Below are 42,967 nucleotides of genomic sequence, written 5' to 3'. Positions count from 1 at the left end.
CCGCGCAGAACGCCTTTCTATGCCGAGAAGCGGACGTTGCCGAGAGCACCAACGGATCTGCCAGGGCCGGCCGAACTAGTGGCTTTGCGCTGCTCGCGCAGGCACGGCCTGGCTCGGCGGCCCTAGATGCCGGGAGGCCTCGTCGCTCCCGCTGCGCCTCACCGGAAGTCCTTTGGATCCCGGTGGCACAGCAGCCCAATCCCAGCGGGGCGTGAACCCCGGAATGGGACGCGGATCGGGAACCCCGTCGGGCGCACGTCGACCAGCGCATCAAAGACCGCGCACGCCGCCCGCGTGTCGTAGTCCTCGGCGCGCTCGGTGGCCTGCAGCCTCAGAGCACCATCCGACAGGGTCCGGACCGAGTGAAGCTGCTGTGCTGCCTGCTGCAACCTTGCCGGCTTCACGGCCGCGGCCAGGTCAGCGCGGACGTAGGTCACCCAGTCGTAACCGATCTGCACGTCACGCTGCCATGCCTGCACCCGACCAAGCGCCGCAGGCAGCCGTCGCAGCAGCGCCGGTTCGTGCCCCGGACGAGGCGCCGACCTGACCAAAGACGAAGCGCCGCTCGGCGACGAACGCGTCAGCCGCGTCGAGGACCTGTGTGCGGGTACCGGCATCGAACGCCCAGAACGGTGAGGTCAGTGCCACATAGAGGCGCCCGTCCTCCTCACCTGGATCCGACGGCTCGGGCCCGATGAAGAAGTCCGTAACGGTGTCCGCCACGGCCCCCGTGCGCGCCAGCCGGCACACGCCGCCGGCGACCTCCGACAGGTTGACGGACGCCTCGGCAAATCCACGCCGGGATCCCAGCTGACGGGTGCGCACGTCGAAGGCACCGGGACGCACCGGGACGCACCGGGACCAGCAGGGAGCGGATGACCTTGTAAGCGCCGTTTGGGTTCACCACCGCCGCGACCTGCTCAGACCAGGCATCAGCCACACCCGCCGCCTCGTGGGGCGAGTCGACCCGGTACACCAGCAGCAGCTCAAAGTCGCGCAGCCACCGCTGTCGGGCCAGCTCGAGCTCGGCATCTGTCGGCGTCACGGGGCCAGTATCGCCGCAATTAACTCGCACCGATGGAACGCACGCCTATGCCGCGAAGCGCAGAGAATGTGTCAGGCTGCCCGCTGTGCCAGCCGATTCTGTGGTCCTCCGCCACGATGACCAGCGATACCCGTCACTGATCGAGGAAGGCTGGACGGTCATAGCGCGGTCCTGGGCGGCCCGCGTGGAGGTGACATCGCAGCAGCTGGCGCGGTGGACCGAGATCCTCGCCTCCCTGCCACCGCAGACCACCTGCCGCGAACTTGAGGCGGCCGATGTGCCCGCGGCGTTGAGTTTGGACGCTGACACGGTCAGCGACTATCCCGGCGGCGTCGCGACTGCTCACTCGCCGATGACCGTAGCTTCGGCCGCCCCGTCGGCGAGTCGCCGCGGCTTCGGCGTCTTCGACAGCGACGCGAACCTGGTAGCAATGACCTTCGTCGACGTCGATGGCAATCGCGCCGAGGTGGACTTCACCGTCGTCGCGCAGCACCGACGCTGCAGCGGGTTGGCGACGGCGGTCAAGGCGGCCTCGCTGCTGGCGTTGAGCTGCGACGGCGTGACGGTGGTTCGCACCGGCGGTTCAGACGAGAACCGCGGCATCCTCGCGGCGAACGCCGCCTTGGGCTTCGAAGTGGACGAGCACTGGCTCACCCTCAGCGCCCCGCAGGCCTAGGCCAACCGCGCCCCGAGCGACGTCCGGAGATGCCGCCGAGCGGTCGTGCCGATGAGCGCTCGTTGGTAGAGCCTCGGTCTGCTGAGGCAACATCGAGCCCGCTCGGTCGCGTGTTGGGAGTGACCGAAGTAGTTGGGCTCGTAGCATGTGGCGTGGCTTCACGCACACCGCGGGTCCCGCCCCGCCCCATCGCTCCCGGTGACGTTGTGGCGACGTTCTGCCCGGAGCTCGGCGAATGGTCCGCGGCCCAGATCATCTCGGTGAACGACCGGTCCCAGGAGGCCGACGTGCTGGATCTGGGCTGGTCCGGGCCGGAGCCTGAGAACGTCGCGGACGTGGGACACCTTTCCGCGTTACGCCTGAATCACCACGGGTACCGCAACGCATTGGAGCAGTCGCACCGCGAGTGGGTGCTGCCTCGCAGCTACAAGAACCTCGGCCCTGCACCGCTGGTGAGGACAGAGGAGTCGGCCACGTGGTCGATGGGTTGGGACGTTGGTACTCAGTTGCACTGGCAGCGACGCTGGGATGCGGGCGAGCGAGAGGACCTTGAGGACGAGCCAGGCTTCCGGCAGTACGAGGACGGGCAAGAGCTCCCACCGGTGACGACCGCCCCTGAGATCCGCGCTTTGGCGATCTACGCCATCCAGTCGGTCGACTGCGCTCTCATCGCCTCGTCCTTCCCGAACTTGACGCGGCTCACCATCTGGGGCGAGATGGGAAGCCTGCTCAACGCCTCGGAGCTGAACCAGCTGCAGCGGATGCGACGCATCGACGTCCACGAGATGTTCGGCATGACCGGCCACGACGTGCTCGACCCTGCCCGGCTGAACGAGATGGAGTACATCTCCCTGGACTGCGTCCCCGTCGACTACGCCGGTGCCGTGCGACGCGCGTGGACCCCGGAGGCAGGCAAGGGCGTCTATCTGTCGATCAGCAAGGCGCGGACCCCGGAGTGGGTGCGGGAGAACGTCGACAACCCCCTGCGTGCCTGGGACGGTCGAGAAGGCATCTCGAGCCGCACTTACAAGAGGGCCCTGAGCGCTTGGAAAGGCAGCACGCGCCCCATTCGAGAGGCCCTTCAGGCCGACATCGGTGAAGCCGAGCGCCGCGAACAGCTGACCGCCCTCGGCGCGCAGTTCGCCGAGGCGTTCAATGAGGTGGCCGGGCCCGCGCATCTGCTCATGACCGAGGAACGCGACGAGCTCCTCGAGGCGCTGCACCGCCTCGTCACCGACGCCGCGGCCGACACCGCCGTCGACGCCGAGGAGGCCGCGCTAGTCGTCCTGCACGCCGTGAACACGCACCGCGACTGGTAGCACCGCAGTAGGCCCACGCCCCGCACTGCTGAGCCACCCGGCCCCGTCCTGAAGCGGCGCACGCTCATGCCGCGCAGAGTGAAGTCGCCACATGCCGATGCTCGGTGATCATCCTGAATGGGATGACAGGATCGAGCCGTGCCAGATGCCCCTCTGAGATACCCGGATCCCCCGCTGAGTGATGGGCGCATCTGCCTCAGGAGGTGGCGTGAAGGAGATGTGGAGTGCATCCGGCTCGCTGGTACCGATCCCCGCATCCCGCGAGGCACGACCGTTCCCGCCACATTCACCACCACTGAGGGGCTTGCATTCATCCATCGGCAATGGAGTCGCGCGGAGAACGGCGAGGGGGTGTCTCAAGCGGTTGTCGAGGTCGGTAGCGGCCGTGCCGTCGGCCTTATGTGGGTGGCCCTCCGGCCGCAGCCGCACGTCGGCGGGTTGGGGTACTGGATCATCCCGCCTGCACGTGGCTTGGGCCTGGCGACGGCCGCCGTCCGCCTCGTCCTCCCCTGGGCGCTGAACGCGTTGAACCTGCGGCGCCTGGAGGCATGGGTGGAGCCGGACAACGTGGGCTCACAGCGCGTGCTCCGCGGCGCGGGGTTCCAGCAGGAGGGGCGCCTCCGGAACTTCATCACGGTTGAGGACCGGTCCTCAGATGCACTGGTCTTCTCGGTCATTCCGCCGAAGCTGTGACCCCGGAACGCATGCACTCACATGCCGCTGACAAGAGACTCGGTGCCGTTAGCCAACAGAGCAACGCGCATCGTGCCACCGCATGGCGTTAGGCCGCCCCGTCGCGACCCCGCACCGATGGGCGGCGCCTGACGGATCTGCCGGGAGGGGGCTGCGCGCGGACCGGTGGAGGCGGGCATACGCCAAACGGTGGATCCGCTGGCGCGGTGACGAGATGACGCTGGGAGGCGGCCTCGGGTTGGCCGCGGCCGTCTTCGTCATTAGGGGGAAATCGTGAGACGACTCGTTTCAACTCTCGCCGCGCTCACCTTGGCCGCTGCCGTCCCGGTCGCCGCTGCCGGTAGCGCCTCTGCCCACGACAGCGGCCACGACCGTGACCACGGGCATGTCACCAGCGTCTGGGTCACCGGAGACGGTTCCCATGTGAAGCTGAGCCGTTGGCGCGTTGAGGAAGGTCCCGTGCTCTTCCACGAGTCCACCACGAACGCCAGCCCCGGCGGGAGCCAGATCAGCCTGTTCCGCCTCCTCGGGAAGGCCACCGTCAACACGTTCAAGGCGGACCTCGCGGACGAGTTCTCGCCGAACCCGAAGACCGCGGCGAAGGGGACCAGGGAGCTCAACCGCGACGTCCGAGCAACCGGACTGGCTGATGTCCAGAAGGGCTACCCGGCATCGGTGCGGGTGAACCTGCATCCCGGCACGTACTACCTGATGGACCTCGGTAGCTTCTTCGGGCCCATGGGGCCCTCCGGAGCGCCCAACCCGGCCCTGACGAAGCTCGTCGTCCGCGACAGCGACGACGACGGCTGGTCGTGGTCGGATAGTTCAGCCCGGGAGGACGGATCGGGTTGGCACCCGACAATCTGGCTCACCGCCGCGGACCGGTTCGTCGGCCCGGGCCGCCTGCCCGCCGAGGGCAGCGTGACGTTCCGTAACGTCGGTGACTCGATCCACGTGGCGCAGTTCTCGCCGGTGAAGAAGGGGACGACCGACAAGCAGATCCAGGCGTACTACGACTCCGGGGTGATGGCCCCGCCGCCGTTCGCGCTCAACGGTCCGACCTTCGGTCTGGACGTCCTGTCGGCGGGTTCCAGCGCGACGCTGAGCTACGACATGCCGCCGGGCACCTACGTGCTGCAGTGCTTCGTGGCCGACTCCGTGACCGGGATGCCGCACGCGATCATGGGGATGCACAAGGTCGTCGTCCTGAAGTGACGTCGGCAGCATGATTGGTTTGCCGCCGGGCACCCGGGTGCGACGCACCCGGGTGGCTGGGAGCGCCGGTGGAACATCCTCTCCTACCGGGCCGGCCGGACCCGCCGGATCTTGAGCCCTACCGACCGCGACCGGGCATCAAGGGCGTCGGCCCCTCGGCCCACGAGCCGTCGTAGACGCGGACGTGCTCGCGACCGTGCAAATGCGTCAGCACGAGCCATGCCGGCGCGGCCCGCCCGCTGTGCCGTAGACGATCAGCTCGGCGCTATGCGGGGAAGGCCTGTGTCCGGCGAAGGCACGACGGCTGTACGACGGCGAGGCCTTTGGGCAGAGGATTCGGCCGCTGCCATCGTTGAGGTCACTCCGCGACGGCAGCGACCTCGTAAGGTTGCGCACAAACCGAAAGTGGGGGGACTTGGCGGGCTGATGCTGAAGCAGAATCGGTCACTCGCCCTACAGCTCGCGCATGCCTGAGTCGCGTGCTGACGCGCTGACGCTGGCCCGTCTGAGCTGGTGGGCGGCGAGAACTGCAGCCCCCTCGGCCCCCAGCCGTGCCGGGTTGACGCTGTTGTCCCGCTCCCGCTCGCGCATCTCCGTTGAGCTGAGATCTGCACTCGAACGGGTCAGCACCTGCTCTAGGACGAGGGTCGGGTCTATGGCGGTGGGTGGCTCGTGCGCCGTGGGCGCGTCGGGGTCGTACATCGTGTCGACGTACAGGACGTTGCTTTCGCGGCCGCGGGTGGCCATGACGTAGAGCGGTTCGCGCATCGTCGTCGTGGTGACGAAAGCGTGCGTCGTGTCCACGGTCCTGCCTTGAGCGCGATGGGCCGTGGTGGCGTATCCGAGCTCGACGTGGTCGCGGACGTACGCCTCAGGCAGGCGGGTCGTTCCCCCACCGGACTCGCGCCGGACCGTGACACCCCCGTGGCTGTCGACGGTAACGACGATCCACTGGTCACCGTTCTTGACCCACCCCGTAGAACCTAGGTCGCGTTGGTTCTGACGGGTCACGATGAGGTCCCCCACGCCGATCACCGACCCGTCAGCCGCTGTGATGCCGCGCTCCGCGACCTTCCCTGCGGCGACTCGCTGGGCCCGGGCGCGCTGGTTCAGGTCGGCCACGGTGGCGGTGTCGGCGGCCACCATCAGCGACCGCCGGCCGGCCGCGACGTCGTCGCTCCAGTTGGCGAAAAGCTCGTCGAGCACCGCTTCGCGATCACCGCCGCGCACCCGGCCGTGACGCGCGTACTCCGCGGCGACGCCCGTCGCTCCGGTCCGTAGCTTGAGCGAGGCGTCGCGTTCCCATTCGTGCCGGAACCGGCGCACATCCAGCAGTGATGGCGCGTCCTGGCGGTCGGTCGCGAGGAGCTTGAACGCCCCGCCGGCGGCGACGGGCGATAGTTGGGCCCAGTCCCCGACGAGGAGCACTTTCGCGCCGGCAGCGCGGGCGTATGCCGTCAGCGAGTCGAGCTCGAAGGTGCCGGCCATGGACGCCTCGTCGACGATCACGAGCTGCCCTCGCCGCAGGCCCCACCGGTCGATCTCGGTAGAGAGCTCACGGGCGCGGCGCATCAAGGCGCGCGTCCGCAGGGACGGGCTGGCACGGTCGAGCGCAGCCTTCAACCCTTCCAGCTCGGCCACTCGGGCTGGTTGCCGTGCCGCCTCGGTGAGCCACTTGGCCGTGTTCTCGGTCGACACGCCGACCGCGTCCGACAGCACCTCCGCAGCCGCCGCGGACGGGGCCAGACCCACCACCGAGCCTGACCCGAAGCGTGACTCCCAGACGGCGCGGACGCCGGCCATGGCGGTGGACTTGCCGGCACCGGCCGGGCCGACGAGCACATCGAGCGCACGACCGGACGTCGCGATTCGGCGAACGGCAGCGGCCTGCTCAGCCGACAAGGGATGGTCACGACCTGGCAGGTTCGCAGCACAGACGGCGGCAGCCTTCGCCTCCTCGACCGTTGGAGCGTCGACTGCGCGGCCGGCCGCCAGCAGCCGTTCCTCGGCATCGAGCAGCGCCTGGGTCGTGTAGACCTCGGAGTCGCGGGGGCGGAAGCGGGAGGTGCCATCCGGGCGCCGCAGCTCGGCCGGAACGTAACCCACCTCGGGCGGCGTAAGCATGACCGCACGCTGGAGCCCGAGCGCAGTGACGCGCTCCGTGACCGCGACCCGGTCGTCCGGTGAGGCGAACCGGACGCCGTGGATCTGGCGCAGCACCTCGGCGAAGATGTTCGCCCGCGTGAACGTGGCCCGCTTCCCGGAGACGACATCGAGGGCGGCCCGGGCCGCGTCCTCGAGCATCGCCTCGGCGAAGTCGCCGGCATGGAGCAGCGGCAGGTCGTTGCGCCCGGCGAGGCCGGCGACCCACGCCTGCGGCTCGTCTCCCACGAAGGTCGCGGCCCGCGACCGCCACCCCGTGACGAGGTCGCCGAGTGAGTGCAGCTCTTTGGCCGGGCGCGTCTCCAGCGTCGCCCGCTGCCGCAGCTGCAGCACCTCCCGCGGTGTCGGCTGCCGCCCGTGCCCAGCCACGAACTCCTGGACCATGACGTCCTTGGCGGCGTCAATCTCCGTGCTGCGCTGCGAGAACTCCGCCCGCAGCGCCTCCCCCACCCCGGCGACCTCCCACTTCTCCACCGGGGAGTGACGGCGCTGTTCCGGTGTCCAGCCGTAGCCGAGATCGGCGGTCACGAGGTCGGCGAGGACGCCGTTGTACAGCTCCGACATCCCCACCGCCGCGCGGAAGAGGGCCTTGCTGTCGAGCGTGCGCCAGCGCCCGTCCGAAACGGCCTGCACCCGGTTAAGCACAACGACGTGGGTGTGCAGCTGAGGGTCCCCGGAGCGGGAATCCCAGTGATCGAACGCGGCCCCGACCACGCCGCGCACGTCCTCCGAGACGACTCCCCCACGGCCGGTGCGCGTCGCGAACACCGTCCGTTCGGCGTACTCGAGAACGAACCCCAGCGCCGCCACATGGGCCGCGTGGATGCGCCGCCGGGTCGGCTCGTCCGCGAGACCCCACGCCACCGACACCGACTTCGGAGCACTGAACGTCAGGTCGAACCCGGCGACCGTCTGCGGCGCCTTCCGCAGCCGCTTCAACCCGTCGACGTATGCCGTGCGCTCGGTTCCGGGGGTCCGGCCCAGCGGGTCGCCGGTGACCGGGTCTTGCAGCATGCCGAGCATGCGCCAGAGGTGCTCCTCGCTCACCGTCGAGCCCACCTCGACGCCCCGACCACCGTTCAGGCCCGCCAGGCCGGCACCAAAGAAACGGCCGGGTGGGGTGCCGGGCTCGGTGTAGTACGCCGTGAGCGGCGACGCGGCGGAGGCGCCGGCGTCGCCGCGGGCGACCGACGCCATCAGGTACCGGTAGCCCGAGCCCAGTGTCACCCTTCGGATCGACATCGTCACCCACAACCAACCCGGCGCAGGGGGCACCCGGGGACCCCGCGCCCACCTTGGTGCCAGACGTGTGGAGCGAAGGATGGGCGTCTGAGAGCGGTGTCGGTGGTCGGCCTGCGGACGTGGTCGGCGGAGATCGACGGACAGGTCGAGGGCCCGCACGAGTGAGACCAGTGATGGCAGCTTGGACGGCGCGGAGGGTTGCGCGAACGGGTGCCCAGAGGTGGACGGTTCGGCGTCGTCGTGCGTATATGCTTCCGGGGCCGGCGTCCGCTCCCCCTGTGCGGGCGCCGGCTCTTGTCTGTCTGGTTCCGAATCATTTGCATCGAACACTTGTTCGTACGTTGCGAGACACTAGGCAGATGGCTGGTGGATCGGGACGAGGGCATGAGCACCCCATTCCGGTGCCTCCGCCAGCCCGACAGCACTGCTGGGTGACTGGTCCGGCGTCGTCGCGGGGACCGCACCCGGGACTGGTCCTCGAGTGGTCACGCCGTGATGGCGGGTGGTGGGCCCTGGTCACCTATGTCATCGAAGCCGACGCCGCTGTCGTCCAGCAATGGCTGCCAGCGCACCTGCTCACGCCGACCCGCCCTCCCCGACAGTGACCCCCTCATCGCGTGATGTGAGGACAGGGACCGCGGGAGGAAGGACTACTGATGCGACACCCGGTAGATCAGGGAGCCAGGCAGCGCTTGCTCGAAGCTCAGCGCGCCGAGGCGAACGCGCTGCGAAAGGTCCAGGCTGCAGCAAGAAACTGCGACGCGGTCCGGAGTCGGCTCGCTGCAGCAGACGTCAAGCTGCTCGAGGCCCAGCGGAGCCTGGTGCGCACTTCGGGGGCGGCTCGAGCAGCTCTGCTGCTGGGCGTCGAAGAGGCGACGCTACGCCGGGGGCTGCGTCGCACTGACGACACGACGAGCAGGCACCCCACCTCGCCTTCAAGCAGTGGTCACATCGATGCTGAAGCTGACGACTGACCAAGGTCGTGAGGTGACCCGCGAGGCAGCGCTCCTCTGGAGCCTCCTCGCCGTGGTGGATCGAAGACGTCAGGGGTCGGGCAGGATGGTGGTGATGCAGAGCCACGAAGCAAGCGACCTGGCGGCCCGCCACCTTGCCAACATGGGATCCCGCTGGGCCCACGTGCAGGCGGTGGGACGCCTGGCGGACGCCCTCGCGGCCCAGGGCCGTGTCTCGAACGATGTGGCCGCTGCTGCCTGGCTCCATGACATCGGCTACGCGCCTGAGCTCGCGGACACGAACTTCCATCCGCTCGACGGGGCCGTCTATCTGCAGGGGCTCTCGGTGCAAGCCAACGTCGTCGCGCTGGTTGCGCATCACACCGGTGCGGCATACGAGGCCGCAGAGCGCGGCCTAAGTGGAGCGCTGGCGGCGTTGCCCGTCCCGAATCCGACAGACCTGGAGGAGCTCAACCTTCTCGATCTCGTGATCGGCCCTAGCGGATCGCCGACCTCCCCCTCGGCACGATTATCCGAAGTGCTCGAGCGTTATCCCACCAACGACCCCGTGCACCGGGCTGTTGCTGTGTCGCGCCCCGTCCTGCTGGGCGGGGCGGAGCAAGCTCGCCGCCGACTGCGCCTAACCGATGAATGGCCGCTCTCTGTCACTGAGGGCGTGTTCGAGGCGTAGGCGCATCGAGGGGTGGATCGGAAGCGAGTCGATCTCGGCGCTCGTCAACCACTCGACCTCGCTGCTCTCGCTGCTGGTCCGTCGATCGCCTCCGACAAGCCGGGCCTTGAACGCGATCGAGAACTGCTGCCTGACCTCGCCGTCGTCATATGCCATCACGTGCCGCGGGTTGGTGTAGACGCCGGTTATGGCTTCGACCGTGACGTCGTAGCCGGTCTCTTCCTTGACCTCTCGCTCGACCGTCTCGGAGATGGACTCACCAGGCTCGTGGCCGCCGCCTGGCAACGCCCATTTGTCGTTGTCGGTCTTGTGGATCATGAGGACGCGGCCGTCCTCGCGCTGGACGATCGCCACGACCGAAGGCACGACGCTGTTGATGGCGGGTGCCGCTGGGTCGTCGATGTAGTCAATGCGTCCCATGCTCAACGAGCCTATCTACGGGGGCGGATTCATGACGGTGCTGACGATGCCCACACTCGCTCGAACGAATCGAGGTAGTGCGTGAACAACCGCCCTCCTGGGATGCGACAGAGGTGGAGGACGGGAGACTGCGAGGCGCTGCTTCCGTAAGTATGTCCATTGGCCAGGAGCGTGTCGTCGAACCTGAAGAGTGAGGCATAGAGGGTCGTGTTGTGTCGTCGCGCCTCGATCGGGTGGGCGGCCAGCAGGGGCGTCACGTAGACCCAGGTGAGCTTGCATCGCGCGGCCATGAGCTCACCGATGCCTTCCTCCTGACCTCGCACGTCGACGGCCTGACCGTTGGGGTCGCCGAAGAGGAGCCTCACCTGCACCCCTTGGCGTGACCTCTCGGCCAGCCTGGTCATGAACTCCGGGATGCTGTCGTGCAGGAAGCTGGCAGCGTAGGCGAGGACGTCGATGCGCTCCTTGGCCTGCGCGACCAGCTGGAGCCAGGTCGGGGGCTCGATGGCACTTCGGCTGGGATAGACGTGAACGAGCTCCGCCTGCGTCGAGGAAGTGCTCGCCCGGTCGGAATGGGTTGCGGGCCAGAGGAAGCCATCGCTCTTGCGGAGGATCTCGGAGGCGCGGATCCGGTGGGAGCGGTGTGGCAGGCGGTCTGCCGAGATCCATCGCTCGACCGTCTTGGGGTCGACGGCGACCATCTCGCTGAATGTCTGCGTCGTGAGGCCGGCTCCCGCGATTGCGGCCCGTAGGCGCTCATTGGACATGACTCCTCCTTGGACGATTCGGGACGTCTCCGTCGTGCCGAGGACGTCCGCAGACGTCCCCACCGCATGGTGTTGGCGTCCCTGCGCCGGCTGGTCGAGTGAAGGGCATGAACACGCACCCCAAGCCAGACCGGCAGAGATTCCCCACGACGCCTGAACTCGGCGTCACGGCGACGTCCCGGGCGCAGACATGCGCGGCTGCGGGCGCATCCCCGAATCGTCCGGCCTTTCGGCGCGAGCACAAGACCCGGACCGCGCCCCTGTGGACAACTCCTTCAGGCCCCCCGGTTGTCCACAGCCGAGGCACTTCCAAGCGGCGAGGTCTGCCGCAAAGCGGGACAAATGGTATTGGGCGCGGAGCCGCCATGGCTTCGCCGATCTCACCGAGGAGCAGGCGATGACCGGTCAGGATCTGAAAGCAACAGCACTCGTGGACGCCCTGGTGCGGTGCGAGACCCTCAGCCAACCTTCCCCCGAGCGGGACGAGCTCTGGATCACGGTCAGGGAGACGGTGTGCACCAAGGGGCTGTGCCTGGTCGTGCCGATGGGGTCGAGCGCGCCGGTGCCCGTGACGGCAGACCACGCCACCGACGAGCTGATCGCAGCCATGGACTGGCTGAGGACGCACGAGTCCCAAGCCAGAGCGATGGCGCCGCAGCAGCTCTTCATCATGCTCCGCGGTGTCGCGACCAAGGGCGCCTTTGGCTCGGCGCGAGCTGCGCAGTCCGACGCCCTTCACGGGATGACCCACGTGCGTCCCGGCGAGCCGGTCGTCTTTGCCGACCTCGACCGAAGCGAGGTGGCTTGATCATGCTGCGCTCCACCTTCAGCGACTGGACGGCCGAGCAGCTCCACGTCACGCAGGAAGAGCTCGACGACGTCAAGCTCAGCCCCGTGTTCGATCTCTTCATCTCGCGGATAGAGGAAGCCCGACGGCGAGGCGCCGCAGACCCCCTCACCACGATCACAACGAAGCGGGCAGGCGGAAACTCGCGGGCGTGCACCAAGCGGATGCTCGAGCAGCTCGGCTTCACGGCAGCTCAGCGACGCGCGGTCCACCGGCTCCTGGCTGGCTCCCCCTCGGGGTGGCCGGGTCTCCTTCGGCTGTATGCGGTGTCGGCCGACCTCACCAGCAGGCAGCGCCAGTACGCGCGTCGTCAGCTGCAGACCCTGCGCAGTCATGAGCCGGCTCGCAGCCGCTCCAGGGCCGGGTGTTCTGTCAATCCGGCGACGCCATAGAGCGCCATGACTCCAGCTACCGCCACCACCGGAACCTGTCCCCCTGACAGCAGCCGGGGCACCCCGTCGCCGTAGTCGAAGATGACGTAGCCCCTCGACAGCGCTGGTTCGAAGCGCACCAGGGTCCCCCACCACAGCGAGATGCAGTTCCCGGCTGACGTCCTGAGGAGCACCCGCCTGTCAGTCACAAGACCCGTCGCGGGCATGGCCGCACACCACTCTCCCTCGACACGATGCCGCAACTCGACGCCCACTTCGCGCCAGGCGCGTTCGCCCGTCTCCAGGACGATGCCCCGTCGCATGACGTCGACGACGGGCGACGGAACCAGGCCTGCGGCCTCCAATGCGAGATGTCTCGCGTCCTCGTGGATCTCGCTCACGTCGGGTTCCTGCCGGGGCTTCTTCAAGCGCAGCATGCGGCATACCTCCTCGGCGAGGACAAGCCCGTGCGCAGGGGCACCATCGGGCGACGCGTGCCGAGTAGTGCCCCGAAAGCACGGTTCGCGCACCATGTCGCTCACCCATGTCGTTGCCGGCCTGTCCGTGAGTGGACTGGCGGCGCTCGGCGGACTCGGTCTCGTCACGGTTGCCGCCGGCCAGAGCGGGGCGCTTCCATCGCGGCCCCCAGCGTGCGTCTCCAGCGGGCCGGTCCAGGGGCTGTCCGCGGCTCAGGCGGAGAACGCCCGCATCATCGTGGCCACAGCAGAGCAACGCACCGGCAGGGCCGGCGCCTACATCGCGCTCATGGTGGCGCTGACGGAGTCCGACCTCCGCGTCCTCTCGAACCCGAATGACCCCGTCGGGGCCGCGTTCCCAAGCCAGGGCGTCGGCCACGACCACGACTCGCTGGGCCTGTTCCAACAGCGCCCCGGCTGGGGCAGTGCGTCCAAGCGCATGGACCCGACCGAGTCGACCCAGCTCTTCGTGGATGCCCTCCTTCGAGTGAACGGCTGGCAGTCGATGACACCTTGGTATGCCGCCCAGACCGTCCAAGGGTCAGCCTTCACCGGGTTGCCCAGCGCAGCCAACGGCGGCTCCCGTGCAGTGGGCGAGAACTACCTGCGACAGGCCGGCCGAGCTTCCGCGATCCTCAGCGTCGTCGAAGGTGGCAGCTCCCCTGTGGGCTGTGGCGGCGCTCCCGCAGACACGCTCGCCCCCGCTGCACCAGGTGCCCACGGACTCCCGCCCACCTTCACGCTTCCAACGACCACGAGCCCAGCGGGCCGGGCCGCTGTGGCGTTCGCCCTGGCCCAGCTCGGGAAGCCGTACCTGTGGGGCGGCAACGGACCGGGCTCGTTCGACTGCTCCGGGCTGACCCAGCAGGCGTGGCGCCGTGCCGGCGTCTCGATCGGCCGCGTAGTCACAGAGCAGCTGCTCGACGGCGCACCCACGACGCAGACAGCCCTCGCGCCCGGTGATCTCGTGATGATCCCCGGCTCCGAAGGGACGCTCGCCTCCCCCGGCCACGTCGGCATGTACATCGGCCACGGCTTGGTCGTCAACGCACCTCGGACCGGAGACGTCATACGCGTCGTCTCGTACCAGTCCTTTGTCTCCAAAGGTCTTTCGGGCCTGCGTCACATCTCTTGACGACGCCTTCCTGCCTCCGGTTAGTGGTCTTGGACGCATAGTGCCCCTGCTTGCTCGCTATCGCAGCCATGCGCGGAACCAGTCCTCGCAAGCTGCGAAAGGCACACCGATGAAGACCTGGATGATTCCCTCAGTCGACGTCACGCCGAACCAGAACGGCCTACCGGGCATCGCCGCGATCGAGAAGATCGTCGGCGCCCTCCTGACCTTCGGGCTCATCGCCGCCGTCGCCGGCATCGCCATCTCGGCGATCGCCTGGGCGATCGGCTCCCACTCGTCCAACCCTCACATCGCCGGCCGTGGCAAGACCGGAGTCCTCGTCTCCGCGGGAGCCGCCATGCTCATCGGCGCAGCGAACACCCTCGTCACCTTCTTCAGCGCCGCCGGCTCTGCGGTCCAGTGACATGAGGTGGAGAGCCCTCCGCCCGTTCGTGGTCGTAGCCGTCATCGCGCTGCTGCTCACGGCCAGCGTCGTCGGGGTGGTTCTGTCCCGACGACAGGGACCGGCGTCACAGGCCGCGCGCCGCCCGGCGACAACCGACTCGGCAGGGATGCAACTGAACTCTCCTACGGCACAACCGGGAACCACTGCGCGAGAGGCGGACCCGGTTGCCGCTGACATCGAGCGGCTGCGCGCGGTGAGCTGGGTGTCGCCGCCGACGAGAGAAGCACGGATCGCCGGGGAGGTCACTCAGCAACCGGACCTGTATGCCGCCGAGTTCGTCCGTCGGCTCCTCGTGCAGGACTACCGCCGGCCACGCGCCGAGCACCTCGCGTGGGTGCAGGCCGAGTCCGCCCAGACGTCCGAGCCACTCGTCGTCGGGATGGTCCCCAAGGAGCTCCGCAGCCGCCTGGCGGTCTACTCCGTCACCGAGGCGGCCGGGCAGACACCGGCCGTCCCCGGGGCGAAAGAGTGGGACGCCCTTGCGCTTCAGGACGCCTACACCAGCGTCCACATCGAGCATGTCGAAGAGCCGATGGCCTGGAGCACTGCTGTTTCCAGCGGCCGCATCGGTGACCCCGGCGTCACCGGCAGGGAGGTGTCCGCCACGGTCACCCTCCACTACCTCAAGGCCGGTCGGCCTGCCACCACCACATCGTCCGTCGCTATGGCGCTCAACCTCGAAGGCCCTCCCAGTCGCTCCGCGTGGGGCTTTGTGACAGCCGTGACCTACTCATCCCTGCCGGTGAGTGCATCATGAGCTGCGACGGCATCATGGCTGCCAACCCGATGTGTCTCGTCGCCCAAGCGGCCACAGGCGCCGCCGGTGCCGCCTCCAACGTCGTCGACGGCGCGTTCTCCACCATCGCCGGCTACTTCGGGCTCGCAGCACAGAACGCCACCACATGGCTCTGGCAGCAGATCGGCTCCGCCACCACCCTGGACCTCCGGTCCGCAGCCTTGCTGCGGGAGATGACCATCACCGGCGCCATCGCCGCCACCCTCTGCCTCGGCCTCTTCGTCATCCAGGTCACCGGGGGTGCCCTGCGCGGACATCCGGTCGCTCTGGGGCGAGCGGTCAGCGGCCTCCTCATCAGCTTCGTCGGCTCAGCCCTAGCACTGGCCACGACCCGCGTGCTCCTCGGCGCCGTGGACGCCCTCAGTGACGGGGTCGTCCGGTTCTCCATGGACACCCAGATCGGAGGCCTCGGCAGCAAGCTGTCCTTCGTCGGCCTGGCCCAGATGCAGAACCCGGCGGTCGTCATCTTGCTGGCTGTCGTCATCATCGTCGCCGCCGTCGTGGTGTGGGCAGCCATGATGATCCGCAAGCTCATGCTCATCGTGGCTGCCGTGCTCGCACCACTGGCCTTCGCCGGCGCCACGGCCGACTTCACCCGGGCGTGGGTCCGTCGGTGGATCGAGCTCGTGGCCGCGATGATCGTCTCCAAGCTGCTCCTCGTCATCATGCTGACGATCGGCGTGGCCGTCCTCGACGGCGCTGGGCAGTCCGGTGCGGGCCTCGGACAGACGGTCACCCAGCTCGCGGGCGGTTCACTCATCCTGCTCCTCGGCGGCTTGGCGCCTTGGGTCGCGATTCGCATGTTCCACTTCGCCGGCGACACCCTGCATTCCGCCCATGCGACGGCGCGGCAGGCGTCGGCCGGCGCCCAGACCCTCGTCAGCGCCCCTCAGAAGGTGAGCGCCATCCAGGCCCAAGGTCGGGCGCTGGCGTCCATGGGTTCCTCGGGCGCTGGCAGAGGTGGCCGAAGCAGCGGAGCTATGCCGCCTCCTCCCCCGCGCCCCGCCCCCTCGCTGCCGCCCGGCCCGCCAGCGCCAGGCGCCGGCGCGGGCCTTGGCGGCGGCGCCGCTGGACCGGCTGGAGCAGCCAGCGGAGGCGGCGCCGCAGCCGCCGCCTCGGTGGCTGCTCCAGCTGCCGCCGTCGGCTCGCTCGCCCTTGCCGGCAAGTCGATGGTCATGAAGGCCGGTGATGTGGCGACCAACCCGCCAGGGACGTCGCCGGGCACATCAGTCGGCGCGAGCGCACCAGCGCAGAAGTCCCCGATGAAGCAGCCACCCGCCTACAGCTCGAGGAGCTGACCGATGACCGACACCACCACCAACCCCATGACGGTCCGCTTCGGGCGGCTTCCTCGCCGGGGACTGCTTCTCGGGCTCTCTGCGTCCCGGGTCCTGTGCCTGTGCGTCGCCGTCCTCGTCTTCGTCCCATCAATCTTCCTCGGCAGCTCCACTGGTGCAGGGCTGAGTGCTCCGCTGTGGGGAAGCCTCATCGCGCTCGCCTTCGTGCGCTGGCACGGCCGCCCAGCCGTCGAGGCGATGCCCACGGCCGGGCACTTCGCCGTCCGCAAGATGCTCGGCCAGACGAAGTACCGCGCCCGCCCGTCGGCGCCGCGGCCGGGCGGAACTCTCGCCCTGCCCGGGGACGCAGCCGCCCTGCGCTTCCTCATCGACGAGGACACCGGCACCGCCATGCTGCATGACCCCCACGCCCAGACACTCACGGCGGTCGCGCTCGTGCGCCACCCGGCATACGTCCTGCTCTCGAACGACGAGCAGGCCCGACGCGTCCACGGATGGGGACGTGCCCTGGCCAGCCTCGCCGCGTCCGGGACCGGCTGCCGCCTACAGGTCCTCGAAGTGTCGCTACCCGACGCCGGCCGCGGCATCACCGGCTGGTGGGACCTCAACGGCGTGAAGCAGCCCGGTCAGTGGGCGGTGCAGCAGTACGAGTCACTCATGCGCACTGCGGCGCCGGCCGCCTCCACACACCGGACCCTCATCGCGCTCTCACTGGACCTCCGCGGCGCCCGTGCTCACATCAAGCAGGCAGGCCGCGGCCTCCGAGGCGCAGCCGCGTTCCTGCGCCAGGAGATGACTTCTCTCGAAGCGGGACTCCGCGCTGCCGACCTGTCCCTTGCGACCTGGTTCAACGAACCAGAACTCGCGGCCACGCTGCGCGAGTCGTTCGAGCCTGGCTTCCAAGGACGGGACGACCTCCACCAGTCGCTCGCCGATGCTGGTCCCGTCGCGATGGACGAGGAGTGGGACCACGTCCGCCACGACACCGCATATTCCGCGGTGCTGTGGATCAACGAGTGGCCGCGGGTGGCCGCACCGGCCTACTTCCTGCACTCTCTGGTGTTCCAACCGGGCATCCGCAAGACGATCTCCTTGACGATCCAGCCGATTCCCGCCGACGCCGCCATGCGCGACATCCGCAAGGCCAAGGTCGAGTACGCGACGGAGGCGGCGCAGAAGGCGAAGATCGGTGCCATCGCCGATCTGTCCGACGCCGCAGAACGCGACGACGTCATTGAGCGCGAGCGAGCCCTGATCAGGGGCCACGCGGACGTGAAGTTCACCGGACTGGTCTCGGTCACCGCCCCGTCAGTCGATGAGCTCGAAGCGGCGGTCGCCGAGATCGCCCGAGCGGCGATCCAGTGCGGCTGCGAGACGCGGCGCCTCTACGGGCAGCAAGCCCGAGCGTTCGTGTCGGCGTCCCTACCCTTGGCACGAAAGGTCAGCTGATGGGCGCCACCCAGCAGTCGGCTTCCTTCTACGTGCCGCACGGCACGAAGCGCCGAAATGGCGGTCGGCATGCCAAGCCCGCCCGTGCTGGGTTGCTCGCGACAGCGTCGAGCGCCCAGGACTCCGAGCCGAAGGCCTTCCTGCCGGCCGAGGGGGAGAGCGGGCCCGCGGCCGGCCGCTCCTACCGGCGGTTTCGCCTGCCCGGGCACCGAGCCACGTCTGACATGGTCGCAGGTGCCTATCCGTTCCTGGCCGAGGGCGGCCTGGGCAGCGAGGGCGTCTACGTCGGTCAGGACGCGTGGTCCGGTGGCGGATTCTGCTTCGACCCCTGGGTGCTCTACCGCGACGGGGTTATCACCAACCCCAACTGCCTCCTGGCCGGCGTCGTCGGCAAGGGAAAGTCCTGTCTCGCAAAGTCACTCGCCACGCGGTCGATCGCCTTCGGGCGTCGCGTCTACGTGCCCGGGGACCCCAAAGGCGAATGGTCCGTGGTCGCCGAGGCCGTCGGTGGGGTGGCGATCCAGCTCGGTGGCGGGTCGACGAACCGCCTGAACCCGCTAGATCCCGGACCTCGCGGGGCCGCGTTGTCCGACACCCAGTGGCGTGCCCTGGTCACGAATCGTCGCCGCGCCCTCGTCGGCTCCTTAGCCCAGTCCTCACTCGGGCGTGCACTGCACTCCGTCGAGCACACAGCGCTCGATGTCGCGCTGGCCGACGCTGCGGCTGAGGCAACCGAGCCGACGCTGCCGCTGGTGGTGGATCTGCTGCTCGAGCCTCGCACCTCGCTGCCTGGCGCCTCCGCCACGGACCTGGCACGCGATGGTCGCGACCTCGCGCACGCGCTTCGCCGGCTCGTGGCCGGCGACCTCAGCGGCCTCTTCGACGGGCCGTCGACCATCACCTTCGACCCGTCCCTGCCGATGGTGACGCTGGACCTCTCGAACATCCAGGGCTCGGACCAGCTCATCGCCATGGTGATGACCTGCGCGTCTGCCTGGATGGAAGCGGCCCTCTCGGCACCCGACGGAGGTCAACGCTGGGTGATCTACGACGAGGCGTGGCGCCTCATGCGACAGCCGGCCCTACTCGCGCGCATGCAGTCGCAGTGGAAGCTGTCCCGCGGCCTCGGCATCGCCAACCTCCTCATCGTGCACCGGCTCTCGGACCTGGACGCCGTCGGCGACGCCCGCTCAGAGTCACGGGCGCTGGCCCGAGGACTGCTCGGTGACTGCTCGACGAAGATCGTCTACCAACAGGAGGTCAGCGAGGCGCCCCAGACCGCAGTCGAGCTCGGTCTCTCGAGCGCCGAGCGGGCGCAATTGCCGGACCTGCAGCGAGGCGAGGGACTCTGGCGGGTTGGTCAGCGCGCGTTCGTCGTCAGGCACGTGGCAACGGACGGTGAGCTGTCGCTCTTCGACACCAACACCCGCATGTACCTACCTCGCTGATCGAGGCGCCGCGCCAGCTGCCTACCGATTCGCATCTCGTTTAGGTCGAATCGACTCCCCGATGATGCAGCGTGGGCGGCATGCCTGCGGTGTCGGTACATGTCCCGGTCACATCGGCCCGCGTCGTCGGCTCTGCGCGAGCGCTCGGACGTCCTAAGGGGAGTTGCCATGCGGGCTTATTCGCCCAAACCTCCCGGTAGTAGTCCGCGAGGTCGAGCCGACAGGCAGCAGCCGGGTCGAGAAGCACGGTGACATCTGGGTGATGCTGTAGCGCGGTGGCCGGCCACCTGGCGCTGACCGGCCCCTCGACGGTCTGCCGGATCGCTTCTGCCTTACCGCGTCCTGCAGCGATCAAGATGATCTTGCGGGCTTCGACGATGGTGCCTATCCCTTGCGTCAAGCAGTGGCTTGGAACGGCGTCGAGATCACCGCCGAAGAAGCGAGAGTTGTCGATCCGCGTCTGTTTGGTGAGGGTCTTGATGCGGGTCCGGGAGGCCAGAGAGGAGGTCGGCTCGTTGAAGGCGATGTGCCCGTCGGTTCCGATGCCGAGAATCTGTACGTCGGTGCCTCCGGCGGCGCGAATGGCCTGCTCGTATTCGATGCAGGCTGCCTCGACGTCCTTCGCGGTCCCGTCGGGCCCGTGGACTCGGGCGGGGTCGATGTCGACCTTTCGGGTGAAGATGTCGTCGATTACGGAGCGGTAGGCCTGAGGATGGTCAGGAGACAGGCCGACGTACTCGTCCAGCATGAACGCCGACGCCGCGGCCAGCGAGATCCTGCCATCGTTGACGCGCCGGGCGAGTTCGTCGTAGATGCCGACGGGGCTGGACCCGGTGGCCAGACCCAGCACGAGCTCGGGCTTTGCGCGGACGGCGCGCTGGATCAGGTCGGCTGCGATGGAGGCCGCCTGTGCTGCTGACTCGGCGATGCCGACGTCCACGGGCTTCCTGCCTTTCAGGGGGTATCGCGGTGGGGATAGGGGTCAAACCCGGTCGGCCGTCGTGGCGCGGAGCCGTTCGACGAATGCCTTGGTGATCCGTGTGGGGTGCGTGATGGCAGTTCCCACCACGACGGCATGGGCGCCGGCGGCGAGGCAGGCGGCTGCATCCTCTGGGTTACGCACCCGCCCCTCGGCGATCACCGGGATGTCCACCGAGCTGACGAGCTGCTCGAGGAGCTCGAGGTCCGGTCCGAGGGTCACCGGCCGCTCGCCGGTGTAGCCCGCCAGTGTTGTTCCGACGCAGTCAGCGCCGGCCGCGACGCTGTACTCCGCGTCGCGGAGGCCGCCGCAGTCGGCCATGACGAGCGCCCCCGCCCGGTGGATCGCCTCGATGCTCTCGCGCAGTGGTCGGCCGTCTGGGCGGTCCCGCAATGTGCCGTCGAGGGCGACCATGTCGGCGCCCGCGGCGACACAGTCGACGGCGTCCTGGACGGTCGGGGTGATGAAGACGCCGTCGCTGCCACGCTTGACGAGCCCAATCAGGGGGACGTCGATGAGAGGGCGCATGGCACGCAGGTCCTCGATGCCTTGGGCGCGCACCGCCCGGGCCCCACCTTGGACGACGGCGAGCGCGACCGCGGCCATGATGGCAGGCGCGCGCATCGGCTCTCCGGGGTAGGCCTGGCAGGAGACGACGAGCTGTCCTTCCACTTCCGCGAGCACATCTCGTTGCCTGTGGGCGGTCATGCGTTCATCCTCCTGAGTGCGTAGTGGGCTGCTCCGCGCAGCGCGGTGTCGGGACCGGACGCGGTGATGGCGATCGGGGTCTGGCTCAGAGCCGGCATAAGGGTTGCGGCATAGGTTGCGCGCAGTGCCGCCTCCCAGACGCCGCCCGCCTTGGCGACGCTGCCGCAGACAACCACGAGGCGTGGATCGAGGGCGTTGACCAGGGCTGCGGCGCCGGCGCCGAGGGCGGCGCCCCCGGTCTGCAGGGCCGCACGAGCCAGGTCGTCCCCGGTCCGCGTCGTCAGCTCGAGCGTGCTCGCGACTTCCGGGTCGCCGCCGTTCGCGTGGTACCAGGCGAGGATGCCGTGTCCGGAGGCGACGGCCTCGAGGTGGCCGGTGCTTCCGCACGGGCAGGGCAGTCCGCTGGCCTGCGGGGAGACGATGTGGCCGAAGTGGCCGCCGGCGTGGTGTGCGCCCGTCAGTGGGGCGCCGTCGACAATGAGACTGCCGCCGATGCCGGTGCCGGCGATGAGGGCCACCAGGCTGTTGACGCCGTACTCGGCCGCCAGGCCCAGGCCGAAGGCGTTGCCGTCGCCGAGCACCCAGGTCGGCAGGGTGAGGGTTTCACCTACCAGCGTGGCGAGCGGGGTTCCGCCCCAGCCGGTGATGCTGCTCGTGGCGGTCAGGATGCTGCCGGTCTTGGTGTCGACCACGCCGGCCGTCGCGACTGCGACGGCGGTGTCGTGTCCGGTTCTCAGCCGTTGAAGCAGCTCGATCGTGGTGGCCACGACGGTGGCAGCGCCGGCTTTCGAGGGTGTGGGCGCCTCGAGGATGTTTGAGCAGAGCACGCCGTCGGGGTCGGCGCGGGCGGCGGCGATCTTCGTTCCGCCGATGTCGGCGACGAGGATCATCCGGCGTGCCTACTGATGACCAGGTCGTAGCCGTATCGGTCGCCCCGGTAGATGGTCATGGCGTGCTCGACGGGTTGGCCGGCGTCGTTGAAGCTGACGCGGGTGACGCGTAGCGCGGCTGCGCCGACGGCCTGGTCCAGGGCGCGGGCCTGGGTGTGGTCGAGGTTCACGGCCTCGATGGTCTGCGCGGCGCGTTCCACCGTCCAGCCGCGGGCTTCCATCTGGGCGTAAAGGGAGGTGGCCGGGTCGATGGTGGCGAAGTCGATCCCGAGCGGGGGCAGGTGCACGCGCTCGAGTGCCATCGGGCTACCGTCCGCGAGCCGTAGCCGCTCGAGGCAGAAGACCTCGTCCCCGGGCTGGATCCCGAGCCGTCGGGCGACCTCGGCGGTGGCCTGGGTCGTGGCGGAGCTCAGCACGGTGGTCGTCGGCGTCAGGCCGCGCTGGACCATGTCTTCGGTGAAGCTGGTCAGGTGCAGGGTCTTGGTGACCACGGCGGGGTCCGCGACGAAGGTGCCGGAGCCGTGGACCTGGTAGACGAGCCCTCGGCGCACCAGCTGCTCGATGGCGCGCCGGACGGTCATCCGGCTCACGTTGAGCTGTTGCATCAGCTCGCGTTCGGAGGGCAGGGCGTCGTGCGGGTTGAGCTCGCCGGCGCGCCGGTCGATGGCGTCGGCGACGAGCTCGTACTTCGGGCGCGAGGTGTCTGTGTCCATGGACATGGTCATCCCTTCACCGCCCCAGCGGAGAGGCCGCTGACCAGGAACCGCTGCGCGAAGACGGCGAAGAGGACCGGCGGCAGGGTGGACAGGACCGTGGCGGCCGAGATGTCGCCCCAGCGGATGCCGGTGCTGGTCACGAAGTTCGCGGCCCCAAGCGTGATCGGGGTCGCGTTCGAGGAGGACAGGACGAGGGCGAAGAGGTAGTCGTTCCAGGAGAAGATGAACACCAGGACCGAGACGGCGACCAGTGTCGGCGCGAGGATCGGCAGCAGCACGGAGTACAGGATGCGGTATGTGCTGGCCCCGTCGACCTGAGCGGCTTCCTCCAGCTCGATGGGCACGTCGCGGAACCCGGCTCCCAGCAGGATGATCGCCAGCGGGAGGTTGAGGAACGTGTTGGCCAGGATCAGGCCCGGCACCGTGTCGAGCAGCCCCAGGTTCGACATGAGCAGGAAGTACGGCACCGCGAAGAAGATCGCCGGCAGCAGGCGCAGGGCGCTGGAGGCGTTCATGATGAACCGGCCGCCGAACCCGAGTCGGATGGCCGCGTAGGTGCTCGGGACTGCGATGAGCAGGACGAGCGCGACGGCGCCGAGCGCGATCATGCCGGAGTTGAGGAAGAAGCGCGGGAAGTCGTACCCGGCGGCCCCGAGGGAGTTGGCGTAGTGGTCGGTCGTCGGGTGCCCGAGGGCCAGCGCCCCGCGGGAGATGTCGCCGTCGGACTTGAAGCTCACGATCAGGGCGTTGAACCAGGGGACGTTGACGATGACGGCTACGACGCCGACCGCGAGGGTCGTCCACCAGAGACGGCGGTGCTTCGAGCGGTGGGGGCCGGGTGTCTTTCCGGTGCTGTTGTCGGCGGCCTTGGCGCGCGAGGCTCCCAGTTGGTCTGGCGTGCGGGTGCTGATGTTGGCGGTGCTGCTCATGCGGCGCCCCTCCCCGGGTGGACGATGCGCTTGACGAGCAGCGGGACGAACGGAACCAAGGCGATCATGACGATGGTCGATGCTGCCGCGGCCATGCCGAACTGTCCTGACTCGAAGGCCGTCTTGTAGATGTAGATGCTCATGGTGGTGGTCTTCGTGCCGGGGCCGCCAGCGGTGAGGACGTAGATGACGTCGAAGGTGCGGATCGCGTCGATGAGGCGCAGGAACACGGCGGCGAAGATGATCGGGCGCATGATCGGCAGGACGACCGAGCCGAGGGTGCGCCACCAGCCGGCGCCGTCGATCTGCGCCGCCTCTAGGACGTCGGTCGGGAAGGACTGCAGCCCGGCGTAGATGATCAGGAAGGTGAAGGGCGTCCACTGCAGGACGTCGAGCAGGACCAGCAGCGGGACGACCGTGTCGGGGGCGAAGAGCGAGATGTCGATGCCGACCCCGTGCAGCAGGGCCGGCACGAGGCCGATGTCGCCGTTGAGCAGCAGCCGGAACATGACCCCCATGAGCGCGGGCGCGATCATGATCGGCACCAGCAGCATGGTGAAGAACACCCGCTTGCCGGGGAACTGGCGGTTCATGAGCAGGGCCAGCCCGAAGCCGAGCACAGTCTCCAGCGCGGTCACCGCCAGCGCGAAGAGGATGGTGAACCGTGCCGCCGCGAGGAATCCGGGGTCGGTCAGCACCGTCGTGAAGTTGCTCAGTCCGGTGAAGGGAACCTCCGGGTTCTGCAGCGAGAGGCCGAAGAACCCGGTCTGGATGCCCTGGTACACCGGGTAGGCCACGAAGATCGCGGCGAAGAGGATGAGCGGGGACCCCAGCACCCACTTCGCGGCGGCTCCGCGAGAAGCCGTGGTGGCAGCCATGGACTGTCTCCTTCGGGTTGGTATGTCGTGGGTCAGAGGCCCCGGGGTCGGGGCCGCGGCAGACGCCGCGGACCCGACCCTGGGCCCGGTCGAAATAGGTGACGGTCAGCCGAGCAGCTTCTGCAATTCGTCGTTTGCGTCCTTCAGGGCTGCGGCGCCGTCCTGCTGGCCGACCCATGCCCCGCTGAGCACTTCCGCGAGCTTGCTGTACGCCTGGAAGGTGTTGGGGAACACCGGCTCCGAGTAGCCGTACTTGTCGATCGACTCGGCGATCTTGTCGAAGGCCGGGTTGATCGAGGCGTTGGCCTTCAGGACGCTGGGCATCGCGGGGATGCCTCCGGCCTTCGCGTAGGCGGTCATCGCGTCAGTGGTGGCTAGGTAGTTGAGGAACTTCGTGGCTGCCGCCTTGTTGTCCGAGTACTTGTTCAGCGCCACCGCCAGGGCGTGCACGTGGGTCTTCTGTCCCGGCACGGGGGCGATGGCGATCTTGCCGGCGACCTGCGGCGACTTGGCGGGGTCGTTGAGCTCGGCGAAGCCGGCCGACCACTGCAGGGCGAACGCCGCACTGCCGGCCTTCAGGGCCGCTTGGGTCTCGGGGAACTCGGCCTGCGAGCTGTCCTTGGAGGTCCACCCGTTCTTGTAGATGGTGCTGTAGACGTTGACGGCCTTCAGCGCCTGCGGGGTGTTCAGGTTGGCCTTGCCGTCCGGGGTGGTCCAGCTGCCACCTTCGCCCCAGAGGACGTCGTCCCAGATCATCGTGTTGAAGAGCAGGTTCTTGGCCTGCAGGATCGTGCCGTACTGGGTGGGCGAGGTCGGGTTGGCCGACTTGCTGAACCACGCCGACATCGCGATGTAGTCGTTCCAGTCCCACTGGTCGGCGGGCTTGGGGTCTCGCTTCTCCCCGATCGCCTTGGTGGCGACCGCCTCGTACGCGGGCCACTGGCTCTTCGACGACAGCAGCTTGTCTAGTAGGTCCTTGCGGTAGAGCAGGAAGTGGTTGGATACATCCAGCGGCAGCGCGAACTGCTTGCCCTGGTACTTCAGGCCGTCGACGGCCACCGGGAAGTAGTTGCTCGCATCGACGCTCGTCAGCGGATCGAGCGCGTTGGCGAACTGCCCGACGTTGTAGGTGGCGACGAAGTAGATGTCCTGCTGGCTGGACTTGGCCGCCATCAAGGTCGACTCCTTGGAGAAGGTGTCCTGCCGCGACAGCAGGGCCATGTCTACCTTGACCTTGTCCTTCTGCCCCTGTCCGGCGTTGTACGCCGCGACGACCTTGCTCATCGCGTCGCCTTCAGGTCCGGGCCACAACACCATCTTCACCGTGCCCTGACCGTTGCCCTGATCGCCTGCGGCGGAGCTGTTGCCGCCGGCGCCCGTGCTCGGCGCGCAGCCGGCCAGGGCGATGCCCACAACGGTGAGCGTCACCAACCGAGTGGCCTTCGCCTTCATGTGTGACTCCTTAACTGGTACGGACCAATACAGGGAGGCTAGAACGAGAGGCTGCGACATGTCTACACCTCTCCGCAGATTGGTACGAACCACTTGATGCCCTCTAACTCCGACTGATGCTGGCCAGGGACGGCGAACAAGTTGAGGTCGATACCCGCTGAAGTCAGCTCTGGCCCGAAGACGCCAACACGCTCACGCCTCACGAGAGCCGGTATCTCCTGGCCCACTCACAACCGCCCGCCTGCATTGGCGTGCATGTCAGACCTTGGACAGTTTCGGATGCTCACGCCCCTGTCACCGCTCACGGCCGTGGTTCGTGCCCCGAGGCGGTCGTCCTCGGAGCATGCGGCACGAGAAGCTCCCCCAGTCCCAGAGCGATCGAGCGATGCTGTGTGCTCTCGCCGGTGCCTTCGCCGGATGCCTGCTGCTCTGGCTCGCAGCCCTCGCTGGAGCTTGGCTCAGAGACAGCCCGACCCCGTCGTTCTCGGGAGTGAGGGTGGTACAGCTGCTAGTGCATCCCTCGGAACCGGGTGCGGCTTGGGGTGTCGACGTGGGATCCGCACCCGGGTACTGGGGGCTGCTTCTCGGGCTAGTCGCTACCCTGGCCGGCCCCGCAGAACTCTTCCGACGCAACCGCGCCCACCTCTCTTCAGACAACACCTGGGCCACACGCGCGGGCATCGCGTCACGTTCGGAGGCCAGGGATGCCGCTGGAGCGGCCCGCGTCAAGCACCGTGTCGTCGCGCTGCGCCCGTCCTCCCCCGGCGGCTCTGTCGAGTCGGTGGCGCATACCGTCGGCCACAGCCGCGGCGTCCAGTGCTTCGTGACGGTCGAGGACTCGACCGTCATCCTGGGGCCCCCGCGTTCCGGCAAGGGGCTGCACCTCGTCATCCCGGCCATCCTCGAGGCGCCAGGAGCCGTGGTGACCACCAGCACCCGGCCGGACAACCTCACCGCGACACTCCTGGCTCGGAAGGGCGTCGGCCCGGTAGCCGTCTTCGACCCGCAAGGCCTCGCCCCCGGCATACCGTCCACCGCGCGCTGGTCGCCCATCCGTGGTTGCGAGGACCCGCACGTCGCGATGGTCCGGGCGAAGGCACTCACCAAGGGCGCCGCGTCCGGCACCACCGACGCCAACTTCTGGCAGTCCTCCGCCGAGCAAGCCGTCCGCGCGCTCTTGCACGCCGCCGCCCTCGGCGGCTGCAATGCTGGCGACCTCTACCGGTGGTCCCTCTCCGCGGTCCACGCCCGCGAAGCCGTCATGATCCTCGGCACCCACGCCGCCGCCGCACAGGCCTGGCACCAAGGCCTCGACTCCATCATCAGCGCCGACCCGCGACAGCGAGACTCAGTCTGGGCCATGGTCTCGATCGCCTTCGCCGCCCTCGCCGACCCCCGAGTCCTCGATGCCGTCTCCCCTGCCGAGGGCGAGCAGCTTGACCCTGCAGAGGTCCTCGCTAACAACGGCACCGTCTACCTCCTCGGCACCTCCACCGGAGCGGCCGCCACGGCCGGACTCGTGGGCGCCTTCCTTGAGGACGTTCTCGAGGTCGCGCGCCGCAAGGCCGCGTGCTCCCCGGCGTCCCGGCTTGACCCTCCGCTGTCGATGATCCTCGACGAAGCCGCCAACTACCCGCTGCCCTCGCTTGCCTCGCTCATGTCCGACGGCGGCGGCTCCGGTATCGCCACGACCGTTGTCCTGCAGTCGCTGTCCCAGGCCCGCGCCGTCTGGGGCGAACACGCCGCATCAGCCATCTGGGACGCCGCCATCGTCAAGCTCATCCTCGGCGGCGGCTCCAACGCCCGCGACCTCGAGGACCTGTCCAAGCTCATCGGCACACGCCCCAAGGAGGTCACCAGCCGCAGCACCGGACACGACGGCCGCCACTCGACATCCACCTCGACCAGCGAGGTCCCCATCCTGACGCCGGCCGAGCTGCGCACCCTGCCGTTCGGATCCGCCGTCCTCCTCCTGCGCTCCGCCCCGCCGATCGCGCTCACCATGAGCCCGTGGACCAAGCGCAAGGACGCCAAGGACCTCATGGCCGCCCGCTTCGACCTCGAGCAGAAGATCCGCCATGCCAGCCACACCCACGTCTGAGGGACTGGCCGCGCGCAGCCGTCGGGCCTCCTACGACGCCTACATCAACTCGCGCGCCTGGAGTCACAAACGGAAGCAGTGGTATGCCGCGTGGCTGACTGCCGCCGGCATCGAGCCTTCCTGCCTGGTGTGCGGCCGACGCTGGACCCTCAAGGCCGGCCACCTGCACCACGCGACGTACGACCGGCTCGGCGCCGAGTCTCTCCGCGACCTGCTACCCCTTTGCCGGCGAGACCACAAGGCTTTGCACGCGATCATCGACTCGCACCCGACCTGGCAACGGGCTGACCGCCAGACCGCAACGGCCGCGATCATCGCTGGCCTCCGCCAGGCGCGGGCCAAACGTCCTGAGACGGGTCATCAGCGCACTGTCACGCGGACGCCGTGACCGCTGACGAGCCCCTCGACTTCGGCGAGGACCCATTCGAGCGGACCTTCGGCCAGCTCCGCGGACCCATTCACTGGCCCTCCCTGACCGAGGACGAGACCCGCAACCGGCTGCGCGAGCTCGACGAGTGGGTCAACGACCTCGTCCGCCGCTTCGCCCTCGAGCCCCGCGTCATCCCGTCCTGCTGGGCCCAGCACCCCGCGCTCGTCGAGATCCTCTCCGCGCTCCGGGACCACGAGCGAGCCGACTACGCCGACACCGCCTCCCCCACCGCCGCGATGGACTTCCTCCGCGCGCTGCACGACGCGCAGCTCTTCCTTGCCGACCAGGTCTCCAAGACCCAATGCTCGGTCGCCGGCCACCGCGACGACCTGGTCGCCTCATGGACCACGACGAAACCGATTGGCTAGCAAGCCAACTGACCTGACGGATGGTGTCCCGGACGGAAAGTCCTCCCTTCAGAAGCGCGGGAGGCTCCCGCGAAGGGAAGGGTCGTCATGTCAGCCCACGCGCACCCCACACAGTCTGCGGCGTTCCCAGGTGACCGTGTCGTCGACCAGCTCATGGCCGTGGCCCGCAACGCCAGCCTCAACATCGAAGAGCACGACCCCATCGACTACTGGTACCGCCTCGGCCAGCGCAACGCGTACGCCCACGCCACCGCACAGCTCCTCGCCCCCGAGCTCGGCCACGACCCCTTCACCATCGCCGAGCGCATCACGACCGCGCTCGACGCAGGGACCACCGACCTCCGCGAGCTGCGCGACGCGGCATACGGCGCCCGAGCGGTCACCACTCCCCCGGAGCCCAGCATCGAGTGGGTCGGCCCGAAGGCGTTCGACGCCCAGCACCGCAACATCCGCGGCGTCGACCGCGACTACGGCATGCGCTGGGGACCACGCAGCAACCAGCGGATCTCCCTGCGCCTCGACGGCGACGCGGCCACTAACGGCCTGCTCTACGCCTACGACCCGACGTGGCAGGAGTATGCCGTCCTCTCCACCAGCGCCCCTCGCGCCGCGGTCGACCGTGCTTTCGCACACGCCACCGACACCGACATCCACATGCCGATCGAGACCTTCGTCCAGCTCGTCGGCTCGTACCGCGCCGCGCTCGAGTGCGCCCGCCGCGACCCCGCGTCGGTGGCCGAGGTGCAGCTGTGACCCTCCAACGACCGTCCGTCGACGTCGAGGCGATCCGGGCCCGGCACCCGCTCCCCGAGGTGATGGCGGCCGCCGGCGTCGAGCTGCAGCCCCGCGGCCACGGCTACATTGGGTGCTGCCCCTTCCACGAAGATGCGACACCGTCGCTCTCGGTGGACGGCGTCCCTGATCGCTTCCACTGCTTTGGGTGCGGCGCGAGCGGCGATGTCATCGACTTCGTCCAACGCACCCGCAACCTCGGCTTCCTCGAGGCCGTCGCCGAGCTCGACGGCGGCCAGTACCGCGAGCATGCCCTCACGCTCGTCCGACCCGGGCCGCGGCTTCGCGCGGCCCCGGATCTTGCCGCCGCGGCGATCGCGTCGGAGCGGGCGTTCGAGATCAACCAGCTGGCGTGGGAGCACTTCGCCACCCCCGTCGGGACGAGCTTCGCCGCCCACTACCTGCAGCGCCGCCGCGGCCTGGACCTCGAACCGCTGACGCACGAGTTCACCGGCCAGCGGTTCGTCGGGCACGCCACGCACGGCTGGGCCGCCCTCACCGAGCACCTCAAGTCGAAGGGCCTCAACGACGACGAGCTCATCGGCATGGACCTGGCCATGCGGACCCGCGGCGGCCGGCTCATCGACACCTACCGCAACCGCCTCATCTTCCCGATCACCAATGCCAGCGGTCAGATCCACGGCTTCATCGGCCGCGATATCAGCGGCCACCCGGCCGCACCCAAGTATCGCAACCCCACGCGGACCCCGGTCTTCGACAAGTCACAGGTGCTCTACCGCCCGACCCACCAGCCGCTCGCCGTGGACGCGCAGGTGCTCGTCGTCGAAGGGGCTATCGACGCCCTGGCCGTCGCGGCCGCGACCGCCGCCAGCGGGACAACGCAGCGCGTCGCTGCCTGCTCCACCAACGGGGTATCCGCCTCCCCTGCGCAGGTACAGGCCGTGCTGGCGCTGACGCATCGGCCTCCACGCATCGCCTTCGACGGAGACGACGCGGGACAGCAGGGCACCGTCCGCTGGGTCGCAGAGGCTTGCCTCAAGCAGCGCTCCCCGGTCCTGGCAACCCGTATGCCGCCCGGCACCGACCCGGCGGACTGGCTCGCCACGCATGGGCCCAACGGCCTTCAAGATCTCCTCGCGGCGCCCTCTGGGTCGGCCGCCGACGACGTTCCGACCACGATCGTCCCCGGGCGAGACATCATCCGAGCCCTGCTCTACAAGGCAGACGACCCCATCCGAGACGCCATCGACCTCATCGCCACCCTGGCCTCTCAGCTGCCCAGCACGGAGCGCCGCCAGCTACTGCGCGACTCGGCCGCCGAGATGACCCGGCATGGCTGGAACCCATGCGACACCTACGCCAAGGCGCTCGAGGAAGCGATGTCCGAGCAACCCAACCATCGTCCCGCTGTGTGGCGCCCGGCGGCCAGCCCATCACTCATCTGAACCAGAAAGATCCCCGATTCCTATGTCCTCGAGCAACCTTCTCGATCGCGCCTCGGCCGAACTGCACTGTGCGGCAGACCAAGCCGAGGCGCGAGCCCAAGGCAACCCTCTTGACCCCTGGTCCGCAATGGCGGGCACCGTTCGCCTTTTGGCCGCTGCACTCAACCCGATGCCCGTGATGGCACCCGTGGCGGCGCGCGAGCTCCAAGGACATTTCACCACCGCACTCGGCGCCCTCGACGAGCTGGCGTTGACCGACGCGCCGCGTGACCTGCCGTTCTGGCGCGCCCACATCGTCGACCTAAAAGCCAACGCCCAGATGCTCGAGCTCGGCGCACCGAAGGCCGGCTCCTGATGGGCACGACCGCCATCGACCTGATCGACCGAGCACGAAACGTCCTCACCGAACTCCAGCAGACTGCAGCTCCCATCTCGCAAGAGCAGTGGGAGTCGTTCGACCAGACCGTCTACCGCCTGCTCCACGAGCTCGACGGCGCCGTCACCGGCTGGCTCTCCAGCGAAGAGGCCGCAGCACAGCTCCATCGCGTCATGCGTGACTACCCGCAGCCACTCCAGCCCGTCGACGACCGACCCGACTTCTCCACCAGTGAAGCGGCGCACCTGCTCGGCACCAGCGACAACGCCATCCGGAAGCGGATCCACGCCGGCACGCTGCTGGCAGCCCCCACCGGCATCGGCTACCGCGTCCCTCGGACAGAGGTCATGGCCAGCCGCGACGTCGCGCCAGCCTCTAGCGACGACGCGCACCCCATCGCCCGCCTCTCATGCACTCTCGGCGCGCTGAATGACATCTTGGTCCTCCACCGGCTCGACCCCAGCGCCCCTGCACTAGAAACGACCCCGGCCCTCTCACTCGCCGCACAGACGCTCGCCCTCAGCGAGGCAGCTGCCAAGAGAGCCCTGGCTCTCTGCGACCCGATGGCCGCAGACCGACCCCTGCTGATCGCTCGATACGCAGCCACAGCGGCGGCGATGCTGCCCGCCTCCGCCCCACTCCGTGGGCTCCAGAACCTTTCGATCCCAGCGGCCGCTCACTCGCCGAAGACACCTGGCGCAGAACTCGAGCGCTCCCTGCACGAGTGGACCAACGCGGCGCGCGACGAACTACGTCACGCCGTACCGAGCGTCGCCGTGCTGCAAGACATCAACCGCCAAGGCGTTCACCTCTACGCGGCCCTTGATGCGGTGCTAGGGACCGCCCTCGATGGCACCGACCATGCCGCGGCTCGTGAGCAACTCCGCACGTCTGCCCTGGCGCTCCAGATCGCCGCCGACGCGTGGAAGCAGACGTCCACCGGTATGCCGCCCTCCCGTGCCTACGTCGAGGCGGCCCGTCGCCTCTACACGGCGCTCAACTGCATCACCGGAACCGCCGGCGCCCAGCGCGAAGACTCGGCAGGCGCCTACCAAGCGCTCCTGCGAGGAGCTAACGACGTTGCGTGGCTAACGACCCTGGTCACGCCGTCCGCTTCTCGGCTGCAGAACTCAGGAGTCCTCTTCATCCATGCCCGGCATGCGCAGGGTGACCCGTCGCGCCTCAACGCGCACCTCGGGGGACGGATGGTCGAGGCAACTATCCAAGATCTGCCGAGCCTGCGTGAGCGCCTCTGGGCTGCGCAGAGATCCGCGGATCAAGCAGTCCGAGCGATGCCGGTCCACCTTGCCTCTCCCGAGGTGCTGCAGCACGATTCGTACGCACCCGCCCTCTGACTGCGGCGCGCCAAGCGGGGCTTCGCCGGCGGCGTGCGGCGCCTACGTCGTGGGCCTACGGAGTAGCTACCTACCGCCCACTGTGGGCTACAGCCCGTCGCCTGGAAGGGCCGTTGGGCCGGCCAACCGTCCCGTCGGGCCGAGCAGTCTGTGTGCTTGGCCGATTGCCAACGCTTGCAACGTCTCCCATCCCATTTCCACAGCCAGGGCTCGGCTAGATTCGGCTCATGCCTGACCAGCGCTATGACGCGAATCGCCAGACCATCGGCACGCTGCTGAGCACGACGAGCCCCCGCATCGAGGTTCCTGAGTGGCAGAGGTCCTACGCGTGGGGGGCGGATGAGATCGAGGCATTCTGGCTTGATCTGTTGAGTTTTGACGAGGCATACCCGGGCCGCAACATCGACAACGAGGAGTACTTCCTTGGATCGGCTGTTCTCGTCACGGGCGGAACCACCAACCTGCTACTCGACGGACAGCAGCGGCTAGCAACCGCGACAATCCTGCTGTCGGCACTCCGAGACGCGCGGAGAAAGTTCAAGGCGGACTCCGCCACCCGGCTGCAGAACAAATACATCGCTGACCAAGACGACGCCACAGGGCAGACCACGCCAGTCTTGACCCTGAACGTCTACGACCGCGACTACTTCCGGGCCGAAGTGCAAGATGAGCGTCTGGGCGAGCAGCCGCGACCGACCGCCACGCTGAAGTCACATGGGCTGGTGCGGAAAGCGCGAGACTACTTCGCAGAGAAGGTTGACCAGCAGGAGGATTCTGCCGGAGGCGGCACGGCGGGATTCCAGAGGAACCTGCGGATCTCCGACGTGCTGTGCAACCACATGTCGCTGGTCATTGTCCATTCCAGCGACGAGGACAACGCCGCTGCGGTATTCGAGACGCTGAACGACCGTGGGATCGGGCTCTCCACTCCAGACCTTCTCCGAAACCTTCTCCTTCGTCGAGCCGCTGGAGAGGACGCACGGAGCCGCGTGGTGTCGGCGTGGCAAAGCGTTCTCGGCATCGCAGACGAGGCTTCTGTCGATGAGTTTCTGCGCCACTTCTGGGTCAGCAAGCGAGGCGACGTCAAGGCTCGCAAGCTCTACCGGGAGATCAAGGACGCCATCCTCAGCGAAAGCATCGACTCCGTCGAGCTCTCCCTGGAGCTTGCTGAGGCCGCCCCGGTCTACCGCGACCTAGCGCGAGGCCGTGACACTGATAAGGACCTCCAGCGGCTGCTGGAAGGAATCCGGATGCTCGGCGCGAAAGTATTGCTCCCCGCCCTGCTGTCTGGGATAGCGACTCTGGCCGAGGATGAGCCCAAGGACAGCCTTCGCGTTCTGGCCTCAGCGCTTACGACATTGTTCGTCCGACACACAGTCATTGGCGGACGGGAGTCGACCACCCTTGAGTCGACCATCTACTCGGTGGCTGCCACACTCCGGAAAGATGGGGACTTCGACGCCGCGGTTGCGGCATTGCACGAGTTCGCGCCGGACGCTGACGACTTCGGGGTCCGGTTCGCGCGGGCCAGTGTGAGCCGCATCGCCACCGCCCGCTATTTGCTGCGCGAAATCGAGCATGCCAAGCGTGTCACCGGGGAGGTTTCTGTCGAACTCGGGGACCGCGTCCATGTAGAGCACATCTACCCCCAGACCCCCGAGACAGGCGCAAAGTGGCAGAACCATGCACAGATGATCAACCGACTAGGCAACCTGACGTTGCTCGGCAAGCGACTCAACACCTCGATCAAGAACGCTGACTTCGCGACCAAGAAAGAGAAGGGATACACAGGCTCCGACATCCTGCTTACCAAGGAACTGCTTCAGCGCGACGACTGGTCACCTGGGGCGGTCGAGGCACGCCAGCGGGAGATGTCAGCGTTGGCCTTCGGCATTTGGAGCTTCCCCGGCGAGACGCCCCCCGCGACTGGGACCGGCGCACCGTCGGACCTAGTGGTGCACGACGACGAGGATGACGCGCAGACCCTCGACGAGCTCCCGGAGGTGCCAGAGTGACCGGCCAGGACCTACGGACCGGGCTGGATAGCCACCGCTTGAGACTCCCCACTTGGTCGATGTCGACGAGCCTGTGGCCAAGAGGTCGGTGATGGTTAGGGCCTTGGCGGCGCTCTATGCGATTCAGCCCCCATCTGCCAACACCGGTTGACGAGCAGAGGCCCTTATTGGACTCTCCGACGGACGGACGAGCTAGTCGGTGCCTCTTAACACGCACGCCTCAAGAGGCGGGAATGTTTCGCTGTCGACGCCACAGTAGGCACGGAGGTCCAACTGCTGACCCCGAGTCGGCTCGAGCCCGTAAGCGCACGATGTCTGAGCCAAGAGGTCGACGATGCGGACCGGCTCCCAGCACCAGGCCAACACGGATTCAGGGCTCATGAGGCCTAGCGCGTCGTGGGGTTGCGTCACACCTGCTGCAAGATGCCCGACATGCTGGTTTCGCAGCCGCGTCTTTAACGGGTTGATGGTCTGACGGAACTTCTTCACTCGAGCGTCTATAACTTTAATGTCGGCGTCCCTCAGGCCCGCGGCCCGCGCAGCTTTGGCAGCGTAACGCAGCGACACCTGGTTTGGCCCCTCGTCGTCGAAGCGGCAGATGCGGACAACGATGTCGTTCTCGATCGCGCGCAGTTGGATCATGGCCATATGCAGGTCGAGGCGCGATCCCCGATTGGGATCGAAAGTCTCGCTGAAATGACGGAAGGAGGCGGTCGTCATCAGAAGATGAAGACAGTCGTCTTGGATTGCCTCAAGCGCGGCGGTGTCTGGCATAGCCGTTAAGGCTACTGGTGACCCCCTGCACTGTCTGCCGGTCATGCGTCTTTCCGCCGACGGCGGAGGTGGCCACGAGCGGACTGCAGCCCCTCTCGCCCCGGAGATGCCGGCGTCCCGGAGTGCGGCTGTAAGAGACTTCACCCAGGAATCGATGTCCGGCCACACGCGATCCAGGTGCTCGGCGGGGTGCTCTCGACCGCGGTTGCGCACACGGCCGGTCCGGGGGTGGCTCTCCCAAGAACGCCGCGGGTGTGCCTCATTAGCCCGTTCGGGCGATGGCACGTACGGTAGCCCAATGGCTGGTCCTGGCTCCGACACTCTCGTCATTGGCATCGCCTCAAGCGCACTATTCGACCTCGCGGAGTCGCACGCCGTCTTTGAGGGACAAGGAGAGGACGCTTATCGGGCGTTCCAGGAAGCGAACTACGAGGTCCAACTCCGTCCCGGGATTGCGTTCCACTTCATCAAGCGACTCCTCAGCCTGAACGACCTTCGGCCAGACCACGCCTTGGTTGAAGTCGTGGTGCTGTCACGGAACGATCCCGAGACAGGCGCCCGGGTGATGAGATCCATCGAGACGCACGGGCTACCAATGACCCGCGCTGTGTTCATGCAAGGTCGATCTCCGTTCAAGTTCATGCCCGCGTTTGGAATGAAGCTGTTCCTATCCGCGAGCCCTCAAGACGTCGCGGACGCTACAGCCCAGGGCTACCCAGCGGGCCAAGTCGTAGGGACTCCAGCGGAGCTCGCGGCAGACAATCCGGACGACCAGGACCTGCGCATCGCGTTCGACTTTGATGCGGTGCTTGCGGATGACTCGGCCGAGCAGATCTACGCGACGGCAGGTATTGAGGGGTTCCGCGAGCACGAGGTCGAGAAGGCAGCGATTCCGCTGCCCCCCGGGCCCATGCGGGACCTCCTTGGCGCAATCAACAACATGCAAGACCTAGAGGACGCCAAGTCGGCTGAGGACCGCGACTACAGGCGCCGCTTGTTCGTCTCCATCGTGACCGCTAGGAATGCGCCGGCGCACACGCGCGCCATCCGGAGCCTGAAGGCGTGGGGATTGCGCGTCAACGACGCCTTCTTCTTGGGAGGCTGGGAGAAGGCCGCGGTGCTGCGGATTCTCAAGCCCCACATCTTTTTTGACGACCAGCTAGCTCACCTCACGGGCACTCAATCTCTCGTTCCCAGTGTCCACGTTCCGTTCGGCGTCAAGAACGCACCACCTTCCTCGTGATTCGCTGCGCCAGGGAGTTGAAAGGGTCCGGGCCGACGTTTGAGGCGTAGCTATCGAAGGACCGCCCTCCAGAGCACACGCGCTCGTGGCTGGTGAGGGGCGCGTCTTACCGCCGCTGAGGGGCGACGTCCTGTGCCTCTGGGTTATGCCAGTTGTTCGCGACGACACCATGAGGGCAGCCTGCATGCCAGGCACGTCGGCTTCCCAGGCACGTCGGCTTCTCAAGCCACGTGTTCGGAACCAGCGTCGGCAGGCCAGCGCGTTGTCCCGCCGTTGTCGGCTGAGTTGGATCGGGTCCGCGTGTGACCCGCTATCGGTCTAGCGGCGCCTTCGGGCCCCGGGTCTGGCCGAGTCGGCAACCGAAGGCGCATCAGGTGACGACGCACGGGGCCGTTGGCTTCCATCTCTTGACAGGCCCACGCCGACCCCTCAGGATTCCCAACAAGAAAGTACGTCCCGATAAGCGTCCGGGTCTCGACTGAGGCTCGGGCGCTTTTGCGTCCCCTCCTCGAGACCCTCGCTCGAACGATCAAAAGGATGGACAAGATATGGGGAAGAGACGTAAGCGCAGCCGTGGACTCAGCTCTCGGGTACGCGCCATCGGCAGCAAGAGACGACAGGTCCCGGGACACGTGCGGGACGGAGTGGGCCGACGAGCGCGGCCAGGGCAAAGCGTGGCCGAGCGGATGCCCGAGTTTGCCCTTGACTGGGATCCAGAGTTAAACGGCTCAGCCCTCCCAACTGAGGTCGCCTGGAAATCGGGGCTGCGCGCGGCCTGGCGCTGTCACCGCTGTGGCCTAGGCAGCGAGCGGACTGTCGCGGGAAAGGCAAGGACCTACGAAACAACAGGTCCGGCCGGCGGATGCCGGTCACGCATCTGCGCTCAATTGCCACGCGATCTCGCCCTTCCCAGCGACTCGATCCGGGGTCGCTATGGCGAACACCTTGTTCGTTCCTTTGACTTGGAAGCGAACGCCCCAAGTACGCCCGACACTGTGAGTTACGGGTCGAAGCGCACGTTCGTGTGGCGCTGCCTAAGGGATGAGGGCCACCCGCCATATGCGAGGTCACTCCCCAGTCGTCGACGCCGGGCCTGCCCCTTATGCGAGAGCCTTGCGGGCACCCACCCTGAGATCGCCGCACAGTGGCACCCGGACCGAAACGACGATCTCGAGCCGACCGATGTCACCCGGGGTTCAAGCAAGAAAGTCTGGTGGCGCTGCGCCAGGAGTCATGAATGGCCAACGTCGGTGGCGCTCCGCACCAGCCAAGGCACTGGCTGTCCCCAATGCTGTCTCACCCACCGCTCGGCCACGGAGGTGAAACTCTGGGCCGAACTGGTCGCAGTCCTTACGCCGGTGCTGGGAGCTGGCGCAGTCCGCCGAGACGCCAGCCTCAACGGCGTGGACGGTCGTCGAGGCAGGATTGACATCGCGGTCACCGCGGAAGGATGCACGATCGCTATCGAGTACGACGGTGAGTACTGGCACCGCACCCGCGCGCAGGCCGACGCACGCAAGAGTGAGTCGATTCGGGACGCTGGCTACAACTTGATTCGGGTGCGTGAATCACCGCTTCCATGCGCACACCCCGACGATCTATCAACTGAGGTGCGAGACCCACTCGGACTTGCTTCACTGGTGCTGCAGCGAATGCTCGAGAGAGCATGGTTGACTGGCGCAGCCGCTTCGGCAGCCGCACGGTACCTGGCCGCAGGCCGGCCGCAGGGAGTCGACCTCGCCGCGGAGCTACTTAAAGATGTCGCCTACCGCGACATGGGGGAAGAAAGCCTCCAGGCAACCCACCCAGCCCTCACCAAGGAGTGGGACCACGACGCGAACGGTGAACTCACTGCCCGCCATGTGACGGCCAATCGGCACACGCCCGTCTGGTGGCGGTGCGAACTTGGCGACTCGTACCAAGCGACGCCGAGCGACCGTGCGAGGCGCGGTCGCGGCTGCCCCTACTGCCGCGGGAAGAGGGTCAACCTACGCAACTGCCTGGCGACCACCTTCCCTCACCTGGCCGCCCAACTTGCCGTCACCAATCCGTTCACGGCCTGGGAAATCTATGGCGGCGGGCACACCACGGTCTACTGGCAATGCCCTTTGGAATCGTGCCGACATGTCTGGCCAGCCGAGGTGAAGCAACGAACACAATTGGACACCGGCTGTCCCGCGTGCGCCGGAAAGGTGGCAACGCCCGACCGCAATCTGCGTACGGAACGTTACGACGTGGCCGCGATCTGGCACCCCACGGAGAATCTTCCTCTCACACCTGAGCAGGTTCTTCCCGGCTGCAACTCGTCGGTGACGTGGCTCTGCCCTGACTGTGACAAGCCGTTCCCGGGCGTCGTCCTTGATCGCTGTGCCGCCAAGCATCAGTGTTGCCCGCGCTGCGCCAAGAAGCGGGCTTGGAAGGCGCGGTCACGCTAGCCCCGCTTGGCGGCAGAGGTTGAAGTGTGGAAGAGCACCCACCCACTTATGCCGGATCGGGACCGCGTCTCTCCGCCGCGATTCGGGCCGGACGATCACCCTCCGTGCAGTTCTCCACTTTGATCGAGCCACCACACTTCGATCTTGGTCGCGCTTCGAGATCCAACCGTCTGGGAATGCAGTCACCGTTAGCGCGGGAAATCGGGAAGCGCGATGACGCTGCGCCACGTCGGTTCCTTGCCACGGAGCCACATCGCGGCAAGAACTGCCTGGGTATACCAGTGGCTGGGCTGCCCGCTGCGGCTCGTCCGTTTTCCCTCACCCGCCCGTAACCGCCAGAACTAATCCGAGGCCATCAGAATGGCTAGCCCGGATCATCCGGGGCCAGTGAGTGCTCGCCTGCTGAGCGAGCCGACGCTCGGCGTGTTCACGCCCCTGATCTCCAGCGCCTAACCGCTGCCTGCGACCAGCCAGCAACGTCACGTCTCATCACCTCTGCCGCGGCCGTCAGCCCGGAATCCACCCAACTCGGCTTACGGCTCGTCGTCCACCTTGATCGAGTCGACCCATCTCTTCATGTCTCTTGGAATGTGTCTGCTCCGCTTTAGCAGGGTGAGGTGCATCTTTAAGTCACGGTCAACCGTGACCGAATGACCACCAGTCGCCACGGTGTGTCGAATGCCGAACAGGGCAGCAAGTGCCTGACGTTCAGGGCTAGCACCCTCTAGCTCCCCCCGGATAAGTTTCAAGGCCAGTTCATCGAACCGCCGCGAGTCCGTGTCCCTTGTATGCCCGAATGCAACGTGTGCGGATCTACGGAAGAAGTGACCCGCACTGCGCGACAACCTCTGCCCTCGCCAAGATGGCGCAAAGACCCCGGCCTCCAACATCTCAAGTATCACATTGGGCCCCGCGCTTGCCGACAGTTTCAAAATGCTCCGCTGTGTCACGTCGCGCCAAAAGGGAAGATCAAGGTTACCTGGACCTCCGTCTTCGCCGACGACGGTAAGGAAGCGCGCCAGCGTTTGAAGCCACGCAACGCGCCTTGAGGGGTCCTCGAACGACAGTTCAGCGACCACAGCACGGCTGAGAGGTTCTGCAGTGCGTGGCGTCGACATCCGGTGGATCAATGTCAACGCTTTGTGAGCATCACGCGGCACCGACCAGTTGACGCGACGGACAAGTCCTTGCAGGACGAGCAGGAGGTATTCCTGCAACCCGGTCCGGTTGGCTTGATTGGCCACTCGATCGGCAAAGCGAAGGTGGTCTAGAACCTCTCTTGAGGAAGGTTCCTCACAGAGGCGCAACATTCGCAACGCCCAGAACGGCTCGTCATCGGCGACGTCTGCGACCGCCAAGGCCTCAGAGATAAGTCGTGACTGGACGCCGCTCGGAAGCACAGTCGCGGCCTCCCACAAGACATCGTTGGGCAGGTCGGGGTTCCCAAGCCAGTGGAGATACGGTCTCTGGGACTCTGGCTCCGATCTTTCAAACTCCAGCGCAGAAGCGACGAGCAGGAAACGCAGCACCGTCTTCAGTGACTCAGTCCTTATCCCGTGGTCGCGCCCCGCTATGGCAAGCAGAACCTCCTTGGCGTAAGGCAGCCCTGCTAACCCAAGCTGAGGTGAGCAGCGCTCGACCTCCCTGCTCGTGAGGAAGCCCCACAGCAATTCCACGGACGGCGAAGGAAGCAATCGGTCTCCGGGAGAGGCCACCACCACGATGCTGCGATTTCGAAGGCACACGACCGCGGCCCGCAACGCCGACATCCACTCCTGTTCGAGGTATCCGTCCGGCGCGCGAGACAGCCCAACGTCGCTGAAGGAAGCGCTTCCTCCTGCGAGGCGTGCGAATCCGATCGCCTCGCACACAGCGTCGACGGCGTCAGGGCTGACCCCGTCGGCCCGCGTCAGACTGCTCTTCATCAGGCTCCAATACTCGTTCATCAACGTGACGACGTGGATCTCGTCGAGTGGGAGAGAGGGACTGAGGTTGAGCTTGAGGAGAGCCACGACGGGGGTGGACAGACTCCGTTTGATCATTCTTGCGTTTCGCTCTTCTAGACCGGCTCTCTCCACTTCGAGAGCGCGTCGGCCAGGAAGTGTCCCCGCGATAATTCTGAGTCCGACGGACTCGGACTCGTTCTCGTCATCCAGGAGCAGCCACCCAGAAACGATGCTTCGGTCCGGTTGGAAGACCGGTCCAGTGCATCCGTAGCGTTCCCAGAACTGCATCCCATCATTGGAGAGGACCTTGGGAAGGGCAGACTCGTCTAGAGAGATCGCCCACCTCACGTTGAGGTCGCTTAAGCTTTCGATCAGCTGCCCAAGCTCGCGAAGACGAGATGGTTCTCTTCGAGACAACACGTCCCAGTCGTCCACCACGACGATTGATCCCCGCCGTCCGTCCAGTACGCTTCGCAGCTCCGGCATGGAACCAACCCGCATCCCGAGTGATTCCTCGAAGCAGGAGAACACTTCATCTTTGAGTGGTCGGTTAGTCATGGCTTCAAGGTGGATGGGCAGCCAGCCTTGATTAGAGCCGGTTTCGGCGATGCGGTCGAGCAGGCGAGTTTTCCCGGCCCCCCAGCTACCTGACACCGCGAAGGCCAGCGAGAATTCCGGCCTCTTGACCTGACGTTCAAGCCAACGCAAGGCAAGGTCGTACTGCACAGGTTGGAACAGGTTGCTGTCACGAGCCAAGAAGCTGCGAATGCGGGAGATTGCTTCCCGCGTCTCGGGAGCTTGCAGTTCTCGCCAAACTGAGGGGTACGTGCCATGGAACTGTAACCGCTCCAACGTATTCAGAGCCACTCGCGTTCGCGAATCCGCGGAGCGCATGTCACATAATTCCGTTACGTGAAGCCTTAAGTCATCTCTCCAGTCCCGCGCAAACTGCTTCAACGCAAGTTCTGGGAGACGACCCACATAGAGTTCGAGGTGCAACGGGTCCGACAACCTGTGGCTGTCCACTATGTGCTTCGACCTGATACCGAAAGGTGCGTGGGCTCGCGATTGCTCGTGCAGAGTCCTGACTCCGCGTTCTATGGTTTCGAGCGTTCCTCGGCTTTGACGACTGTAGGCTCGAAGGTCATCATTCGACTTTTTTGCTTCATTGATCGTTGCTTGGAGGGAAAGGCGCACTGCATGCATCGCTACTAGGCGTTCTTGTTCGAGCAGCGAGCTGTCGAGGTGCGGCTCGATGCGCCTAGCAGCGCGGCTTGCATCGAAGTCGTCAGCCGCAAGTTCGTCGAGCGTCAGAGCGGACTTCTCCAGTGCATCAACCGCGTATCGAAGCCCGTTCGCACGCTCCTGTGAGGTGGCTGTCGGAGTGACTTTTCGCAAATTGCGCTCGACCTGAGCTGCGGGCCGATCCCACTTCTTGCTGGCGAAGTCAAAGGCGGCTTCCCCGATGCTGAGTACAGGTGTCGGCAAGACGGAAGATGCTGCGATCACAACAAGCTTGCGGATCAGGTGACTCGCGTCTGACTCCATGCGAACTGAGCCTAGAGGCTCAGTTCCTTGCCTCGAGGGTTCGGAGCCGGGAATCGTTCAACTGTGCAGGCGCGACTCGCGGCGGAGGCGCCCCTAGACTCCCCGGCCTCGCGACGGCCGGACCTTGACGTGTGCCCAATTACGACGTTGATGCCCGCTAGGTGTACCCGGTCATGG

At 67.3% G+C, this 42,967-nt stretch carries 37 protein-coding genes and 1 pseudogene; 23 read left to right on the top strand and 15 right to left on the bottom strand.

Annotated elements, in window-relative coordinates:
- Positions 1 to 158 precede the first annotated feature (158 nt).
- Both TAE01_RS18585 and TAE01_RS18580 read right to left on the bottom strand, forming a co-directional pair.
- Positions 159 to 458: a hypothetical protein gene (locus TAE01_RS18585; protein ID WP_147068306.1), complete on the bottom strand. Its 300-nt coding sequence runs from the start codon at positions 456 to 458 to the stop codon at positions 159 to 161.
- 1 nt (position 459) lies between these two features.
- Positions 460 to 846: a hypothetical protein gene (locus tag TAE01_RS18580; protein ID WP_147068305.1), complete on the bottom strand. Its 387-nt coding sequence runs from the start codon at positions 844 to 846 to the stop codon at positions 460 to 462.
- A 383-nt stretch (positions 847 to 1,229) separates the two neighbouring features.
- Between TAE01_RS18580 and TAE01_RS18575 the strand changes: the two genes are divergently transcribed.
- The 4 genes from TAE01_RS18575 to TAE01_RS18560 all read left to right on the top strand — a co-directional run bounded on the left by TAE01_RS18575 (position 1,230) and on the right by TAE01_RS18560 (position 4,948).
- Positions 1,230 to 1,721: an acetyltransferase gene (locus TAE01_RS18575; RefSeq protein ID WP_246111455.1), complete on the top strand. Its 492-nt coding sequence runs from the start codon at positions 1,230 to 1,232 to the stop codon at positions 1,719 to 1,721.
- Positions 1,722 to 1,873: 152 nt separating this feature from the next.
- Positions 1,874 to 3,040, top strand: a complete 1,167-nt coding sequence (locus tag TAE01_RS18570; RefSeq protein WP_147068303.1) for a hypothetical protein — start codon at positions 1,874 to 1,876, stop codon at positions 3,038 to 3,040.
- A gap of 138 nt (positions 3,041 to 3,178) precedes the next feature.
- Positions 3,179 to 3,733: a GNAT family N-acetyltransferase gene (locus TAE01_RS18565; protein WP_147068302.1), complete on the top strand. Its 555-nt coding sequence runs from the start codon at positions 3,179 to 3,181 to the stop codon at positions 3,731 to 3,733.
- A 459-nt stretch (positions 3,734 to 4,192) separates the two neighbouring features.
- A complete protein-coding gene (locus TAE01_RS18560; protein ID WP_147068301.1) occupies positions 4,193 to 4,948 on the top strand; it encodes a hypothetical protein in 756 nt (251 codons plus the stop codon).
- A 453-nt stretch (positions 4,949 to 5,401) separates the two neighbouring features.
- Here TAE01_RS18560 and mobF read toward each other — a convergent pair whose 3' ends face one another.
- Positions 5,402 to 8,353, bottom strand: a complete 2,952-nt coding sequence (gene mobF, locus TAE01_RS18555; RefSeq protein ID WP_425581113.1) for a MobF family relaxase — start codon at positions 8,351 to 8,353, stop codon at positions 5,402 to 5,404.
- A gap of 954 nt (positions 8,354 to 9,307) precedes the next feature.
- On the opposite strand from mobF, the gene TAE01_RS18550 reads away from it, so the two are divergent.
- The gene (locus TAE01_RS18550; protein WP_186815287.1) at positions 9,308 to 9,997 is read left to right on the top strand and encodes an HD domain-containing protein; all 690 of its coding nucleotides are present in this window, start codon (positions 9,308 to 9,310) and stop codon (positions 9,995 to 9,997) included.
- Here TAE01_RS18550 and TAE01_RS18545 read toward each other — a convergent pair.
- Positions 9,947 to 10,417, bottom strand: a complete 471-nt coding sequence (locus tag TAE01_RS18545) for an NUDIX hydrolase (protein WP_147068299.1) — start codon at positions 10,415 to 10,417, stop codon at positions 9,947 to 9,949. The two genes, TAE01_RS18550 and TAE01_RS18545, sit on opposite strands and share 51 nt — an antisense overlap.
- 29 nt (positions 10,418 to 10,446) lie before the next feature.
- Entirely contained in the window at positions 10,447 to 11,118 is a 672-nt protein-coding gene (locus TAE01_RS18540; protein ID WP_186815286.1) for a phospholipase D-like domain-containing protein, read from the bottom strand.
- Positions 11,119 to 11,581: 463 nt separating this feature from the next.
- Between TAE01_RS18540 and TAE01_RS18535 the strand changes: the two genes are divergently transcribed.
- Entirely contained in the window at positions 11,582 to 11,992 is a 411-nt protein-coding gene (locus TAE01_RS18535; protein WP_186815285.1) for a hypothetical protein, read from the top strand.
- Positions 11,993 to 12,362: 370 nt separating this feature from the next.
- On the opposite strand, the gene TAE01_RS18525 is transcribed toward TAE01_RS18535, so the two are convergent.
- Positions 12,363 to 12,839 (bottom strand): hypothetical protein, encoded by a 477-nt coding sequence (locus TAE01_RS18525; RefSeq protein ID WP_147068295.1) that lies wholly within the window; start codon positions 12,837 to 12,839, stop codon positions 12,363 to 12,365.
- 94 nt (positions 12,840 to 12,933) lie between these two features.
- On the opposite strand from TAE01_RS18525, the gene TAE01_RS18520 reads away from it, so the two are divergent.
- The 6 genes from TAE01_RS18520 (at position 12,934) to TAE01_RS18495 (ending at position 19,449) form a co-directional block, all read left to right on the top strand.
- Complete coding sequence (locus TAE01_RS18520; protein ID WP_147068294.1) at positions 12,934 to 14,013, top strand: C40 family peptidase; 1,080 nt, start codon at positions 12,934 to 12,936, stop codon at positions 14,011 to 14,013.
- Between the two features lie 121 nt (positions 14,014 to 14,134).
- On the top strand, positions 14,135 to 14,416 hold the full coding sequence (locus TAE01_RS18515; protein ID WP_034770756.1) for a DUF6112 family protein: 282 nt from the start codon (positions 14,135 to 14,137) through the stop codon (positions 14,414 to 14,416).
- 1 nt (position 14,417) lies between these two features.
- The gene (locus TAE01_RS18510) at positions 14,418 to 15,215 is read left to right on the top strand and encodes a hypothetical protein (protein ID WP_147068293.1); all 798 of its coding nucleotides are present in this window, start codon (positions 14,418 to 14,420) and stop codon (positions 15,213 to 15,215) included.
- Positions 15,212 to 16,552 carry a type IV secretion system protein gene (locus tag TAE01_RS18505; protein ID WP_147068292.1) on the top strand — a complete coding sequence of 447 codons (1,341 nt, stop codon included), beginning with the start codon at positions 15,212 to 15,214 and terminating at the stop codon, positions 16,550 to 16,552. Before TAE01_RS18510 ends, TAE01_RS18505 begins: the two co-directional genes overlap by 4 nt.
- Positions 16,553 to 16,555: 3 nt before the next feature.
- The gene (locus TAE01_RS18500; RefSeq protein WP_147068291.1) at positions 16,556 to 18,001 is read left to right on the top strand and encodes an SCO6880 family protein; all 1,446 of its coding nucleotides are present in this window, start codon (positions 16,556 to 16,558) and stop codon (positions 17,999 to 18,001) included.
- Complete coding sequence (locus tag TAE01_RS18495; RefSeq protein ID WP_246111453.1) at positions 18,001 to 19,449, top strand: putative type IV secretion/conjugal transfer ATPase; 1,449 nt, start codon at positions 18,001 to 18,003, stop codon at positions 19,447 to 19,449. The genes TAE01_RS18500 and TAE01_RS18495 overlap by 1 nt, the downstream gene beginning before the upstream one ends.
- A 40-nt stretch (positions 19,450 to 19,489) precedes the next feature.
- Here the strand turns inward: TAE01_RS18495 and nagB are convergent, their stop codons facing one another.
- The 7 genes from nagB to TAE01_RS18460 all read right to left on the bottom strand — a co-directional run bounded on the left by nagB (position 19,490) and on the right by TAE01_RS18460 (position 25,977).
- Complete coding sequence (gene nagB / locus TAE01_RS18490) at positions 19,490 to 20,389, bottom strand: glucosamine-6-phosphate deaminase (protein ID WP_147068290.1); 900 nt, start codon at positions 20,387 to 20,389, stop codon at positions 19,490 to 19,492.
- 42 nt (positions 20,390 to 20,431) lie between these two features.
- On the bottom strand, positions 20,432 to 21,136 hold the full coding sequence (locus TAE01_RS18485; RefSeq protein WP_147068289.1) for an N-acetylmannosamine-6-phosphate 2-epimerase: 705 nt from the start codon (positions 21,134 to 21,136) through the stop codon (positions 20,432 to 20,434).
- Complete coding sequence (locus TAE01_RS18480; protein ID WP_147068288.1) at positions 21,133 to 22,026, bottom strand: ROK family protein; 894 nt, start codon at positions 22,024 to 22,026, stop codon at positions 21,133 to 21,135. The genes TAE01_RS18485 and TAE01_RS18480 overlap by 4 nt, the downstream gene beginning before the upstream one ends.
- On the bottom strand, positions 22,023 to 22,739 hold the full coding sequence (locus tag TAE01_RS18475; protein ID WP_186815282.1) for a GntR family transcriptional regulator: 717 nt from the start codon (positions 22,737 to 22,739) through the stop codon (positions 22,023 to 22,025). The genes TAE01_RS18480 and TAE01_RS18475 overlap by 4 nt, the downstream gene beginning before the upstream one ends.
- Before the next feature lie 8 nt (positions 22,740 to 22,747).
- Complete coding sequence (locus TAE01_RS18470) at positions 22,748 to 23,671, bottom strand: carbohydrate ABC transporter permease (RefSeq protein WP_147068286.1); 924 nt, start codon at positions 23,669 to 23,671, stop codon at positions 22,748 to 22,750.
- Complete coding sequence (locus TAE01_RS18465; RefSeq protein ID WP_147068285.1) at positions 23,668 to 24,549, bottom strand: carbohydrate ABC transporter permease; 882 nt, start codon at positions 24,547 to 24,549, stop codon at positions 23,668 to 23,670. The genes TAE01_RS18470 and TAE01_RS18465 overlap by 4 nt, the downstream gene beginning before the upstream one ends.
- Before the next feature lie 105 nt (positions 24,550 to 24,654).
- Positions 24,655 to 25,977: an extracellular solute-binding protein gene (locus TAE01_RS18460; protein ID WP_186815281.1), complete on the bottom strand. Its 1,323-nt coding sequence runs from the start codon at positions 25,975 to 25,977 to the stop codon at positions 24,655 to 24,657.
- Positions 25,978 to 26,824: 847 nt separating this feature from the next.
- On the opposite strand from TAE01_RS18460, the gene TAE01_RS18455 reads away from it, so the two are divergent.
- The 8 genes from TAE01_RS18455 to TAE01_RS18420 all read left to right on the top strand — a co-directional run bounded on the left by TAE01_RS18455 (position 26,825) and on the right by TAE01_RS18420 (position 34,844).
- On the top strand, positions 26,825 to 28,102 hold the full coding sequence (locus tag TAE01_RS18455) for a type IV secretory system conjugative DNA transfer family protein (RefSeq protein ID WP_246111452.1): 1,278 nt from the start codon (positions 26,825 to 26,827) through the stop codon (positions 28,100 to 28,102).
- Positions 28,080 to 28,490, top strand: coding sequence for a hypothetical protein (locus TAE01_RS18450; RefSeq protein WP_147068283.1), 411 nt, complete (start codon positions 28,080 to 28,082; stop codon positions 28,488 to 28,490). Before TAE01_RS18455 ends, TAE01_RS18450 begins: the two co-directional genes overlap by 23 nt.
- Positions 28,487 to 28,900 (top strand): hypothetical protein, encoded by a 414-nt coding sequence (locus tag TAE01_RS18445; protein ID WP_147068282.1) that lies wholly within the window; start codon positions 28,487 to 28,489, stop codon positions 28,898 to 28,900. Before TAE01_RS18450 ends, TAE01_RS18445 begins: the two co-directional genes overlap by 4 nt.
- 87 nt (positions 28,901 to 28,987) lie before the next feature.
- On the top strand, positions 28,988 to 29,653 hold the full coding sequence (locus tag TAE01_RS18440; RefSeq protein ID WP_147068281.1) for a hypothetical protein: 666 nt from the start codon (positions 28,988 to 28,990) through the stop codon (positions 29,651 to 29,653).
- Positions 29,608 to 31,098 (top strand): CHC2 zinc finger domain-containing protein, encoded by a 1,491-nt coding sequence (locus TAE01_RS18435; protein WP_307723855.1) that lies wholly within the window; start codon positions 29,608 to 29,610, stop codon positions 31,096 to 31,098. The genes TAE01_RS18440 and TAE01_RS18435 overlap by 46 nt, the downstream gene beginning before the upstream one ends.
- A 169-nt stretch (positions 31,099 to 31,267) precedes the next feature.
- Positions 31,268 to 31,453, top strand: a complete 186-nt coding sequence (locus TAE01_RS18430) for a hypothetical protein (RefSeq protein WP_147068279.1) — start codon at positions 31,268 to 31,270, stop codon at positions 31,451 to 31,453.
- Positions 31,453 to 32,829, top strand: coding sequence for an excisionase family DNA-binding protein (locus TAE01_RS18425; RefSeq protein ID WP_147068278.1), 1,377 nt, complete (start codon positions 31,453 to 31,455; stop codon positions 32,827 to 32,829). The genes TAE01_RS18430 and TAE01_RS18425 overlap by 1 nt, the downstream gene beginning before the upstream one ends.
- Positions 32,830 to 33,056: 227 nt before the next feature.
- Complete coding sequence (locus tag TAE01_RS18420; RefSeq protein WP_147068277.1) at positions 33,057 to 34,844, top strand: DUF262 domain-containing protein; 1,788 nt, start codon at positions 33,057 to 33,059, stop codon at positions 34,842 to 34,844.
- Positions 34,845 to 35,036: 192 nt separating this feature from the next.
- Here TAE01_RS18420 and TAE01_RS18415 read toward each other — a convergent pair whose 3' ends face one another.
- Complete coding sequence (locus TAE01_RS18415; RefSeq protein WP_147068276.1) at positions 35,037 to 35,618, bottom strand: hypothetical protein; 582 nt, start codon at positions 35,616 to 35,618, stop codon at positions 35,037 to 35,039.
- Positions 35,619 to 35,916: 298 nt separating this feature from the next.
- On the opposite strand from TAE01_RS18415, the gene TAE01_RS18410 reads away from it, so the two are divergent.
- The 3 genes and pseudogenes from TAE01_RS18410 (at position 35,917) to TAE01_RS20975 (ending at position 39,296) form a co-directional block, all read left to right on the top strand.
- Entirely contained in the window at positions 35,917 to 36,861 is a 945-nt protein-coding gene (locus TAE01_RS18410; protein WP_147068275.1) for a 5'-nucleotidase, read from the top strand.
- Between the two features lie 548 nt (positions 36,862 to 37,409).
- Positions 37,410 to 38,144, top strand: a pseudogene (locus tag TAE01_RS21210) (zinc-ribbon domain-containing protein); the annotation flags it as partial.
- 36 nt (positions 38,145 to 38,180) lie between these two features.
- Complete coding sequence (locus TAE01_RS20975; RefSeq protein ID WP_246111451.1) at positions 38,181 to 39,296, top strand: zinc-ribbon domain-containing protein; 1,116 nt, start codon at positions 38,181 to 38,183, stop codon at positions 39,294 to 39,296.
- Between the two features lie 533 nt (positions 39,297 to 39,829).
- Here the strand turns inward: TAE01_RS20975 and TAE01_RS18395 are convergent.
- Entirely contained in the window at positions 39,830 to 42,790 is a 2,961-nt protein-coding gene (locus TAE01_RS18395; protein WP_147068273.1) for a hypothetical protein, read from the bottom strand.
- Positions 42,791 to 42,967 lie beyond the last annotated feature (177 nt).

This window comes from Terrabacter aerolatus (assembly GCF_007991735.1).
Taxonomy (GTDB): Bacteria; Actinomycetota; Actinomycetes; order Actinomycetales; family Dermatophilaceae; genus Terrabacter; species Terrabacter aerolatus.
Note: the sequence above shows the minus strand (reverse complement) of the source record. Positions and strands in the feature narration are given on the sequence as shown.

Excerpts from the sequence above, each read along its gene's own strand:
- mobF (WP_425581113.1), bottom strand. The coding sequence starts at position 8,353 with ATGTCGATCCGAAGGGTGACACTGGGCTCGGGCTACCGGTACCTGATG.
- TAE01_RS18550 (WP_186815287.1), top strand. The coding sequence starts at position 9,308 with ATGCTGAAGCTGACGACTGACCAAGGTCGTGAGGTGACCCGCGAGGCA.
- TAE01_RS18545 (WP_147068299.1), bottom strand. The coding sequence starts at position 10,417 with ATGGGACGCATTGACTACATCGACGACCCAGCGGCACCCGCCATCAAC.
- TAE01_RS18540 (WP_186815286.1), bottom strand. The coding sequence starts at position 11,118 with ATGGTCGCCGTCGACCCCAAGACGGTCGAGCGATGGATCTCGGCAGAC.
- TAE01_RS18535 (WP_186815285.1), top strand. The coding sequence starts at position 11,582 with ATGACCGGTCAGGATCTGAAAGCAACAGCACTCGTGGACGCCCTGGTG.
- TAE01_RS18525 (WP_147068295.1), bottom strand. The coding sequence starts at position 12,839 with ATGCTGCGCTTGAAGAAGCCCCGGCAGGAACCCGACGTGAGCGAGATC.
- TAE01_RS18520 (WP_147068294.1), top strand. The coding sequence starts at position 12,934 with ATGTCGCTCACCCATGTCGTTGCCGGCCTGTCCGTGAGTGGACTGGCG.
- TAE01_RS18515 (WP_034770756.1), top strand. The coding sequence starts at position 14,135 with ATGATTCCCTCAGTCGACGTCACGCCGAACCAGAACGGCCTACCGGGC.
- TAE01_RS18510 (WP_147068293.1), top strand. The coding sequence starts at position 14,418 with ATGAGGTGGAGAGCCCTCCGCCCGTTCGTGGTCGTAGCCGTCATCGCG.
- TAE01_RS18505 (WP_147068292.1), top strand. The coding sequence starts at position 15,212 with ATGAGCTGCGACGGCATCATGGCTGCCAACCCGATGTGTCTCGTCGCC.
- TAE01_RS18500 (WP_147068291.1), top strand. The coding sequence starts at position 16,556 with ATGACCGACACCACCACCAACCCCATGACGGTCCGCTTCGGGCGGCTT.
- TAE01_RS18495 (WP_246111453.1), top strand. The coding sequence starts at position 18,001 with ATGGGCGCCACCCAGCAGTCGGCTTCCTTCTACGTGCCGCACGGCACG.
- TAE01_RS18485 (WP_147068289.1), bottom strand. The coding sequence starts at position 21,136 with ATGACCGCCCACAGGCAACGAGATGTGCTCGCGGAAGTGGAAGGACAG.
- TAE01_RS18480 (WP_147068288.1), bottom strand. The coding sequence starts at position 22,026 with ATGATCCTCGTCGCCGACATCGGCGGAACGAAGATCGCCGCCGCCCGC.
- TAE01_RS18475 (WP_186815282.1), bottom strand. The coding sequence starts at position 22,739 with ATGGACACAGACACCTCGCGCCCGAAGTACGAGCTCGTCGCCGACGCC.
- TAE01_RS18470 (WP_147068286.1), bottom strand. The coding sequence starts at position 23,671 with ATGAGCAGCACCGCCAACATCAGCACCCGCACGCCAGACCAACTGGGA.
- TAE01_RS18465 (WP_147068285.1), bottom strand. The coding sequence starts at position 24,549 with ATGGCTGCCACCACGGCTTCTCGCGGAGCCGCCGCGAAGTGGGTGCTG.
- TAE01_RS18450 (WP_147068283.1), top strand. The coding sequence starts at position 28,080 with ATGCCAGCCACACCCACGTCTGAGGGACTGGCCGCGCGCAGCCGTCGG.
- TAE01_RS18440 (WP_147068281.1), top strand. The coding sequence starts at position 28,988 with ATGTCAGCCCACGCGCACCCCACACAGTCTGCGGCGTTCCCAGGTGAC.
- TAE01_RS18430 (WP_147068279.1), top strand. The coding sequence starts at position 31,268 with ATGCCCGTGATGGCACCCGTGGCGGCGCGCGAGCTCCAAGGACATTTC.
- TAE01_RS18425 (WP_147068278.1), top strand. The coding sequence starts at position 31,453 with ATGGGCACGACCGCCATCGACCTGATCGACCGAGCACGAAACGTCCTC.
- TAE01_RS18420 (WP_147068277.1), top strand. The coding sequence starts at position 33,057 with ATGCCTGACCAGCGCTATGACGCGAATCGCCAGACCATCGGCACGCTG.
- TAE01_RS18415 (WP_147068276.1), bottom strand. The coding sequence starts at position 35,618 with ATGCCAGACACCGCCGCGCTTGAGGCAATCCAAGACGACTGTCTTCAT.
- TAE01_RS18410 (WP_147068275.1), top strand. The coding sequence starts at position 35,917 with ATGGCTGGTCCTGGCTCCGACACTCTCGTCATTGGCATCGCCTCAAGC.
- TAE01_RS18395 (WP_147068273.1), bottom strand. The coding sequence starts at position 42,790 with ATGGAGTCAGACGCGAGTCACCTGATCCGCAAGCTTGTTGTGATCGCA.